Source organism: Pseudomonadota bacterium (assembly GCA_041395565.1).
In the GTDB taxonomy this organism is placed as follows: Bacteria; Pseudomonadota; Gammaproteobacteria; order UBA9214; family UBA9214; genus UBA9214.
On sequence record JAWLAI010000002.1, the window covers coordinates 115,343 to 172,532 of the forward strand.

The 57,190-nt window shown below is 65.9% G+C and carries 49 protein-coding genes, 7 tRNA genes and 2 pseudogenes (2 of these 58 cut by a window edge); 49 read left to right on the forward strand and 9 right to left on the reverse strand.

The genetic code is table 11. From position 1 onward, the window contains the following. The 17 genes from leuD to R3F42_00615 form a co-directional block, all read left to right on the forward strand. Positions 1–69, forward strand: the 3' portion of a protein-coding gene (gene leuD / locus R3F42_00535) for a 3-isopropylmalate dehydratase small subunit (GenBank protein MEZ5540516.1). Its footprint begins 579 nt before the window's first position; the window shows 69 of its 648 coding nt (coding positions 580–648); the start codon falls outside the window, past its left edge; it ends in the stop codon at positions 67–69. A gap of 21 nt (positions 70–90) precedes the next feature. Beyond that, positions 91–1,170 carry a 3-isopropylmalate dehydrogenase gene (gene leuB, locus R3F42_00540; GenBank protein MEZ5540517.1) on the forward strand — a complete coding sequence of 360 codons (1,080 nt, stop codon included), beginning with the start codon at positions 91–93 and terminating at the stop codon, positions 1,168–1,170. Positions 1,171–1,201: 31 nt separating this feature from the next. Next, positions 1,202–2,224, forward strand: coding sequence for an aspartate-semialdehyde dehydrogenase (locus tag R3F42_00545; protein MEZ5540518.1), 1,023 nt, complete (start codon positions 1,202–1,204; stop codon positions 2,222–2,224). A 79-nt stretch (positions 2,225–2,303) separates the two neighbouring features. Continuing rightward, positions 2,304–4,586, forward strand: a complete 2,283-nt coding sequence (locus R3F42_00550) for a FimV/HubP family polar landmark protein (GenBank protein ID MEZ5540519.1) — start codon at positions 2,304–2,306, stop codon at positions 4,584–4,586. A gap of 105 nt (positions 4,587–4,691) precedes the next feature. After that, positions 4,692–5,477 carry a tRNA pseudouridine(38-40) synthase TruA gene (gene truA / locus R3F42_00555; protein ID MEZ5540520.1) on the forward strand — a complete coding sequence of 262 codons (786 nt, stop codon included), beginning with the start codon at positions 4,692–4,694 and terminating at the stop codon, positions 5,475–5,477. Positions 5,478–5,547: 70 nt separating this feature from the next. After that, positions 5,548–6,183, forward strand: coding sequence for a phosphoribosylanthranilate isomerase (locus R3F42_00560; protein ID MEZ5540521.1), 636 nt, complete (start codon positions 5,548–5,550; stop codon positions 6,181–6,183). After that, entirely contained in the window at positions 6,161–7,390 is a 1,230-nt protein-coding gene (trpB, locus tag R3F42_00565; GenBank protein MEZ5540522.1) for a tryptophan synthase subunit beta, read from the forward strand. The genes R3F42_00560 and trpB overlap by 23 nt, the downstream gene beginning before the upstream one ends. Continuing rightward, on the forward strand, positions 7,387–8,196 hold the full coding sequence (trpA, locus tag R3F42_00570; protein ID MEZ5540523.1) for a tryptophan synthase subunit alpha: 810 nt from the start codon (positions 7,387–7,389) through the stop codon (positions 8,194–8,196). The genes trpB and trpA overlap by 4 nt, the downstream gene beginning before the upstream one ends. A 50-nt stretch (positions 8,197–8,246) precedes the next feature. Further along, entirely contained in the window at positions 8,247–9,113 is an 867-nt protein-coding gene (gene accD / locus R3F42_00575) for an acetyl-CoA carboxylase, carboxyltransferase subunit beta (GenBank protein ID MEZ5540524.1), read from the forward strand. A gap of 58 nt (positions 9,114–9,171) precedes the next feature. Further along, on the forward strand, positions 9,172–10,455 hold the full coding sequence (gene folC / locus R3F42_00580) for a bifunctional tetrahydrofolate synthase/dihydrofolate synthase (GenBank protein ID MEZ5540525.1): 1,284 nt from the start codon (positions 9,172–9,174) through the stop codon (positions 10,453–10,455). A gap of 75 nt (positions 10,456–10,530) precedes the next feature. Further along, positions 10,531–11,166, forward strand: a complete 636-nt coding sequence (locus R3F42_00585; GenBank protein ID MEZ5540526.1) for an SPOR domain-containing protein — start codon at positions 10,531–10,533, stop codon at positions 11,164–11,166. 102 nt (positions 11,167–11,268) lie between these two features. Continuing rightward, positions 11,269–11,766, forward strand: coding sequence for a CvpA family protein (locus tag R3F42_00590; protein ID MEZ5540527.1), 498 nt, complete (start codon positions 11,269–11,271; stop codon positions 11,764–11,766). A gap of 33 nt (positions 11,767–11,799) precedes the next feature. Then, positions 11,800–13,311 carry an amidophosphoribosyltransferase gene (gene purF / locus R3F42_00595; GenBank protein ID MEZ5540528.1) on the forward strand — a complete coding sequence of 504 codons (1,512 nt, stop codon included), beginning with the start codon at positions 11,800–11,802 and terminating at the stop codon, positions 13,309–13,311. 189 nt (positions 13,312–13,500) lie between these two features. Beyond that, positions 13,501–14,688: an O-succinylhomoserine sulfhydrylase gene (locus R3F42_00600; protein MEZ5540529.1), complete on the forward strand. Its 1,188-nt coding sequence runs from the start codon at positions 13,501–13,503 to the stop codon at positions 14,686–14,688. Between the two features lie 31 nt (positions 14,689–14,719). Continuing rightward, the gene (locus tag R3F42_00605; protein MEZ5540530.1) at positions 14,720–15,952 is read left to right on the forward strand and encodes a DUF4147 domain-containing protein; all 1,233 of its coding nucleotides are present in this window, start codon (positions 14,720–14,722) and stop codon (positions 15,950–15,952) included. Beyond that, on the forward strand, positions 15,952–16,761 hold the full coding sequence (locus R3F42_00610; GenBank protein MEZ5540531.1) for a ferritin-like domain-containing protein: 810 nt from the start codon (positions 15,952–15,954) through the stop codon (positions 16,759–16,761). The genes R3F42_00605 and R3F42_00610 overlap by 1 nt, the downstream gene beginning before the upstream one ends. Then, a complete protein-coding gene (locus R3F42_00615; protein MEZ5540532.1) occupies positions 16,758–17,480 on the forward strand; it encodes a hypothetical protein in 723 nt (240 codons plus the stop codon). The genes R3F42_00610 and R3F42_00615 overlap by 4 nt, the downstream gene beginning before the upstream one ends. Before the next feature lie 78 nt (positions 17,481–17,558). Here the strand turns inward: R3F42_00615 and R3F42_00620 are convergent, their stop codons facing one another. Continuing rightward, complete coding sequence (locus R3F42_00620; GenBank protein MEZ5540533.1) at positions 17,559–18,290, reverse strand: UDP-2,3-diacylglucosamine diphosphatase; 732 nt, start codon at positions 18,288–18,290, stop codon at positions 17,559–17,561. 19 nt (positions 18,291–18,309) lie between these two features. After that, positions 18,310–18,810: a peptidylprolyl isomerase gene (locus tag R3F42_00625; protein ID MEZ5540534.1), complete on the reverse strand. Its 501-nt coding sequence runs from the start codon at positions 18,808–18,810 to the stop codon at positions 18,310–18,312. A 294-nt stretch (positions 18,811–19,104) separates the two neighbouring features. Between R3F42_00625 and cysS the strand changes: the two are divergent. Further along, a pseudogene (cysS, locus tag R3F42_00630) lies at positions 19,105–20,496 on the forward strand (cysteine--tRNA ligase). 9 nt (positions 20,497–20,505) lie between these two features. Here cysS and folD read toward each other — a convergent pair. Then, entirely contained in the window at positions 20,506–21,360 is an 855-nt protein-coding gene (gene folD / locus R3F42_00635; GenBank protein MEZ5540535.1) for a bifunctional methylenetetrahydrofolate dehydrogenase/methenyltetrahydrofolate cyclohydrolase FolD, read from the reverse strand. Positions 21,361–21,550: 190 nt separating this feature from the next. On the opposite strand from folD, the gene R3F42_00640 reads away from it, so the two are divergent. From R3F42_00640 to R3F42_00705, 14 genes are all read left to right on the forward strand, one after another. Next, positions 21,551–21,627: transfer RNA gene (locus tag R3F42_00640), tRNA-Pro, on the forward strand. 40 nt (positions 21,628–21,667) lie between these two features. Further along, positions 21,668–21,744 (forward strand) — tRNA-Arg (locus tag R3F42_00645). A 49-nt stretch (positions 21,745–21,793) separates the two neighbouring features. After that, positions 21,794–21,869: transfer RNA gene (locus R3F42_00650), tRNA-His, on the forward strand. 64 nt (positions 21,870–21,933) lie between these two features. Beyond that, positions 21,934–22,009, forward strand: a tRNA-Lys gene (locus tag R3F42_00655). A gap of 153 nt (positions 22,010–22,162) precedes the next feature. Beyond that, a tRNA-Leu gene (locus tag R3F42_00660) sits at positions 22,163–22,247 on the forward strand. 73 nt (positions 22,248–22,320) lie between these two features. After that, positions 22,321–23,613 carry a trigger factor gene (gene tig, locus R3F42_00665; GenBank protein ID MEZ5540536.1) on the forward strand — a complete coding sequence of 431 codons (1,293 nt, stop codon included), beginning with the start codon at positions 22,321–22,323 and terminating at the stop codon, positions 23,611–23,613. A 21-nt stretch (positions 23,614–23,634) separates the two neighbouring features. Beyond that, entirely contained in the window at positions 23,635–24,270 is a 636-nt protein-coding gene (gene clpP / locus R3F42_00670; protein ID MEZ5540537.1) for an ATP-dependent Clp endopeptidase proteolytic subunit ClpP, read from the forward strand. Positions 24,271–24,453: 183 nt separating this feature from the next. Further along, on the forward strand, positions 24,454–25,725 hold the full coding sequence (gene clpX, locus R3F42_00675) for an ATP-dependent Clp protease ATP-binding subunit ClpX (GenBank protein MEZ5540538.1): 1,272 nt from the start codon (positions 24,454–24,456) through the stop codon (positions 25,723–25,725). Positions 25,726–25,985: 260 nt separating this feature from the next. Then, positions 25,986–28,394, forward strand: a complete 2,409-nt coding sequence (gene lon, locus R3F42_00680) for an endopeptidase La (protein MEZ5540539.1) — start codon at positions 25,986–25,988, stop codon at positions 28,392–28,394. Between the two features lie 170 nt (positions 28,395–28,564). After that, positions 28,565–28,837 carry an HU family DNA-binding protein gene (locus R3F42_00685; GenBank protein MEZ5540540.1) on the forward strand — a complete coding sequence of 91 codons (273 nt, stop codon included), beginning with the start codon at positions 28,565–28,567 and terminating at the stop codon, positions 28,835–28,837. A gap of 9 nt (positions 28,838–28,846) precedes the next feature. Beyond that, a tRNA-Val gene (locus tag R3F42_00690) sits at positions 28,847–28,922 on the forward strand. Positions 28,923–28,929: 7 nt separating this feature from the next. Continuing rightward, positions 28,930–29,006: transfer RNA gene (locus R3F42_00695), tRNA-Asp, on the forward strand. Positions 29,007–29,091: 85 nt separating this feature from the next. Continuing rightward, the gene (locus tag R3F42_00700; protein MEZ5540541.1) at positions 29,092–31,005 is read left to right on the forward strand and encodes a SurA N-terminal domain-containing protein; all 1,914 of its coding nucleotides are present in this window, start codon (positions 29,092–29,094) and stop codon (positions 31,003–31,005) included. A gap of 84 nt (positions 31,006–31,089) precedes the next feature. Then, entirely contained in the window at positions 31,090–32,373 is a 1,284-nt protein-coding gene (locus R3F42_00705; GenBank protein MEZ5540542.1) for a dicarboxylate/amino acid:cation symporter, read from the forward strand. On the opposite strand, the gene R3F42_00710 is transcribed toward R3F42_00705, so the two are convergent. Then, a complete protein-coding gene (locus tag R3F42_00710; GenBank protein MEZ5540543.1) occupies positions 32,357–33,151 on the reverse strand; it encodes an enoyl-ACP reductase in 795 nt (264 codons plus the stop codon). The two genes, R3F42_00705 and R3F42_00710, sit on opposite strands and share 17 nt — an antisense overlap. A gap of 148 nt (positions 33,152–33,299) precedes the next feature. Between R3F42_00710 and R3F42_00715 the strand changes: the two genes are divergently transcribed. The 5 genes from R3F42_00715 (at position 33,300) to R3F42_00735 (ending at position 41,510) form a co-directional block, all read left to right on the forward strand. After that, positions 33,300–35,519, forward strand: a complete 2,220-nt coding sequence (locus R3F42_00715) for an ABC transporter substrate-binding protein (protein MEZ5540544.1) — start codon at positions 33,300–33,302, stop codon at positions 35,517–35,519. Continuing rightward, a complete protein-coding gene (locus R3F42_00720; GenBank protein ID MEZ5540545.1) occupies positions 35,519–36,496 on the forward strand; it encodes an ABC transporter permease in 978 nt (325 codons plus the stop codon). The genes R3F42_00715 and R3F42_00720 overlap by 1 nt, the downstream gene beginning before the upstream one ends. Further along, on the forward strand, positions 36,493–37,902 hold the full coding sequence (locus R3F42_00725; GenBank protein ID MEZ5540546.1) for an ABC transporter permease: 1,410 nt from the start codon (positions 36,493–36,495) through the stop codon (positions 37,900–37,902). The genes R3F42_00720 and R3F42_00725 overlap by 4 nt, the downstream gene beginning before the upstream one ends. Before the next feature lie 28 nt (positions 37,903–37,930). After that, positions 37,931–39,937: an ABC transporter ATP-binding protein gene (locus R3F42_00730; protein MEZ5540547.1), complete on the forward strand. Its 2,007-nt coding sequence runs from the start codon at positions 37,931–37,933 to the stop codon at positions 39,935–39,937. A gap of 394 nt (positions 39,938–40,331) precedes the next feature. Beyond that, complete coding sequence (locus tag R3F42_00735) at positions 40,332–41,510, forward strand: alanine--glyoxylate aminotransferase family protein (GenBank protein MEZ5540548.1); 1,179 nt, start codon at positions 40,332–40,334, stop codon at positions 41,508–41,510. Between the two features lie 102 nt (positions 41,511–41,612). Here the strand turns inward: R3F42_00735 and msrB are convergent. Together msrB and R3F42_00745 are read right to left on the reverse strand one after the other, a co-directional pair. Continuing rightward, positions 41,613–42,071 (reverse strand): annotated as a pseudogene (gene msrB, locus R3F42_00740) (peptide-methionine (R)-S-oxide reductase MsrB). Between the two features lie 180 nt (positions 42,072–42,251). Then, complete coding sequence (locus R3F42_00745; protein MEZ5540549.1) at positions 42,252–43,307, reverse strand: folate-binding protein YgfZ; 1,056 nt, start codon at positions 43,305–43,307, stop codon at positions 42,252–42,254. Between the two features lie 136 nt (positions 43,308–43,443). Here R3F42_00745 and sdhC point away from each other — a divergent pair, with 136 nt between their 5' ends. From sdhC to R3F42_00785, 8 genes are read left to right on the forward strand one after another with little or no spacing between them, the layout of a single operon-like run. After that, positions 43,444–43,824 (forward strand): succinate dehydrogenase, cytochrome b556 subunit, encoded by a 381-nt coding sequence (gene sdhC, locus R3F42_00750; protein MEZ5540550.1) that lies wholly within the window; start codon positions 43,444–43,446, stop codon positions 43,822–43,824. Next, positions 43,821–44,159, forward strand: a complete 339-nt coding sequence (gene sdhD / locus R3F42_00755) for a succinate dehydrogenase, hydrophobic membrane anchor protein (GenBank protein ID MEZ5540551.1) — start codon at positions 43,821–43,823, stop codon at positions 44,157–44,159. The genes sdhC and sdhD overlap by 4 nt, the downstream gene beginning before the upstream one ends. A gap of 2 nt (positions 44,160–44,161) precedes the next feature. Further along, positions 44,162–45,925, forward strand: a complete 1,764-nt coding sequence (gene sdhA, locus R3F42_00760) for a succinate dehydrogenase flavoprotein subunit (protein MEZ5540552.1) — start codon at positions 44,162–44,164, stop codon at positions 45,923–45,925. Between the two features lie 13 nt (positions 45,926–45,938). After that, positions 45,939–46,640, forward strand: coding sequence for a succinate dehydrogenase iron-sulfur subunit (locus R3F42_00765; GenBank protein ID MEZ5540553.1), 702 nt, complete (start codon positions 45,939–45,941; stop codon positions 46,638–46,640). Positions 46,641–46,660: 20 nt separating this feature from the next. Beyond that, on the forward strand, positions 46,661–46,903 hold the full coding sequence (locus tag R3F42_00770) for a succinate dehydrogenase assembly factor 2 (protein MEZ5540554.1): 243 nt from the start codon (positions 46,661–46,663) through the stop codon (positions 46,901–46,903). Positions 46,904–46,922: 19 nt separating this feature from the next. Continuing rightward, on the forward strand, positions 46,923–47,321 hold the full coding sequence (locus R3F42_00775) for a protein YgfX (GenBank protein ID MEZ5540555.1): 399 nt from the start codon (positions 46,923–46,925) through the stop codon (positions 47,319–47,321). Further along, positions 47,311–48,819 (forward strand): ABC transporter substrate-binding protein, encoded by a 1,509-nt coding sequence (locus tag R3F42_00780; GenBank protein ID MEZ5540556.1) that lies wholly within the window; start codon positions 47,311–47,313, stop codon positions 48,817–48,819. The genes R3F42_00775 and R3F42_00780 overlap by 11 nt, the downstream gene beginning before the upstream one ends. 25 nt (positions 48,820–48,844) lie before the next feature. Then, the gene (locus tag R3F42_00785; protein ID MEZ5540557.1) at positions 48,845–49,345 is read left to right on the forward strand and encodes a L,D-transpeptidase; all 501 of its coding nucleotides are present in this window, start codon (positions 48,845–48,847) and stop codon (positions 49,343–49,345) included. Here R3F42_00785 and R3F42_00790 read toward each other — a convergent pair. Beyond that, the gene (locus tag R3F42_00790; protein MEZ5540558.1) at positions 49,340–49,990 is read right to left on the reverse strand and encodes a YqgE/AlgH family protein; all 651 of its coding nucleotides are present in this window, start codon (positions 49,988–49,990) and stop codon (positions 49,340–49,342) included. The two genes, R3F42_00785 and R3F42_00790, sit on opposite strands and share 6 nt — an antisense overlap. Before the next feature lie 69 nt (positions 49,991–50,059). After that, positions 50,060–51,880 (reverse strand): SLC13 family permease, encoded by a 1,821-nt coding sequence (locus R3F42_00795; protein MEZ5540559.1) that lies wholly within the window; start codon positions 51,878–51,880, stop codon positions 50,060–50,062. Between the two features lie 179 nt (positions 51,881–52,059). Between R3F42_00795 and R3F42_00800 the strand changes: the two genes are divergently transcribed. Together R3F42_00800 and R3F42_00805 are read left to right on the forward strand one after the other, a co-directional pair. After that, positions 52,060–53,187: a tetratricopeptide repeat-containing serine protease family protein gene (locus R3F42_00800; protein MEZ5540560.1), complete on the forward strand. Its 1,128-nt coding sequence runs from the start codon at positions 52,060–52,062 to the stop codon at positions 53,185–53,187. A 367-nt stretch (positions 53,188–53,554) separates the two neighbouring features. Then, the gene (locus R3F42_00805; GenBank protein ID MEZ5540561.1) at positions 53,555–54,976 is read left to right on the forward strand and encodes a peptidoglycan-binding domain-containing protein; all 1,422 of its coding nucleotides are present in this window, start codon (positions 53,555–53,557) and stop codon (positions 54,974–54,976) included. Between the two features lie 354 nt (positions 54,977–55,330). On the opposite strand, the gene R3F42_00810 is transcribed toward R3F42_00805, so the two are convergent. Next, on the reverse strand, positions 55,331–56,020 hold the full coding sequence (locus R3F42_00810; GenBank protein ID MEZ5540562.1) for a cytochrome b/b6 domain-containing protein: 690 nt from the start codon (positions 56,018–56,020) through the stop codon (positions 55,331–55,333). A gap of 249 nt (positions 56,021–56,269) precedes the next feature. On the opposite strand from R3F42_00810, the gene R3F42_00815 reads away from it, so the two are divergent. Both R3F42_00815 and lon (R3F42_00820) read left to right on the forward strand, forming a co-directional pair. Further along, entirely contained in the window at positions 56,270–56,578 is a 309-nt protein-coding gene (locus R3F42_00815) for an Hsp20/alpha crystallin family protein (GenBank protein ID MEZ5540563.1), read from the forward strand. A gap of 5 nt (positions 56,579–56,583) precedes the next feature. Beyond that, positions 56,584–57,190, forward strand: partial view of an endopeptidase La gene (lon, locus tag R3F42_00820; GenBank protein ID MEZ5540564.1) — the 5' portion only. Its footprint extends 1,736 nt past the window's final position; 607 of the gene's 2,343 nt are visible here — the first part of the coding sequence; it begins with the start codon at positions 56,584–56,586; its stop codon lies off the right edge, out of view.

The following is a 57,190-nucleotide window of genomic DNA, read 5'->3' on the forward strand; positions in this document are numbered from 1 at the left end:
GACGCGATCCGCGCCTTCGAGGCCAGGCGCCGCCGGGAGGCGCCGTGGCTGTTTGCGCAGGATTCCTGAAAAACTTCAAAACTCACTGAAATGTCAAAGAAAATAGCAATTCTCGCCGGTGACGGCATCGGTCCGGAAATCGTGGCTGAGGCGGAAAAGGTGCTGGAGCTCCTGCGCACCGCGTTCGGTCTGTCTGTCGAGACCGAGCATGCCCCGGTCGGCGGGGCCGGCTACGACGCACACGGGCACCCATTGCCGGCAGTGACGCTGGCACTGGTGCGCGCGGCGGACGCGGTCCTGCTGGGTGCGGTCGGCGGCCCGAAATGGGACAAGCTGGAGCGGGCGTTGCGCCCGGAGCAGGGTCTGCTCGGGCTGCGATCCGAGCTGGGCCTGTTCGCCAATCTGCGCCCGGCACTGCTTTACCCGCAGCTGGCCGCGGCGTCCACCCTGAAACCGGAGGTCGTCAGCGGCCTGGATATCATGATCGTGCGCGAGCTCACCGGCGGCATCTATTTCGGCAAGCCGCGCGGCATCCGGGTTCGCGCTGACGGCCAGCGTGAAGGCTTCAATACCCTGGTATACAGCGAAGCGGAGATCGAGCGTATCGCTCGGGTCGCCTGCGAGACCGCGCGCAAGCGCAGCGGCCGACTGTGTTCGGTAGACAAGGCCAACGTACTCGAATGCAGCGAGCTGTGGCGCGAGGTGGTGATCACCACCGCGCAGTCCTACCCGGACGTCGAGCTCAGTCACATGTACGTGGACAATGCCGCCATGCAGCTGGTACGGGCACCGAAACAGTTCGACGTCATGGTGACGTCCAACATGTTCGGCGACATCCTGTCGGATGCCGCCGCCATGCTGACCGGCTCGATCGGTATGCTGCCCTCGGCCTCGCTGGACAGCCAGGCCAAGGGCATGTATGAACCGATCCACGGTTCGGCTCCGGACATCGCCGGCAAGGGGGTCGCCAATCCATTGGCGACGATCCTGTCGCTGGCCATGATGCTGCGCTACAGCTGCGCCGAGCCGGCACTGGCGGAACGGATCGAGACGGCGGTCGGACGCGTGCTGGATGCGGGCCTGCGCACGCCGGATATCGCCACGCCGGGTACCCGTACGGTGGGTACGCGGGAAATGGGTGATGCCGTGGTTGCGGCATTGCGGGATTAATCGGTCTTTTTTTCTACAGGTTTAAATAGTCATGTCTGCAAAATTTGATGTCGCGATAGTCGGTGCAACCGGTGCGGTCGGCGAAACCATGCTGGAGATTCTCGAGCAGCGGAATTTTCCGGTGAACAACATCTATCCCCTGGCGAGTGAACGCTCGGCCGGCAAGCAGGTCACGTTCCGCGGCAAACAGGTCACCGTGCAGGATCTGGCCGGCTTTGATTTCGCCAAGGCGCAGATCGGCCTGTTCTCGGCCGGGGCCTCGATCTCGGAGAAATACGCGCCGCGCGCGGCCCAGGCCGGCTGCGTGGTGATCGACAACACCTCGCAGTTCCGCTACGACGACGACATCCCGCTGGTCGTGCCGGAGGTCAATCCGCAGGCCATCGCGGACTACAAGGTGCGTGGCATCATCGCCAATCCCAACTGCTCGACCATCCAGATGCTGGTCGCGTTGAAGCCCATCCATGATGCGGTCGGCATCGAGCGCATCAACGTCTGCACCTACCAGGCCGTGTCCGGCACCGGCAAGGAGGCGATCGAGGAGCTCGCGAAGCAGACCGCCGAACTGCTCAACGGGCGCGAGGCCGTGGCGGAGGTCTATCCGCGCCAGATCGCGTTCAACGTGCTGCCGCAGATCGACGTGTTTCAGGAGAACGGTTACACCAAGGAAGAGATGAAAATGGTGTGGGAGACCCGCAAGATCATGGGTGACAGCACCATCCGGGTGAACCCGACCACGGTGCGCGTGCCGGTTTTCTACGGCCATTCCGAGGCCGTTCATATCGAGACCCGCGGCAAGATCACAGCCGCCGAGGCGCGACGGCTGCTGGAGCAGGCGCCCGGCGTGGTGGTGCTCGACGAGCGTCGCAACGGCGGCTGGCCGACTGCGGTGACAGAGGCGGCCGGTCACGATCCGGTGTTCGTCGGACGTATCCGCGAGGATATTTCGCACCCGCAGGGTTTGGATTTGTGGGTTGTTGCCGACAACGTGCGCAAGGGTGCCGCCCTGAACAGCATCCAGATCGCTGAAATATTGGTTCAGGAGTATTTGTAAGTTATAGTCTGCACACGCCAACAAGCTGTTGATGTGGAACACGCTTCTCAGGATGAGTCAACCAAAAGGGGATCCAGGTATGTTCAGAAAGATGGCTGTCGTTGCGGCCCTGCTGATAGTTACATCACCCCGGTTGTTTGCCCTCGGGCTTGGCGAGATCTCCATGCAGTCGGCGCTGAACCAGCCGATGCAGGCCATGATCGACCTGACATCCTCGGCCGGCACTCCCCTAGACAGTATTAAGGTGTCGCTGGCCTCGCTCGAGGCCCACCAGCGCGCCGGCCTGACCAAGGCACCGATACTGGCGAACTTCAAGTTCGCGGTTGAACAGGGCAGCGCCGGCAACGCCGTGATTCGCGTCAGCAGCGACGACCCCGTGCGTGAGCCCTATCTGGAATTCATGCTCGAGCTGGAATGGCCCAACGGCCGGCTGTTGCGGCAGTACACGGTACTGATCGATCCGCCGGTCACCATGCCTGCCACACCCGTGGTACCGGCCGCGCCGGTCACCCGGGCCGCGACCAGGGCCGTCGCGCCGGCGCCGGTCCGGCCGGTCCAGGCGCCTGCGGCCCGCCAGGCGAGTACCCCGCGGACCGTCCCGGTCGCGCCGGCCGCGGCCGACGAATACGGACCGATCCGCCGCAACGAGACGCTCTGGTCGGTCGCCGAGCGGGTCCGGCCGGACGCCGGCATTTCGATGCACCAGATGATGCTCGCGCTGCTGCGGGCGAACCCCGATGCCTTTGTCAACGGCAACATGAACCAGCTCAAGGCCGGAACCACGCTCAAGGTGCCGGCGCGTGACGAGATCATGGCTTTCAGCGCGCGTGAGGCCCTGGCCGAGACCCAGCGCCAGCACAGCGAGTGGCTGGCGGAAACCGGACAGGAAGGCGCGGCCGCAGCACCTGCTGCAGCGCGGGAAGCCGCCGCCACGGGTACGGCGCGCCTGCAGCTGGTCGCCCCGGAGGGCGATGCCGTCGAGGGGGCTGCCATGCCCGGCGACCCGGAGACCGCTGGCAAACCCGGTGGCAGCGCGGACCTGACCCAGCAGTTGGCGCTGGCTACCGAGGAAGTCGAGGCCGGCAAGGCCCAGTCTCGGGAACTGCAGTCCCGCGTCAACGAACTGGAGGCGCAGGTCGAGACCATGCAGCGCCTGCTGGAGCTGAAGGACGATGCCCTGGCCAACATGCAGAACAATCTCGCGGAAACGGATGATGCCAGCGCTGCAGCCACGCCGGACCAGGAAGCGGTTGCCGCAACGCCCGGCGCTGACGCGGAACAGGCCGCTGCCGCGGTGGAGCCGGCGCCGGTGCTCGCGACGCCGGCCGCGCGCCCGGCCGAGCTGACACCGGGCGGCATCGTCGCCGGTATCGTGGACAGGGTCATGGCCAATCCGCTGCTCGCGGGCGGTGGGCTGGGTGCGCTGCTGTTGCTCGGCGTCGTATTGTGGCTGCTCAAGCGCAGGCGCGAGGCCGCGGATGATTACGACGACGACATGTCGCTGGTCAGCCAGCTGTCCGCCGGGGAAGCGCTCAGCAAGCATGACTGGGCCGAGCCGGTGTTCGATGTCGAGGACCAGGCCGCCGAGCATGCCGACGATGAAGAAGAGGAAGACCTGCTGACGACCGAGGCGAGTGAAAACGATCCGGTCACGGAGGCCGAGGTCTATCTGGCCTATGGCCGCATCCAGCAGGCGGAGGATGTACTGAAATCGGCCCTGCAGCGGGAACCGGGCAACGCTGAGGTCAGGCTCAAGCTGCTGGAGGTCCATCACCTCGCCGGCAACACCGTGGCCTTCGAGCAGGCCGCCAGCGAGTTCCGCGCCGGCATCGACGAGGACGATCCGCGCTGGATCAAGGTTGCGGGTATGGGTTACACCATGGTCCCGGATAACCCGTTGTACCGTGCCGGCGCGGCTGCGCCGGAGCACGGCAGCCGCGCGGCGACCGAGACGGTGGGCGAGCACAGCATCGACATCAGCGCTACGGTCGACGCGCCCGCGGAGACGGCGGCGGACGATGACGGCAACGGCATCGACTTCGACCTGGATCTCTCCGGCATGGAGAGCGCTGCCGAGAGCGCGGGCAGCAACGCGCTGGGCCTCGAGCTCGAGACGGCCGGGCCTCCCGTCACCGATCAGCCGGACACGATCGATTTCGGGCTGGACGCACTGGCGGAGGAAGACGGCTACGACGGCATGCTCGCCAACGAGGACGAGGTCACCACCAAGCTCGATCTCGCCCGTGCCTATATCGACATGGACGACAAGGAGAGCGCCCGCAGCATCCTCGGGGAAGTGATGGAAGAGGGCAACCAGGCGCAGAAGCAGGAAGCTGAAAAGATCTTCGCCCAGATTGCCTGAGGTGCCCGCCGGCAGCCGCCCGCGCAGCCAGCGGCAACCGCTGCCGCTGCGTGACGGCGCAACCCCGGCGCCGGGCGTCTGTATCGCGTTGTATCCCTGATTCACATGCGCATTGCGCTGGGCATCGAGTACGACGGCGCCGCGTTCGTCGGCTGGCAGCGCCAGGAGGCGGGGCGCACCGTGCAGGGCGCCGTTGAGGAGGCGCTGTCGCGCGTGGCCAGCCATGCCGTACAGGTGGTATGCGCCGGCCGCACCGACACCGGGGTGCATGCGACCGGGCAGGTGATCCATTTCGACAGCACGGCCGCGCGCGCACCCGATAACTGGGTGCGGGGCGCCAACGCCAATCTGCCTGCCGACATCCGCATCCAGTGGGCGCTGCCCACGACCGACGCCTTCCATGCCAGGTTTTCCGCGCGGCGCCGCCATTACCGCTATGCGATCCTGAACACCGCCGCGGCGCCGGCGCTCCTGCGCCAGCGGGTGTGCTGGGAACGCCTGCCATTGCACCTGGAACCGATGCAGCTGGCGGCCAGGCACCTGCTCGGCGAGCACGATTTCACGTCTTTCCGCGCGGCCGCCTGCCAGGCCAGGTCGCCGCGACGGACGATCTACCGGCTGGATGTCACCCGCGCCGGTCAGTGCATCTATATCGATGTCATCGCCAACGCGTTTCTGCACCACATGGTACGGACGATTGCCGGGGTGCTGATCGCGATCGGGCGCGGCGAACAGGCGCCGGGCTGGTCTGCACAGCTGCTGGCGGCACGCGACCGGACCGCGGGCGGGGTCAATGCGCCGGCCGCCGGATTGTACCTGGTCGGCGTTGCCTACGACGCGCACTTCGGGCTGCCGGACACCGGCTGGCTGCCGGTCTTCGCCGCGAATTGATGCGACAACTCCCTATTGGATAACGGATTCTGTTACATTCTCCAGGCAGGAAGGCAGCCTGGATGGTAAGATGCGCACGCGCGTGAAGATTTGCGGCATTACCCGGATGGAGGACGCCGCGGCCGTGATCGCCGCCGGGGCGGACGCCCTGGGGCTGGTGTTCTACCCGCAGAGCCCGCGCTACGTCGAGGTGACCATGGCGCGGCGTATCGCCCGCTCGGTGGCGCCGTTCGTTACCGTCACCGGCCTGTTCGTGAACGCGGACGAGGCCGTGGTGCGCGCGGTACTTGCGCAGGTGCCGCTGGGTCTGCTGCAATTCCACGGTCAGGAGCGTAACGCGGACTGTGCGCGCTACGGGCTGCCGTTCATCAAGTCGATCGCCATGCAGCCGGATGCGGATACGACCGCGACGATGGCGCAGTACCCGGATGCCGCCGGCTTCCTGCTGGACGCCTGGCAGCCCGTCACCCACGGCGGTGGCGGCGAAACCTTCGACTGGTCCCGGGTACCGGCACAGACACCGGCGCCCCTCATTCTCGCGGGCGGGCTGTCCGCGGACAACGTGACGGCAGCGATCCGCGCAACCCGGCCGTATGCGGTCGATGTCAGCAGCGGCGTCGAGCAGGCGCCGGGCATGAAATCAGCCGAGAAGATCAACGCATTCATGAAAGGAGTGGCAAGCAGTGAAACAGACACCGGCCGCTAGCACGGCCACACGCCCCGGCAGTTTGCCTGATGCCCGCGGCCACTTCGGCATCTACGGCGGCCGTTTCGTGGCCGAGACCCTGATGCCGCCCCTGAACGAACTGGAAACGGCGTACCGTAGCAACCTGCAGGACCCGGCATTCCAGGCGGAACTGGACGCCGATCTGGCGCATTTCGTCGGCCGGCCGTCGCCGCTGTATTTCGCCGAGCGTCTGACCGCGCAGGTGGGCGGTGCACGCATCTTCCTCAAGCGTGAGGACCTCAACCACACCGGGGCCCACAAGATCAACAATACCGTCGGTCAGGCGCTGCTCGCCAAACGCATGGGCAAGACCCGCATCATCGCCGAGACCGGTGCCGGCCAGCACGGCGTGGCTTCGGCCACGGTGGCGGCGCGTCTGGGCATGGAGTGCGTGGTCTACATGGGCGAGGAGGATATCCGGCGCCAGGCGATCAATGTCTACCGCATGCGCCTGCTCGGGGCTACGGTGGTCGCGGTCAGTTCCGGCTCCAGGACGCTGAAGGACGCCCTGAACGAGGCGTTGCGCGACTGGGTCACCAACGTCGACAACACCTTCTACATCATCGGCACGGTGGCCGGGCCGCACCCATACCCGGCCATGGTCCGCGACTTCCAGGCCGTCATCGGCCGCGAGACCCGCCAGCAGATGCTGGAGCGAACCGGCCGGTTGCCGGATGCGCTGGTCGCGTGTGTCGGCGGTGGCTCCAATGCCATCGGTATGTTCTACCCGTTCATCGACGATCCCACGGTCGCCCTGCACGGTGTCGAGGGCGGCGGCGACGGCATCGATACCGGCCGGCATGCCGCGCCGCTGTGTGCCGGCAAACCCGGTGTCCTGCACGGCAACCGCACCTACCTGATGGAAGACCGGGACGGGCAGATCATCGAGACGCATTCCATCTCGGCCGGCCTGGACTACCCGGGCGTCGGGCCGGAGCATGCGTGGCTGAAAGACACCGGCCGTGCCCGCTATGCCGCGGTCACCGACAGCGAGGCGATGCGGGCCTTCCACCAGCTCACCCGGGTCGAGGGCATCATGCCGGCGCTGGAATCCAGTCATGCCGTGGCGCATGCCGTGAAACTCGCGGCGGCCATGGACCGGGATCAGACCATCGTGGTCAACCTGTCCGGCCGCGGCGACAAGGACGTACACACCGTGGCGGCACTGGAAGGTATAAAAATATGAGCCGTATCGCTGACTGCTTCACCCGGTTGGGACAGGCCCGACGCAAGGCGCTGATACCTTATGTCACGGCCGGCGATCCACAGCCGGATATCACCGTACCGCTGTTGCATGCACTGGTGGGTGCGGGCGCCGACCTGCTCGAACTCGGTGTCCCGTTTTCCGATCCCATGGCTGATGGGCCGGTCATCCAGGCGGCGTGCGAGCGTGCGCTGGAACATCACGTCACGTTGCACCAGGTGCTGGACATGGTGCGGGAATTCCGCCGCCAGGACATGTCCACCCCCGTCATCCTGATGGGCTACCTCAATCCGATCGAGGTCTGGGGCTACGCGGATTTCGCCGCCGCGGCGGCAGCGGCCGGGGTGGACGGCATCCTGACGGTGGACATGCCGCCGGAGGAGGCCACCGAACTGGTGGCTGCACTGCGCAGCCACGACCTCGATACCATCTTTCTGCTGGCGCCGACCAGCACCGAGCAGCGCATGCGCCTGGTCAGCGAGGTGGCGGGTGGCTTTCTCTACTATGTCTCGTTCAAGGGCGTCACCGGTGCCAACCGGCTCGACGTCGCTGCGGTGGAGCGCAAGCTACAGGAGCTGCGCCGTTTCACGCAGCTGCCGATCGGCGTCGGTTTCGGCATCCGCGACGCGGAATCCGCCGCGCGCGTGGCGGCCGTCGCCGACGCGGTCGTCGTGGGCAGCGCCCTGGTCGGCAGGATCCCGGAGCTGCTCGACAAGCCGCATGACATCCCGGCGCAGCTGGCGGCGACCGTCGCCGGGATGCGCACTGCCATCGATGCGGCGGGCTGAGGCGTGGTCCGGAATTTCCTCCCGGCAGCGCGCCATGTACAATCCGCGCCATGAGCTGGTTCAGTAAACTCGTCCCGTCCAAGATCCGCACCGTCGGCGGCACCAAGCGCACGGTGCCGGAAGGCCTGTGGATAAAGTGCGACGGCTGCAGCGCGGTGCTGTACCGCTCCGAGCTCGAGCGCAATTTCGACGTCTGCCCCAAGTGCAGCCACCACATGCGCATCGGTGCCCGGCAACGCCTGAAGATGTTCCTGGACGATGATTCCGGCAAGGAAATCGGCAAGAGCATCGAACCCGTCGACGTGCTCAAATTCAAGGACAGCAAGAAATACCGCGACCGTCTGACGGCCGCCCAGAAGGAGACCGGCGAGACCGATGCCCTGGTCGCCATGAAGGGCACCCTGCGCGGTCTGCCGGTGGTGGCGACGGCATTCGAGTTCCGCTTCATGGGCGGATCCATGGGCGCCGTGGTCGGCGAGCGGTTCGTGCGCGCGGTCGAGGTCTGCATCAAGGAGAAACGACCGCTGATCTGCTTTTCTGCCAGCGGCGGGGCGCGCATGCAGGAGGCGCTGTTTTCGCTCATGCAGATGTCCAAGACCAGCGCGGCGCTGGCCAAGCTTGCCGAGGCTGGCATTCCGTATATCTCCGTGCTCACCGATCCGACCATGGGTGGCGTGTCGGCCAGCTTTGCCATGCTGGGCGACATCAACGTTGCCGAGCCGCGCGCGCTGATCGGTTTTGCCGGCCCGCGCGTCATCGAGCAGACCGTGCGCGAGACCCTGCCGGAGGGGTTTCAACGCAGCGAATTCCTGTTGGCTCACGGTGCCATCGACATGATCATCGATCGGCGCGAAATGAGCGATCGCATCGCCAGCCTGCTGAACATCCTCACCCGGCAGCCGGTGGCCGCCGGCTGAATGCCAGGCGCCCGCCCGGCGGTGATCAACCGCCGGGCGCCCGACCGCCGCGTTACACATGTCGCGTTTCCACACCCTGGCCGAGTGGCTCGCCTGGCAGGAACAGCTGCACCCGCGCAGCATCGACCTGGGCCTGGAGCGGGTAACTGCCGTCGCACGGACACTGGATCTGCTGCAGCCCGCCTGTCCGGTTATCACTGTCGCGGGCACCAACGGCAAGGGTTCCAGCGTTGCCATGCTGGAGTCGGTCTACCGCAGTGCCGGCTACCGCACCGGCGCCTATACCTCGCCGCACCTGCTGCGTTACAACGAGCGCATCCGCATCGATGGCCACGAGGTTGCCGATGATGCGCTGTGCGCGGCGTTCGCACGTGTCGACCAGGCGCGGGGAGATATTTCGCTCACCTATTTCGAGTTCGGCACGCTGGCCGCGCTGCTGCTGTTCCGGCAGGCGGCGCCCGACCTCCTCATCCTGGAAGTCGGGATGGGTGGTCGGCTGGACGCCGTCAATGCGATCGCTGCCGACGTCGCCCTGGTCACCGCGATCGGTATCGATCACAGCGCCTGGCTTGGCGCGGACCGTGCGGCCATCGCACGGGAAAAGGCCGGCATCCTGCGGGCCGGCCGGCCGGCCGTGTGTAGCGATCCCGCACCACCGGCGAGTCTGCTCGCCCATGCCGCAGACCTCGGCGTGCGCTGTCTGTGCCTGGGACAGGCGTTCAGCCACCGGCGTCACGGGGACGGCTGGGACTGGACGGGCTGGTACAGCAGGCTGGAGCGCCTGCCGCTGCCGGCCCTGAGCGGAACACATCAGCTCGATAATGCCGCCGGGGTGCTGGCCGTGACCGAGCTGCTCGGCTCACGTCTGCCCGTCGGTCGCGCGGCCATCGAGGCGGGCCTGAGCACGGTGCGGCTGGCTGGGCGCTTCCAGATCGTGCCCGGTAGCCCGCAGCTGATCCTCGATGTGGCCCATAATCCGGACGGTGCGGCCATGCTGGCAGGCCAGTTGCGGGAAAACCCCGTGGCCGGCCGGACCTGGCTGGTGCTCGGTATACTCGCGGACAAGGACGCCGCGGGATTCGTCCGGGCGCTGGAGGGGATTGTCGACTGCTGGTGTTTGGCGGGCCTGGCGGATTCGCGCGGCCTCGACGCGGACGCGCTGACGCAGCGGCTGGCCGAACCGGGACGGGCACGCGCGCTGCAGCGCTACGGCAGTGTCGCTGACGCACTGGCGGCTGCCCAGGCGGCCGCCGCGGACTCGGACCGGATCGTGGTGACCGGTTCCTTCCACACCGTGGCCGCCGCGCTCGCCGGGCCGTTGTCCCTGCCGCCAGACCGATGAGAAATGCGGGCCGGTACGGTATAGTTCCCGACTCTGATCCGCCGCAGTTGGAACGACGAACGTCACGGGGTCTTCATGGAGCAGCAACTCAAGCAGAGACTGGTCGGTGCGGTCGTGCTGGTCGCCCTGGCCGTCATCTTCATACCCGTCATCCTCGAGGGGCCGGGCAACGAATGGCCACCGCGCAATCACAGCATCCCGCAGCCGCCGCCACTGGATTTCCAGGCCGGCATGGAACTGCCCCTGCCGGAGAGTGCGGCACCGCCCGCCGCCGGGCCGGCCACGGCTGCCGCTGAGCCTGAAGCGCCGCCGCCACCCCAGCTCGAGCGCGCGGTAACGGCCAGCGAGCCGCCCGCGGCCGTGGCGGAGTCTGCACCGGCGGCACAGCCGGCGACCCCGGCTGCGGCGGCAGCCGTTACCGCCGCGCCGCCGGAGCCTCGCGCGCCGGCGCCGGCGACACCCGCAGACGGCTGGTATGCACAGGTCGGCAGTTTCAGCCAGCAGGCGAATGCCGACGGGCTGCGCGCGCGCCTGGTCAAGGCCGGCTACAGCGCCAGGCTGCAGCAGACCGATACCACCAAGGGCAGCAGTTATCGCGTCCTGGTCGGGCCGCTGCAGGCGCGCGAGGATGCCGAGAAGCTGTTGCAGAAACTCGTCAGCGAACAGCGGGTCAAACGCGGCATCGTGATCGAGCTGTCCGGCGCAGGATGACGATAACATGGCGATATCCGGCGCCAATCTGCTAAAATGACGCTTTGCCGCGGCCGGGCACGGTGCGCGGACAGCACCTATAATCGGGAGTGCGAGGTCGAAATGGCTATAGCTTGGATTGATATCGTGATCGTGGCGCTGATCGTGCTCTCGGCGGTACTGAGTCTGTTTCGCGGCTTCGTCAAGGAAGCGCTGGCGCTGGCAACCTGGCTGGTGGCCCTGTGGGTAGCTATGTCGTTCTACGAGCCGTTCGCCGCCTGGCTGTCGCAGTGGATCACGCTGGCCTCGGCACAGAAGATCACGGCCTTCGCCGTCTTGTTCATCTGCGTGCTGCTGCTCGGCGCCGTGGTCAATTATCTCGCCAGCAAGCTGGTCTCGCGCACCGGCCTGACCGGCACCGACAAGATGCTGGGTATCGTCTTCGGCGTGGCGCGGGGCGGTGTCATTGTCGCAATCCTGGTGTTGCTGGCCGGACTGACACCGTTCCCGCATGATTCCTGGTGGCAGGATTCCCAGTTCCTGGGCTACTTCGAGGATTTCGCGCTCTGGATGCGCAACTTCCTGCCGCAAGAGATTGCCAGCAACATCAACTACGCCTAGCCGTCCGGCCAGGGGCGATCCGGAGGTACCCGCATGTGCGGCATCATAGGCATGGTTGCGCACAGCCCGGTTAACCAGGCGATCTACGACGGTCTCACCGTGCTGCAACATCGCGGCCAGGATGCCGCCGGTATCATCACCTGCGAGGGCGGCCGGCTGCACCTGCGCAAGGACAACGGTCTGGTGCGCGACGTTTTCCACACCCGGCATATGCGTCGCCTGCAGGGCAATATGGGGATCGGTCACGTGCGTTACCCCACCGCGGGCTGCGAAACCTCTGCCGAGGCGCAGCCGTTCTACGTCAATTCCCCCTACGGCATCAGCCTGGCGCATAACGGCAACCTGATCAACGCCAACAAGCTGCAGCAGGAGGTGTTCCAGGAGGATCTGCGCCAGATCAACACCGATTCCGATTCCGAGGTGCTGCTCAACGTGTTCGCGCACGAGCTGCAGCAACACGCCAAGCTGAGGATGGACGTGAACGACGTCTTCCGGGCGGTGTCCGGGGTGCATCGGCGCTGTCGTGGCGCCTACGCGGCCGTGGCGATGATCACCGGCTACGGTGTGGTGGCGTTCCGCGATCCCTGCGGTATCCGCCCCCTGGTGTATGGACGCCGCGTGACCGCGGAGGGGACCGACTACATGATGGCCTCGGAGAGTGTGGCGCTCGACGCGCTCGACTTCGAGCTGATCGACGACGTCGCGCCGGGCGAGGCCATTTTCATAACGCTCGACGGCCAGTTGCATCGCCAGCAATGCGCAGGGCAGGCCATCCTCTCGCCGTGCATCTTCGAATATGTCTACCTGGCACGACCGGACTCCATCATCGACGGTGTCTCCGTCTACAAGGCACGGCTGCGCATGGGTGACCGGCTGGCCGACAAGATCCGCCGGGTCTGGCCCGGTCATGATATCGACGTGGTGATCCCGATCCCGGATACCAGCCGCACCTCGGCGCTGCAGCTGGCCAATAACCTCGGGGTCAAGTACCGCGAGGGCTTCATCAAGAACCGCTATATCGGCCGCACCTTCATCATGCCGGGGCAGCAGCAGCGCAAGAAGTCCGTGCGCCAGAAGCTGAATGCCATCGATCTCGAGTTCCGCGACAAGAACGTGCTGCTGGTGGACGACTCCATCGTGCGCGGCACCACCTCGTCACAGATTATCGACATGGCACGCGATGCCGGTGCGAACAAGGTCTATTTCGCCTCGGCCGCACCGCCCGTGCGCTACCAGAACGTCTACGGCATCGACATGCCGAGCAGCGCGGAGCTGATCGCATCGGGACGCAGCGAGGAGGAGGTCGGGGCGGCCATCGGTGCGGACTGGCTGGTGTTCCAGGATATGGACGACCTGGTCAAGGCGGTCGGCAAGGGTAACGCGCGGATCCAGCGCTTCGACGATTCGGTGTTCACCGGCGAGTACGTGACCGGTGATGTCAGCGGTGATTACCTGAACGACCTGCAGAACCTGCGCAACGACGCCGCCAAAAAGGGACGCCGCGACAAGCACGGCGAGGTGATCGATCTCCACAACACCGCCTGAACACGCGGCCCGCCGAGTTGACAGCCTGCCGGCCGTCTACTAGTCTGGCCTGACTGCGCCGATTTGATTTCAGCTTGCGGGCGCCTGACAAATGCAGCTAAAGCGACGGCACCTGCTTTCGCGTACTGCAAGCGGGTTTTTTTGTGCCCGCCGATCGCTGTTGCTGCCCGAAGGAGAGGATGCTGCGCCATGTCATACGATGAATACCGGTTCGAGACCCGTGCGGTACGTGGTGGCCAGCACCGCACCGGCGAGGGCGAACACGCCGAGCCGATCTTTCCGACGTCCAGCTATGTGTTCGCCAGCGCCGCTGAAGCCGCCGCGCGCTTTGCCGGCGAGCAGCCCGGCAACATCTACTCGCGCTTCACCAACCCGACGGTGCGCACCTTCGAGGAACGGCTGGCGGCACTGGAGGGCGGCGAGCGCTGCGTGGCGACGGCCTCCGGCATGGCCGCGATCCTGGCCACCTGTGCCGGGCTGCTCAAGGCCGGGGACCACATCGTGGCCTCGCGCAGCATCTTCGGCACCACGACCGTGCTGTTCACTACCTATCTGGCGCGTTTCGGCATCGAGACGAGCTTCGTCGCGCTCGCCGATCCGGCAGCCTGGGCCGCGGCTATCCGGCCGCAGACCCGGCTGCTGTTCCTGGAGACGCCGTCCAACCCGCTCACCGAGCTGGCCGACATCGCGGTGCTGGCGCAGCTGGCACGCGCCCACGATTGCATCCTGGCGGTGGACAACTGCTTCTGCACCCCGGCGCTGCAGCGGCCGCTCGAACTCGGGGCCGATATCGTTATCCATTCGGCCACCAAGTACCTCGACGGCCAGGGTCGCTGCGTCGGCGGTGCCGTGGTCGGCAACGCCGAGCAGGTCGGCAAGGAGGTCTACGGTTTCCTGCGCACCGCCGGACCGAGCATGAGCCCGTTCAACGCCTGGGTGTTCCTGAAGGGCCTGGAAACACTCGCGCTGCGCATGCACGCACACTGCGCTAGCGCACTGGCGCTGGCCCAATGGCTGGAACGGCAGCCGGCCGTGGCGCGGGTACACCATCCGGGTCTGGTGTCGCACCCGCAGCATGCGCTGGCGCAGCGCCAGCAGCAGGGATACGGCGGCGTGCTGTCGTTCGAGCTGAAAGGCGGCAGGAGCGCCGCCTGGGCCTGCATCGATGCCACGCGGATCTTCTCGATCACCGCCAACCTGGGCGATACCAAGAGCACCATCACGCATCCCGCCACCACCACCCATGGGCGCCTGTCGCCCGAGCAGCGCGCGGAAGCGGGCATCTCCGACGGCCTGATCCGGCTGGCGGTGGGGCTCGAGGCGGTCGAAGATCTGCGCGCCGATCTGGAGCGGGGTTTCGCCGCCGTGCCACGCTGAGCGGCATACGCGCAATGCCCGCCCGGCTGGCGTGATCCCACTCGACCGACAGCGTGCACGGGCGGATCTCGCGGCGATCTTCCGTGCCGCCCTGGCCGGCGTCGACGGGCGCGCCGTGGTCCGGCTTCACCTCGAGACCACGGTGCCGCACGGCACGGTCGCCGCCGTCGCGGTCGGCAAGGCCGCAGCCGCCATGCTGGCCGGTGCGCACGATGTCCTGGGAGACCGGCTGAGCGCCGCGCTGCTCATCACCAAGCCCGGGCATTTCGATCCTGAACTCGCGGCGGATGCCCGCATCACCTGCCTCGCCGGCGGCCATCCGCTGCCGGACGCCCGCAGTCTTGCGGCGGGCGACGGGTTGCTGCGTTTTATCGCAGAGCTGCCGCCGCAGCAGCCTCTCCTGTTCCTCCTTTCCGGCGGTGCCTCCAGCCTGGTCGAGGTGTTGCCGGCCGGTGTCGATCTCGCGCTGCTGCAGCGCACCAACCGCTGGCTGCTCGGCAGCGGACTCGACATCCGCGCCATGAACCGGGTGCGCCAGCGGCTGTCCGCGCTCAAGGGCGGCCGTCTGCTGCAGCGGCTCGATGCGCATGCCACCAGCGTGCTGCTGCTATCTGACGTCCCAGGCGACGACCCGGCCGTCATCGGCTCCGGCCCCCTGTGGCCGGATGCCGCTCCCGACACCCCGCTGCCGGCTGTGCCGGACTGGCTGACGCTGCCCCGCGACCTCGTCCCGCCATGCACCGCCGCGCCGGTGCCGCACCATGTGCTGGCGAACCTGTCGCAGGCACTGCAGGCCGGCGCTGCACAGGCCGCGGCGCTCGGTTATCCTGCGACGGTCATGTCCCGGGCGCTGTCCGGTCCGGCCGACGCGGCCGCCCGCGACATCGTGGCGCAGCTCGCCCGCGCCGCGCCCGGCTGTTACCTCTGGGGCGGCGAGACGACGGTCGTGTTGCCGCAGGCGGCGGGGCGGGGTGGCCGCAATCAGCACCTGGCCCTGGCCGCCGCGCTCGCCATGCAGGGCCGGCAGGATATACTGCTGCTGGCTGCCGGAACCGACGGCGATGACGGGAACACACCGGCGGCGGGTGCCATCGTGGATGACGCGACGGTAGGCCGCGCCGCGGCCGCCGGGCAGGATGCGGTGGCAGCCCTGCGGCGTGCGGATGCCGGGACCTGCCTGCAGGCGTCCGGCGATGTGCTGGTGACCGGGCCGACCGGCACCAACGTGACGGACCTGGTGATTGGCCTGAAACTGACTGCCTGATGGAAAATCTGCTGACATTGGCCCGCGACTGTCTCGCGGCGATCGAGCCGACGGACAAGGTTGCGCGGACGCAGCGGGCGGCCGCGCTGTGCATGCAGGGCGGCTGCGCACTGCCCACGGACGCGGATCCGCCGTCGCAGCTGGACCCGGGCCGGCCGCGCCGACCACTGCTGGTGCACCACACCCGGCTGGCCGCGCGCAAGCTGGGCGCGCCGTCGGGCCGGGCCGCCTTCCTGCATGCCCTGGCCCACATCGAGTTCAATGCCATCAACCTCGCCTGGGACGCGGTATGCCGGTTCCGGGGCTTGCCCGCTGAGTTCTACCGCGACTGGACGCAGGTGGCCGGCGAGGAGGCGCTGCACTTCGAGCTGCTGCGCGGCAGGCTGCGGGCGCTCGGGCATGACTACGGCGATTTTCCCGCGCACGACGGCCTGTGGGAGATGGCTGGGAAGACCGCGCATGACGCGCTGGTGCGCATGGCGTTGGTGCCGCGGGTACTCGAGGCGCGCGGTCTGGATGTCACGCCGGGGATGATCGCACGCCTCCGGCAGGTGGGCGATCACGCCAGCGTACAGGTGCTGGAACGCATCCTCGCCGACGAGATCGGGCATGTCGCCATCGGTACGCGCTGGTACAGGTTTCTCTGCCGCCAGCGCGCGCTCGACCCGCTGCAGACCTTTCGCGGCCTGTGGCGCGAATACGGGCTCGGGCCGGTCCGCAAACCGTTGAACACGGCGGCACGGCATGCGGCAGGCTTTGACGCGCGGGAGATCGAGATGCTGGACGCGCTGGACGGGGAGGTGGCATGAACGGCAATGCGGCATGTGGCTGGACACTCGTGGTCATGCTGGCGCTGACCGGCCCGGCAGCAGCGCCCGCGCAGGAGGCGTCCACGCCGGTCGCCGACCGGCTCTGGTACGAGGAGCAGGAGGCGGGCACCGATCCCTATCCGGTCCGGATCACCGTCTCGTCGGCGTATCTGCGGATCGACGATGACGACGATCAGGGCGATTTCGTCCTGCTCGATCGTGCCGCCGGGACGGTGTACAGCGTCAGTCACGATGAACGCACGATCCTCGAAATCCGCCCGCGGCAGTCCGGGCCGGGCCTGCCCGACGACCTGGTGCTGGATGCGGCGGTGACGTCGGATCAGGACGCGCCCGCCATCGCCGGCCATGCCGCCGTGCTGGTCGACCTGACCGCGAACGGTGCCAGCTGTTACCACGTCGCAGCCGTGCCCGGACTGCTGGAGGCAGCCGTGGCCGGTATGGCGGACTATGCCCGGGTGCTGGGCCGGCGCCAGGCCGAGAGCCTGCAGACGGTGCCGCAGGAAATACAGACACCATGCTTCCTCGCGCGCTATGTCTATGCGCCCGACCGCTACCTGCGCTATGGCCTGCCGATCCAGGAGTGGGACGGGGCCGGCTACCGGCGGGCCCTGGTGGATTTCCGTGGCGGGGTGGCGGTCGATGCCGGGCTGTTCACGCTGCCGGCGGACTACCGGCGTGTCAGCTACGGCGCCGACTAGTACTTATCTCATTATTGCCCTCAGCCGCGACCGCGGGTCACTAGCACCTATCTCAAAATTCCCCGCGGCCGCCGCACGCTAGGAAACGGGTTCCAGCACCTCCAGGGCGCAGCCGTGTGGCGTGCATTCGAGTACGCTGCCGCGGTCGTACCAGTCGCCCAGCACGATGCGTTGCGCGGTTAGCCCGTCGAGCTGCAGCTCGTGTACGCCGGGGCGGTGGGTGTGGCCGTGAATCAGCCGGGTCACAGCATGCCCGCGCAGGGCCGCGGTCACCGCGTCGGCATTGACGTCCATGATGGCTTCCGGTTTGCCGGCCGTCTGCGCGCGACTGCTCCGGCGCATCTCGCTGGCGATGGCGCGACGCTCCGCCAGTGGGCGGGCCAGCAGCGCATCCTGCCAGGCTGTACTGCGCACCTGCTGGCGGAAGGCCTGGTACTCCAGATCGTCCGTGCACAGCAGGTCGCCGTGCATGAGCAGGGTCGGGGTGCCGTAAAGGTCGATGCGTGCCGGATCCGCCAGCAGGCGACAGCCAGACTGACTGGCGAAGCGTGCGCCGAGCAGAAAGTCGCGATTGCCGTGCATGACGAAAACCGGCGTTCCGGCTGCCGCGCAACGCGCCAGCGCGGCGCACACGGCGCGGTTCAGCTCGGTGTCATCGTCATCGCCGATCCAGGCCTCGAACAGGTCGCCGAGGATATACAGCGCGTCCGCCCGCCCACCGCGGGCCTGCAGGAAATTCAGCAGCAGGTCGGTGATTGCGGGCCGTTCCGGATCCAGGTGCAGATCCGAAATGAACAAGGTGCTCGGCATGGCGCGGCGCGGGCGTCGGCTATTCCTCGACGGTGACCTTGCGTATGACGACCTGCTCGACCGGGAAATCGCGCATGCCGTAGTTGACGCCGGTGCGGACCTGCTCGATGCCGCCGACGGTGTCCATGCCCTCGGTGACCCTGCCGAATACGGCATAGCCCCAGCCCTGCGGCGTTTCGGATTTGAAGTCGAGGAAGGCGTTGTCCACGGTGTTGATGAAAAACTGCGCGGTGGCCGAATGCGGGTCCGAGGTGCGCGCCATGGCAATGGTGCCGGCCGTGTTCTTGAGGCCGTTGTTCGCCTCGTTCCTGACCGGTGCCCGGGTGGTCTTCTGCTTCGTGTCGGTATCGAAGCCGCCGCCCTGGATCATGAATCCGGGGATGACGCGGTGGAACAGGGTGTTGTCGTAAAAACCGGATTTCGCGTATTCGACGAAATTGGCGACCGTGAGCGGGGCCTTGCCGGCATCCAGCTCGAGCTTGATGACACCCATACTGGTGTCCATTGTGACCTTGACCATGCCGCTTCCTTCTTGGTTCGTGTGCGTGGGTGTTTCCTGGGCGTATGCTCCCGCCGGCACGAGGCCGACGCAGATCGCCAGCAACAGGCCGTACAGCTGTTTCATGTTTCTGCTCCGGTTGATGTGCGGGAGTGCCAATGATATAAGCTCTGGCACTCAATACAAGATGGCGGCACCGCCGTGCCGGTGCCGATCTGCCGCCCGCCGCGCTCGGGTGCCCCGGGCCGGCCAGCCGGGGTGGCCGCCCGGAGCGAAGAGAGCACGGTGTTGCGCGCGCCGTCCCGGGATCCCGGCATGCTGAAAATCTATAACAGCCTGACCAGCCAGAAAGAGACCTTCCAGCCGATCGAGGCGGGCAAGGTGCGCATGTACGTCTGCGGCATGACCGTGTACGACTACTGTCACCTCGGCCATGCGCGCGTGATGGTGGTGTTCGACGTGGTGGCTCGCTACCTGCGCGCCTGCGGTTATGACGTGACCTACGTGCGTAACATCACCGACATCGACGACAAGATCATCCGGCGCGCCAACGAGAACGGCGAGGATTTCCATGGTCTGACCGCGCGCTTTATCGGGATCATGCACGAGGACGCGGATGCGCTCGGCATCGCGCGCCCGGATCTGGAGCCGAAGGCCACCGATGCAATGGCTGACATCATCGCCATGATCGGCGCGCTGGTGGCGAAGGGCCATGCCTACCAGGGCGAGAACGGCGATGTCTACTATGCGGTCGGCAGCTTTCCGCAGTACGGCCGGCTGTCCGGCAAGCAGCTCGAGGATCTGCAGGCAGGCGCGCGCATCGAGGTCGACGAGGCCAAGCGCGATCCGCTCGATTTCGTGCTCTGGAAACGCGCCAAACCGGGCGAGCCGAGCTGGGAGTCACCCTGGGGGCGGGCCGGCCGGGCTGGCACATCGAGTGTTCCGCCATGTCCACCCGCCATCTCGGGGATCATTTCGACATTCACGGCGGCGGCATGGATCTGAAATTTCCGCATCACGAAAACGAGATCGCCCAATCCGGAGGCCGCCACCGGCCATCCGTTCGTGAATTACTGGATGCACAACGGTTTCGTGCGCGTCGACGACGAGAAGATGTCCAAGTCGCTCGGCAACTTCTTCACCGTGCGCGAGATCCTCGAGCGCTACCGGGCGGAGGAGGTGCGCTATTTCATCCTCGCCAGCCACTACCGCAGCCCGCTCAATTATTCGCAGGAGAACCTGGACAACAGCAGGGCGGCACTCACCCGTCTCTATACCGCCCTGCGCGGGCTGGCGCCAGTCGTGCCCGACGACGGCGTCTGCCGCTCCTATGCCGACAGCTTCAACCGGGCCATGGATGATGATTTCAACACGCCGGAGGCGATTGCCGTGCTGTTCGAGCTGGCGCGCGAGCTCAACCGCGTGCGCGCCGCCGACAGCGCGCGGGCGCAGCAACTGGCCGGCTGCATGCGGCAAATCGCCGGCGTGCTCGGTCTGTTGCAGGCGGATTCCGATGTCTTCCTGCGGGAGGCGACCGGCGCGACCGGCGGTCTCGCGGACGACGCGATCGAGGCGCTGCTCGCGGCACGGCTCGCGGCCCGCAAGGCGAAGGATTGGGCGGAGGCCGACCGCATCCGCACCGAACTGGAGGCGCAGGGGATCGTGCTCGAGGACGGGGCCGCGGGTACCACCTGGCGGCGCAGCTGAACGACAGGCTCAGCCGTGCAGGTGCTCGGCTGCGTACAAGGTGTTCTCGAGCAGCGTTGCCACGGTCATCGGGCCCACACCGCCCGGTACGGGGGTGATCCAGGCGGCCCGTTCGCGGGCGGCGGCGAAGCCGATATCGCCGACCAGCGTGCCGTCCGGCTGGCGGTTGATGCCGACGTCGATCACGGTCGCGCCCGGCTTGACCCATTCACCGGCCACCAAACCCGGCTTGCCCACGGCCACCACCAGGATGTCGGCGCGTGCCACGTGTGCGGGCAGATCGCGGGTGAAGCGGTGACAGGTGGTGACCGTGCAGCCGGCCAGCAGCAATTCCAGGCTCATGGGGCGACCGACGATGTTGGAGGCGCCCACCACGACCGCCTCACGGCCATAGAACGGCTCGCCGGTATGCTCCAGCAGCGTGATGACACCGCGCGGCGTGCAGGAGCGCAGCGAGGGCCGCCGCAGGGCCAGGCGACCGATGTTGTAGGGATGGAAGCCGTCCACGTCCTTGTCCGGCACGATGCGTTCGGTCACCAGGTCCGGGTTGATGTGCTCGGGCAGCGGAAACTGCACCAGGATGCCGTCGATACTGGGATCCTCGTTGAGCCGGTCGATCAGTGCGAGCAGTTCCCGTTCCGGGGTGTCTTGGGGCAGATCGTAGGAATGCGAGAGCAGACCCGCTGCATCGCAGGACTTGCGCTTGTTGCGCACGTAGATCTCGGATGCCGGGTTGTGGCCGACCAGGATCACCGCCAGGCCGGGAATCCGCTCCCGGTTGAGCCGGCGCGTGTCGATGCGCTGCTTGACGGATTCCTTCACCCGGGCGGCTATGGCTTTGCCGTCGATCAGTTTCGCGGTCATGCTGTGGCGCTTGCAAGGAGTGGGGGCAGCGCGGAATTCTCGCACGCGTACCGGGGCGGGACAAGCCGCAGCCCGTCCGCAGACGGAACGCGCGGCGCTGTCGGCGCGCGCGGGCCGGCTTGTTGACCCCTGCAGGGGCAGCACGTATCATCGCTTGGCTCTGCAGGGTGACCAAGAACCTGTTCTGCATCGGGGTATAGCGCAGCCTGGTAGCGCGCCTGCTTTGGGAGCAGGATGTCGGGAGTTCGAATCTCTCTACCCCGACCAAACCAGCACGAGGAGCGGGCATCACGGCATGTTGCGACCTGCGCCCGTAGCTCAACAGGATAGAGCACCGGCCTTCTAAGCCGGCGGTTGCAGGTTCGATTCCTGCCGGGCGCGCCACATTCGGACCGGGTGCGGGTGTCTGCGGTGGCGGATGTTTCTATTAATGGTGGACGTAGCTCAGTTGGTAGAGCCCTGGATTGTGATTCCAGTCGTCGTGGGTTCGAGTCCCATCGTCCACCCCATTTCAGCACCGGATCCCGCATCGCTTGATCCCCTTCAGACCCTGTGGTCCAATACCGCCTCTTCGGGCCGTTAGCTCAATTGGTAGAGCAGTGGACTCTTAATCCATTGGTTGTAGGTTCGATTCCTACACGGCCCACCAGACATGCCCGTGCCCAGCACGGGTTTTTTTATCCAGGCTGGCATGGCGTCGGCACGTCCGCCGCCGCCGCCGGCCACCCTGAAAAAGACATATAAATCATTATCATTCAGGGAAAATTTAGGTAACATGCCGGTACGGTAGGGGAGGCGTGTTGCGAGAGTGGCGGAATTGGTAGACGCGCTGGTTTTAGGTACCAGTGGGGCAACCCGTGAGAGTTCGAGTCTCTCCTTTCGCACCAGACATCCAGCTGCCGGCATGCGCGCATCCAGGGCCGGCAGCCACGACAATAGCGAATAGTACGAGGTGAATGCATGGAAGTCTCTGTAGAAAATACCGGCGGGCTGGCGCGGCGCGTCACGGTTCAGGTGCCGGCGGAACGCATCGAACAGGAAGTACGCTCACGCCTGCAGACCATGTCGCGGACGGCGCGTCTGGACGGCTTCCGTCCGGGCAAGGCGCCGATGCGGGTACTCGAGCAGAAATACGGCCGCCAGGTGCGATTGGAAATCATCGAGAAAATGATGAGTTCCACCCTGCAGGAGGCGCTCATACAGAACAGTATCCGGCCGGCCGGCATTCCGAGTATAGAGGCAACGAACACGCGCCCGGGCGAGCCGCTCGAATACGTGGCAACCTTCGAGGTCTTTCCCGAACTCCAGGGACAGCTGAACTACGCCTTCACCGTGGTCCGGCCGGTGGTGGAGATCGGCGCGGACGACATCAACGGCATGCTCGACAACCTGCGCCGGCAACGGGCGGATTGGCAGGTGGTCGAGCGCGTAGCACGCGCCGGCGATCAGGTGGTGATCGATTTCGAGGGCAGTATCAACGGCGAAGCCTTCGCCGGCAACACGGCCAGTGACATGCCGCTGGTACTGGGATCCGGCAGCATGATCAAGGGCTTCGAAGAACAGCTCGAAGGGCTGGCAGCCGGTGCGGAGAAAACGCTTGCCATCACCTTCCCCGCGGATTACCCCGCAGCCGCTCTCGCGGGCAAGCCGGCGAGCTTCCAGGTCAGGGTGAAATCGGTGGCGGAACCGGTACTGCCCGCGCTCGACGATGATCTGGCCAGCGCCTATGGCATCGCCAGCGGCGGCATCGAGGCACTAAGGACCGAGGTAACCCGCAACATGCAGCGGGAACTGCGGGGGCTGGTCGGCTCCAAGCTCAAGTCACAGGTGTTCGAGAAACTGCTGGATCACAATCCGGTAGATGCGCCGCGCCAGCTGGTCACCGAGGAGGTGAAGGCGCTGCAGGCGCAGGCGAGCTACCGGCAGCGTCCCGCGGACGAACTGGCGGAACTCGCCGCCAAGCGCGTCAAGCTGGGCGTGATCGTCTCGGAGATCGCCCGGCAGCAGAACATCCAGCTCGACGCCGAACGGGTGCGGGCCACGATAGAGACCATTGCCGGATCCTATGAAAAGCCGGAGGAGGTCGTTCAGTGGTATTATGCCAACCAGGAAATGCTGCACGGTGTCCAGTCCAGCGTGATCGAGGAGCAGGTCGTGGACTGGATCATCGAGCACGCCGGCGTCAAGGTTGAGGACAAATCCATGTCATTCAGCGAACTCGTCGATGAAGCCCGTCAGACTCAAGGAAAGTAACCCCGAACCGATATGAAAAACATGAGTAAGGCTAACGATATACAGGCACTGAATCTGGTCCCCATCGTGGTCGAGCAGACCGCGCGCGGCGAGCGGTCCTACGACATCTACTCGCGCCTCCTGAAGGAGCGCGTGGTCTTCATGGTCGGTCCGGTCGAGGACTACATGGCGAACGTCATTGTCGCGCAGTTGCTGTTCCTCGAGTCGGAAAACCCGGACAAGGATATCCACCTCTACATCAACTCACCGGGCGGATCCGTGACTGCGGGGCTGGCGATCTACGACACCATGCAGTTCATCAAGGCGGATGTCAGCACCATGTGCATCGGCCAGGCCGCCAGCATGGGCGCGCTGCTGCTCGCCGGCGGCGCCAAGGGCAAACGCTTCTGTCTGCCGCACTCGCGGGTGATGATTCACCAGCCGCTGGGCGGATTCCAGGGCCAGGCCACCGACATCGAGATCCACACCAAGGAAATCCTGCATATCCGCGAGCGTCTGAACCAGATCCTGGCCCGGCACACCGGACAGTCGCTGGAGCGTATCCAGAAGGACACCGATCGGGACAATTTCATGGGCGCCGCGGCCGCCAGGGAATACGGTCTGATCGACCAGATCCTCGAGCACCGGCCGGCCGCAGCCGGCAAAGACAAGCCGTGACGGGCGGGCAAGTCCCTGTAAAGCCCGCCTGGCCGTCCCCGCACGAATCGACCCGATTCGCAGAAACCCTTATTTATCTGTTAGATAAAGTGAGTATTCGCGTTCAAGGGAGTTGAACGGCGATGACCTTTAGTGTTAAAAACTAAAGTATGGTGTAAGTGTTGATAACCGTGAGGGCTTGACATGAGCAACGATCGTAACGGCAAGGGCGAGGATGGAAAACTGCTCTACTGCTCGTTCTGCGGCAAGAGCCAGCATGAAGTGCGCAAACTCATTGCCGGCCCCTCGGTGTTCGTCTGTGACGAGTGCGTCGAGCTCTGTAACGACATCATCCGCGAGGAGATGCAGGAGAAGAACGGCGCCGGCGCCGAGAAACTACCCAAGCCCCACGAGATCAATGACGTTCTTAACGAGTACGTCATTGGCCAGTACCGCGCGAAGAAGGTCCTCTCGGTCGCCGTGTACAACCATTACAAGCGGCTCGAGGCCAAGACGCGGAAGGACGACGTCGAGCTGTCCAAGAGCAACATCCTGCTGATTGGCCCCACCGGTTCCGGCAAGACCCTGCTGGCGGAAACCCTGGCTCGTTTTCTCGACGTGCCGTTCACCATCGCGGATGCGACCACGCTCACCGAAGCGGGTTATGTCGGCGAGGACGTCGAGAACATCATCCAGAAGCTGCTGCAGAAGTGCGACTACGATGTGGAGAAGGCCCAGACCGGCATTGTCTACATCGACGAGATCGACAAGATCTCGCGCAAGTCGGACAATCCTTCCATCACGCGCGACGTATCGGGCGAGGGCGTGCAGCAGGCGCTGCTGAAACTGATCGAGGGCACCATCGCCTCGGTGCCGCCCCAGGGTGGCAGGAAGCATCCGCAGCAGGAATTCCTGCAGGTGAACACCTCCAACATCCTGTTCATCGTCGGCGGTGCCTTTGCCGGGCTCGACAAGATCATCCGCGGCCGTTCCGAGAAGGGTGGTATCGGCTTCTCGGCCGAGGTGAAGAGCAAGGACGAGAAACTCAACGTCGGCGAGATTCTCTACGACGTGGAGCCGGAAGACCTGATCAAGTACGGTCTCATTCCCGAGTTCGTCGGACGCCTGCCCGTGGTCGCCACGCTCGAGGAACTCGACGAAGAGGCGCTGATCCAGATCCTGACCGAGCCGAAAAACGCGCTCACCAAGCAGTACGAGAAGCTGTTCGATATGGAAGGCTGCGAGCTTGAGTTCCGCGAGGAAGCCCTGCGGTCGGTGGCACGCAAGGCCATGGAGCGCAAGACGGGCGCGCGCGGTCTGCGCACCATCCTCGAGCAGGTGCTGCTGGACACCATGTACGACCTGCCGTCCCTGGATAATGTCAGAAAAGTGGTCATCGACGAGAATGTCATCGTTGGCGGCTCCAAGCCATACATGATTTTTGACACTCCAGACGCCATCGCTGTCTCCGAATAGCAGACATCCTTATCTGAAATAAGGGGTTACCCGTTCACCGGGTTTTCGGAACAGCTGGCATATTCCTTGCTGTATAGTAACTACCTGTCAATTAACCACCGGTTGATGTTCCGCGGTTCGTCCCCATTTCAGGGGCATGGGCACGCGGTGCTCGCGATCCGGACTCTGGCGGGAAGGTTACACATCTGGCCGGCAGTTCGGCCAGGCAGTCGAAGCGGCATTGGCTCAATTCACTGAATTCACATACGGACGGAAACTATATGACAGATCAGACCTCGAAAGCGGTACCCGTCTTGCCCCTGAGGGATGTGGTTGTTTACCCGCACATGGTCATCCCCCTGTTCGTCGGGCGCGAGAAATCGATCAATGCGCTGGATACCGCAATGCAAGAGGACAAGAAGATCCTGCTGGTTGCACAGAAGAATGCCGAAATCGATGACCCCGAGATCTCCGACATCCACGAGATCGGGACGCTCTCCACCATCCTGCAGCTCCTGAAGCTGCCTGACGGTACCGTGAAGGTGCTGGTCGAGGGTGCCGAGCGGGTACGCATCACCGGCTACGATACGACCGATGCCTTCTTCACCGCGCATGTCGAGGTCATGGCGCCGGAGGGCGACGACAACGAGAAGGAGCTGGAGATACTGACCCGTTCGCTGCTGGCCATGTTCGACCAGTACGTGAAACTGAACAAGAAGGTGCCGCCGGAAATCCTGACTTCGCTGTCCGGCATCGAGGAGCCGGGGCGCCTGGCGGATACCATCGCCGCGCACATGTCGCTCAAGCTCGAGGAAAAGCAGAAGATTCTCGAGATCAACAGCAGCCGGGCCCGGCTTGAACGCCTGATGGTGCTGATCGAGGGCGAGATCGACATCATGCAGATCGAGAAGCGCATCCGCGGCCGCGTCAAGCAGCAGATGGAAAAGAGCCAGCGCGAGTACTACCTGAACGAGCAAATGAAGGCGATCCAGAAGGAGCTCGGCGATATGGAGGACACGCCGAACGAGGTCGAGGAACTGGAACAGAAGATCGTCAAGGCCGGCATGAGCAAGGAGGCGCGGGCGAAGGCCGCCACCGAGCTCAACAAGCTCAAGATGATGTCGCCCATGTCCGCGGAGGCGACGGTGGTCAGGAACTATATCGACTGGCTGGTCAGCGTGCCGTGGAAGAAGCGCAGCAAGATCCGGCACGACCTGGCCGCAGCGGAAAGCATCCTGGAAGAGGATCACTATGGCCTGGAAAAGGTCAAGGAACGCATCCTCGAATACCTGGCCGTGCAGCAGCGCGTCAAGAAGCTGAAAGGCCCGATTCTGTGCCTGGTCGGTCCGCCCGGCGTGGGCAAGACCTCGCTGGGACGCTCCATTGCCCGCGCCACGGGACGCAAGTTCACCCGCATGTCGCTGGGCGGTGTGCGTGACGAGGCCGAGATCCGCGGCCACCGCCGCACCTACATCGGCTCCCTGCCGGGCAAGATCGTCCAGAACCTGTCCAAGATGGGCGTCCGCAATCCGCTGTTCCTGCTCGACGAGATGGACAAGATGTCAATGGACTTCCGCGGCGATCCCTCGTCGGCCCTGCTGGAGGTGCTGGACCCGGAGCAGAACAACACCTTCGCCGATCATTACCTGGAGGTCGATTTCGACCTGTCGGACGTGATGTTCGTCGCCACGGCGAACACCATGAACATTCCGGCGCCGCTGCTCGACCGTATGGAGGTGATCCGCATCCCGGGCTACACCGAGGACGAGAAGATCAACATCGCCATGCGCTACCTGTTGCCGAAGCAGATCGAGAACTGCGGCCTGAAGCAGGACGAAATCACGATTAGCGAACAGGCGCTGCGCGATATCGTGCGCTTCTACACGCGCGAGGCGGGCGTGCGCAATCTCGAGCGCGAGATCTCCAAGGTCTGCCGCAAGGTGGTGAAGGAGATGGTGCTGCATGAAAAGGGCAAGAAGGTCTCGATCACGCCGAAGAACCTGGAGAAATATCTGGGGGTCAAGCGTTTCCGCTATGGCCGCGCCGAGGAGAACGACCAGGTCGGCCAGGTGACCGGCCTGGCCTGGACGGAAGTCGGCGGCGAGTTGCTCACCATCGAATCCGCCATCGTCCCCGGCAAGGGCAAGATGATCCACACCGGGCAGCTGGGTGACGTGATGCAGGAGTCGATCCATGCGGCCATGACCGTGGTGCGCAGCCGCTCCGCGGCGCTCGGCATCGATCCGGAGTTCTATCAGAAATTCGACATGCACATCCATGTGCCGGAAGGTGCCACGCCGAAAGACGGTCCCAGCGCCGGCGTAGGCATGTGCACCGCCCTGGTGTCCGCCCTGACCGATATCCCGGTACGGGCCGATGTGGCCATGACCGGCGAGATCACGCTGCGCGGGGAGGTATTGCCGATCGGGGGCCTGAAAGAGAAGCTGCTCGCGGCGCATCGCGGCGGTATCTCGATCGTGCTCATCCCGGAGGAGAACCGCAAGGACCTCGCCGAGATACCGCGCAACGTCAAGGACCGGCTGGATATCCGGCCGGTACGCTGGATCGACGAGGTGCTCGAGGTGGCCCTGACACACCAGCCCACCCCCTTGCCCGAGGCCGAGGGCAAGACCGAGTCGCGCAAGAGCACGAAGCCGAAGGGTAAGGTGAAAAACCTGACGGCGCACTGAGCGTCACGTAAGTACCTGTTCGCCGCTGGCTGCCGCTGTGGCCAGCGGCGATTTTGCACCCGGCAACCCGGTTCTGGTACTGTTCGCATCCACCGGCAGGAATGCCGTCCGGATGCGACCGCCTCCGGCAGCTGGGTCGTCTTAACCACAACCAGATTCAGGGATTTAATATGAACAAATCAGAATTGATCGATGCCGTCGCCAGTTCAGCCGGTCTGTCCCGCAACGATGCGGCAGGCGCTCTGGATGCCGTCCTGGAAAATATCGTGAGTGCGCTTGCTGGCGGTGATCAGGTCAATATTGCCGGCTTCGGCATCTTCTCGGTGCGTGAGCGTGCCGCGCGCTCGGGCCGTAATCCGCAGACTGGCGAAACGATCCAGATCAAGGCCTCGAAATCACCCGGTTTCAAGGCTGGCAAAGCCTTTAAGGATGCCGTAAACTAGCGCGCCTTCGGGTGCTTAGCTCAGCTGGTAGAGCGTCGCCCTTACAAGGCGAATGTCGGGGGTTCGATCCCCTCAGCACCCACCAAGGATCAGGAGTGGTAGTTCAGCTGGTTAGAATACCGGCCTGTCACGCCGGGGGTCGCGGGTTCGAGTCCCGTCCACTCCGCCATATGACCAGAACAGGGCGCCCGTATGGGTGCCCTTTCTTTATTCGCACCGCATAATAATACCGTTCTGAAATTCAGGGGCTGACCATGCTACTTGCCATTCGTGAAAAGGTGATGGGCTTCCTGGGCTGGATCGTGCTCGGCATCCTGTTCATCGCCTTCGCATTCTTCGGCCTGCACTCCTACCTGCAATCCAGCGCGGTCACCTACGTGGCCAAGATCAACGATGTCGAGATATCGCCGCGCCAGTACCAGAATGCGCGCAACCTCGTCATGTCTAACCTGCAGCAGGCGCTCGGCGCCGCATTCGATCCGGCCCGGATCGACGAGAAGCTCATCCGCGAGGGCACCATCAACAAGCTCGTCAGCGACGAACTGGTCATGCAGGCAGCGGCGGATGCCGGGTTCGACACCAGCGAGCAGCAGATCGCCGGGCGTATCAAGGGAATCGAGAATTTCCAGAAGGACGGTGCCTTTTCCAAGGACCGCTACCTCCAGGTGCTGCGCTATCAGGGATTCTCGCCCCATGATTTCGAGGCGAGCCTGCGGCGGGAACTCGCGGCGAACCAGCTCAAGTCGGGCATCCTGCTGACCGCCACCGGCACCGAGCGGGAACTGCGTGCGGCCTACGAGCTGCAGGCGCAACAGCGCCGTTTCAAATATCTGCAGCTGCCGGCCGCACTGGTCGCCGATCAGGCCACGGTATCCGAGCAGGAGATTTCCGACTATTACACTGCCCATACGGCCGATTTCATGCGTCCCGAACGCGTCAGGATCGCCTACGTCGAGCTGAACGCGGCCGACATCAGTCCCGACGGCGCGGTCGACGAGGAACAGGTCAAAGCGCTGTACGACGAGCAGCGCGACAAGTATGTGATACCCGAACAGCGTCATGCCCGTCACATCCTGATACAGGCCAAGGACCAGTCCGATGCGTCCGTCGCGGCCGCACGCGCCAAGGCGGAGGCCATTGCGACGCGGCTGGCCGCCGGCGAATCCTTCGAGTCGATCGCCAAGGCGGAATCGGATGACCCGGCCTCGGCACCGACCGGTGGCGACCTGGGTTTCTTCGGCAAGGGACTCATGACCCCGGAATTCGAGAATGCGGTGTTCGGCATGCAGGTCGGCGCGGTCAGTCAGCCGGTGCAGACGCCGTTCGGGTTCCACATCATCGAATTGCTGGAAGTGCGGCCCGAGGTCGTGACCCCGCTGGCAGCGGTTCGCGACGAGCTGGTCGCGCAGCTGCAGGACAAGGAACGCGGTGAACTGTTCTACGACCGGTCCGAGACCCTCTCGAACCTGGCCTTTGAGCAGCCGGACTCGCTGCAGGGTGCCGCCGATGCACTGGGCCTCAAGATCGCCGAATCGGACTGGATCGAGCGCGACAACGGCAGCGGAATCGCTGCGGATCCCGACGTGCGCGAAGCCATCTTCAACCCGGACGTGCTCGAACAGGGCAACAACAGTCCGGCGATCGAGATCGGCGACGATCATGTCGTCGTGCTGCGCATACTGGAACACCAGCCAGCCGAGCAAATGACGCTGGACAGCGTGCGCGAGCGTGTCACCGAGGCGGCGCGTGCGGACAAGGCGCGACGGCTGCTCGAGGAGCAGGGCGCTGCGCTGCTGGCAGAGGTCGAGAGCGGCAAGAGCAGTCTGGAAGCTACCGCCGCTGCCCGGTCGCTACAGGTGGAATCCACCGATCTGCTGCAGCGCAATGCTGAGCAGCCTGCACGGGAACTGGTTGGACTCGCCTTCAGCATGGCCCCGCCGCACGACGACAAGGCAGTCTTCGCCGGCAGGATGCTCGCCAGCGGCGACTACGTCCTGGTCGCGCTGCAGGAAGTGAAACCGGGTGATTACGACGCGCTGCCGGAGGCAGCCCGCAAGCAGGCCCGGCGCGAGCTCGGCCAGATCGATGGCAGTGCGGAACTGCAGCTGGTACTCGACCGGCTCAGGACGCAGGCGAGCATCCACATCCCGCGGGAAGAGGAGCTCTAGGTTCGCGGGCACGGTCCGCGTCTGCCGCGATCTTCCGCTGCGGGCGCTAGCGCGTCGCAGGCAGCGGCAACGGAGGGCACAACGCTGAAGCTGCACTGGCAAATCCTGGTGGCTCTCGCGCTGGCCGTGGTTGCCGGCCGACTCTCCGGCGCCGACGGCGCGCTGTTCGGCATCCTGCTGGTGGATGTCTTCGACTTCCTGGGCAGCATGTTCATGAATGCCCTGAAGATGCTCATCGTGCCGCTCATCATCTCCTCCATCATAACCGGCGTGGCCGGCATGGGTGGGGGAGCGGTCATGCGCCGCCTCGGCCTGAAAACCCTGCTGTATTACCTCAGTACCAGCCTGCTGGCGATACTCGTCGGTCTGGGCGCGGTGAACCTGGTGGCGCCCGGCATCATCGACGGCCAGCCCGCGCACGAAATCATTCCGCAGTCGGATGCAGACACGGCGGCCATCGCCGCGCAGGTCGGCGCGCAGGGCGCCGGCGACGTTGTCGGCATCCTGCTGCGCATGATTCCGACCAACGTCGTTGCCGCCGCCGCCGATGGCCAGATGCTGGGCCTGATCTTTTTCAGCCTGTTGTTCGGCTATTTCATGACCCGGATCGACGGCGCGCAGGCCCAGGTGCTGCGCGACTTCTGGCGCGGGGTGTTCGCGGTCATGATGAGAATCACCGACTGGGTGATGCTGTTCGCGCCGGTCGGCGTGTTCGCGCTGGTCGCGAAGGTGGTGGCCACGACCGGCTTCGCCGCCGTCGTGCCGCTGCTGGCTTTCTTTTTCACCGTGCTGGCGGCGCTCGCCGTGCACCTGCTGGTGACCTTGCCGCTGCTGCTGCGGCTGGTCGCGCGGGTGCAGCCGCAGCGCCATTTCCAGGCGATGACACCGGCCCTGCTGACGGCCTTCTCCACCGCCTCGTCCTCGGCAACCCTGCCCATCACCATGGACTGCGTCGAGCGGCGCGCCGGGGTGTCGAACCGCGTCACCAGCTTCGTGCTGCCGCTGGGGGCGACGGTCAACATGGACGGCACGGCGCTGTACGAATGCGTTGCCGCAATGTTCATCGCGCAGGCCTACGGCATCGAACTCGGATTCGCCACCCAGTTCACGGTCGTGCTGGTCGCGCTGCTGACCTCCATCGGCGTGGCCGGCATCCCGGCGGCCAGCCTGGTGGCCATCTCGATCATCCTTGCTTCGATCGGCCTGCCGGTCGAGGCCGTGGGACTGATCCTGGCGGTGGACCGGGTGCTGGACATGTGCCGAACCAGCGTCAACGTGTTCAGCGATTCCTGTGGCGCGGTCGTGATCGGCCGCCTCGAGGGCGAGCCGGGCATCCTGGCTGCGCCGCCGCTCAGTCGCTCTCGCTGAGTGGCGCCATGCCGACGATGCTGTAGCCGCCGTCCACGTAGGTGATCTCGCCGGTGATGCCGGCGGCCAGGTCCGAGCAGAGGAAGGCGGCGGTGTTGCCGACGTCCTCGATGGTGACGTTGCGGCGCAGCGGTGCGGTGTGCGCGAAGGTATCCAGGAGCTTGCGGAAGTTGCCTATGCCGGAGGCGGCCAGGGTCCGGATCGGGCCGGCGGAGATACCGTTAACACGTATCCCTTTCGGACCCAGGCTCTGTGCGAGGTAACGCACGTTGGCCTCGAGGCTCGCCTTGGCCAGGCCCATGACGTTGTAGTTCGGGATGGTCTGCACCGCACCGAGGTAGCTCAGCGTGAGCAGGGCGCCGTTGCGGCCCTGCAGCAGCGGGTAGCCGGCCTTGGCCAGGGCCGCGAAACTGTACGAACTGATGTCATGCGCGATCGCGAAACCCTCGCGCGTGACGCATTCGAGGAAGTCGCCGGCCAGCTGGTCGGCTGGCGCGAAAGCGACCGAGTGCACGATGATGTCGAGACCGTCCCAGCGCTTGCCGAGTTCGTCGAACAGCGCGGTAATCTGCGCGTCACTGCTGACGTCGCACGGCAGCACGATGTCCGCACCGGCTTCGGTCGCCAGCTTCACGACCCGTTCGCGCATCTTGTCGCTCGGGTAGCTGAACGCCAACTCGGCGCCCTCGCGCTGCATGGCCTGCGCGATACCCCAGGCGATCGACCGGTTGCTGGCCAGGCCCACGATGAGTGCGCGTTTCCCGCTCAAGAATCCCATGGCAATTTCCCACTGATGTGATGGAGATACGGACAGTCGCGGGCCGTCTCACCCGCTGGCAGGGACGATACGTTACCGGAAAACCAGCGCCAGTTGAAGTGCATCAAATGCATGAATCCACGCCGGGCGGCCCTTATAATGGCGGCCCATGCGCAAGGACCCCGGACAGGTGGGCAAGATACGGCTATGCAGACAGGTGCTGGCGGGCGTGGCCGGCATCCTGTGCGGCTTGCTGCTCGCCGCCTGCGACGGGCAACCCTGGAACCGTCCCTATCCAGCCGCGGAAGCCGCCGCCAACATCCTCTTTTCCTCGTTTCAGGAACGCCCCAAACACCTCGATCCGGCGCAGTCATACAGTTCCAACGAGGTGACCTTCACCGGCCAGATCTACGAGCCGCCGTTACAGTACCATTACCTGCGGCGACCCTACGAGCTCATCCCGCTGACGGCCACGCAGGTGCCGGCAGCGCATTACCTCGATGCAGAGCACCGGCCGTTACCGGATGACGCCCCGGCCGAGGCGATCGCCTTCAGCTATTACGATATCGATATCGAGCCCGGCATCCGCTATCAGCCACACCCGGCGTTCGCGACGGATGCCGGCGGTGCGCCGCTGTATCATGCGCTCGACGCGCGGCAACTGGAGGGCATCTACACGCTGGCGGATTTCCCGCAGCAGGGCACGCGCGAACTCGTCGCCGCAGACTACGTCTACCAGATCAAGCGCCTTGCGCATCCGGCCCTGCATTCACCGATCCTCGGCCTGATGAGCGACTATATCGTCGGCCTCGGCGAATACGCGCGAACCTTGGAGGCGGCGCGGGCCCGGTTGACGGCGGCGGCGGGCGCAGCGGCGTGGCTCGACTTGTCACAGTATCCGCTCGCCGGCGCCGAGGTGCTGGACCACTACCGTTATCGCATCACTCTCAAGGGCAAGTATCCGCAGCTGCTGTACTGGCTGGCGATGCCGTTCTTCGCGCCGGTACCGCCCGAGGTTGACGCCTTCTACGCGCAACCCGGTCTGCAGGCGCGCAACATCACGCTCGACTGGTACCCGGTCGGCACCGGGCCCTACATGCTGACGGTCAACAATCCCAACCGGCAGATGGTGATGGAACGCAACCCGAACTTTCATGGCGAGCGCTATCCGACGGCTGGCGCGCCCGGTGACGCGGCGGCAGGGCTGCTCGACGATGCCGGCAAGGCGCTGCCGTTCATCGATCGCATCGTGTTCAGCCTGGAGAAGGAGGATATCCCGTACTGGAGCAAGTTCCTGCAGGGCTACTACGATGCATCGGGCATTTCCTCGGACAGCTTCGACCAGGCGATCAGCATCGGTGCCGGCGGTGATGTCAGCCTGACCCCGGCCATGCAGGCCAAGGGCATCAGGCTCAATACCGCGGTGTCTACCTCGATCTTCTACACCGGCTTCAACATGCAGGATCCGGTGGTCGGCGGCGACAGCGAACGCGCGCGCAAGCTGCGCCAGGCAATCTCCATCGCGATCGATTTCGAGGAATTCATCTCGATCTTCCTGAACGGCCGCATTCCGGCACACGGCATGATCCCGCCGGGCATCTTCGGCCATGTCGGGGGGGCGGCCGGGATCAACACACTGGTCTATGACATCACGCCGCAGGGCCCCCGGCGCAAGTCCATCGAGGCGGCGCGACGCCTGCTGGCCGAGGCCGGCTACCCCGACGGGCGCGATATCAACACCGGCAAGCCGCTGGTGCTGAACTTCGACACCGCCGCGACCGGTCCGGACGCCAAGGCGCAGCTGGACTGGCTGGTCAAGCAGTTCGCCAAACTCAACCTGCAGCTGGTCATTCGCGGTACCGACTACAACCGATTCCAGGACAAGATGCAGAAGGGCACGGCACAGATCTTCCAGTGGGGCTGGAACGCGGACTACCCCGATCCGGAAAACTTCCTGTTCCTGCTCTACGGACCGAACAGCAAGGTCGGCAAGAACGGCGAGAATGCCGCCAACTACAGCAACCCGGAATTCGACCGGCTGTTCGACCGGGTCAAGAACATGGACAACACGCCGGAACGCGCGGAACTCATTGCACGCATGCAGGCAATCGCCTGCCAGGACGCCCCCTGGGCCTGGGGCTATTTCCCCAAGCAGTTCTCGCTGCATCATGCCTGGTACCTGAATGCCAAGCCCAACCTGATGGCAAACAACGCACTCAAGTACCGGCGCATCAATCCGCAGCTGCGTGCGCGCCTGCAGGCCGAATGGAACCGGCCGGTCGTCTGGCCGCTATACGTGCTTGCCGCGCTGCTGTTGCTGGTCGTGCTGCCGGCCTGGCTCGGTTACCGGCGCCATCAGCGCCGACCGGCCTGGCGGGAGGTCGGCTGATGTTCGCCTACATCGTGCGCCGTGCGCTCTATGCCATCCCCATCCTGATCGGGATCAACGTCCTCACGTTCTACTTGTTCTTCGTGGTCAATTCGCCGGACGACATGGCGCGTATGCACCTGGGCATGAAGCACGTGACAGCGGAGGCGATCCAGAAATGGAAGGCGAGCCACGGTTACGATAAACCGCTGCTGCTGCATCCGGACGCCGGCGGGCTGGCGCGCTTCACCGACACCATCTTCTTCGAGAAATCGGTGCGGCTGTTCGCGTTCGACTTCGGCACCTCGGATGACGGGCGCGACATCAGCCACGACATCCGCCAGCGCATGCTGCCGAGCCTTGCCATCGCCATCCCGGCGCTGTTGCTCGGATTGCTGGTGAACATCACCTTCGCCCTGTTGATGGCGTTCTTCCGCGGCACCTACCTAGATACCTCCGGCGTGATCCTGTGCGTGGTACTGATGTCCATCTCCGGCATGTTCTATATCATCGGCGGGCAGTTCCTGCTGGCCAAGCTGTTCCGGCTGATGCCGATCTCGGGCTTTGCCGACGGGCTGGATGCGCTCAAGTTCATCGTGCTGCCGGTGATCATCGGCGTGGTCAGTGGCATCGGCTCCGGCTCCCGCTGGTACCGCACCTTTTTCCTGGAGGAGGCCGGCAAGGACTATATCCGCACCGCGCGCGCAAAGGGACTGTCCGAGCTGCTGGTGTTGTTCCGGCACATCCTGCGCAACGCCCTCATCCCCATCGTCACCGGCGTGGTGGTCATCCTGCCGCTGCTGTTCATGGGCAGCCTGCTCACCGAATCGTTCTTCGCCATACCCGGGCTCGGCAGCTACACCATCGACGCCATCAACAACCAGGATTTCGCCATCGTGCGCGTCATGGTGTTCCTCGGCTCGGTGCTCTATATCCTCGGCCTGGTACTGGTGGACATCACCTATACCATCGTCGATCCCAGGGTGCGCCTGACATGATCATGCCGGTAATCCTGTGGACCGACGCGCTGGTATTCCTGCTCACGTTCGTGGTGCTCGTGTTCATTCTCTACGCCCGGCGCAAGCCGCACCTCGCGACACCCTGGCGGCGGGTGTTCTCCGGCCGCATCGCGGCGGCATCCGCCGTGGTGCTGCTGGCGTTCGTGCTCGTCGGCTTGCTCGACTCGATCCATTTCCGTCTGCCGCTGGCCGGCAACGGCGCGGGCGGCGAGGTGCACTATGCCGTGGACGTGCTGAGTGTGCTGGACGTGCTGGCCGGCCCGCTCCGGACCCAGGTCGAGAAGACCTATTCGGCCCCCTTCGCCACGCACCTGTATGCGAAAGAGACGGTGGAGCGCCCCGACGGCACCCAGTTGCGGGAGTATCCGCCGCTGCAGTATGGCGGTGCCCACCTCGCCGCGGCCGGCCTGGACAAGGGCGCTGATATCCTGCGGCGCTGCCTGCACGCGGTGGCCGGTGCCGCCGCCGCCGCGGTCCTGCTGCTGGGGCTGCTGGCGGCCTGGCTGGGGCGCCGTCACGGCATTCCGCCGCGGGTCATGGCCGGGCGCATCCTGGCCGGTCGCGGGGCACAACCCTGGCGCACGGTGCTGGCGGCGTTCACGCTGCTGCTGCTGCTCCTGCTGCTGGCCGTCAACCTGGCCGGCGCCTATCACGTGCTGGGCACGGACAAGGTCGGCCAGGACGTGCTGTACCAGTCGCTGAAGAGTATCCGCACCGGCCTGCTGATCGGCACCCTGACCACGCTCGTCATGCTGCCGTTCGCCATTTTCATGGGGATCGTGGCCGGCTATGCGCGCGGCTGGGTCGACGACCTGGTGCAGTACATCTACACGACGCTCAATTCCATTCCGCACGTCCTGCTGATCGCCGCGGCGATCCTCATGCTGCAGGTGTACATGGCCAACCATCCCGAGTATTTCGAGACGACGGTGGAACGGGCGGACATCCGCTTGCTGTTCCTGTGCATCATCCTCGGCATCACCAGCTGGACCGGCCTGTGCCGGCTGCTGCGCGGGGAGTCGCTCAAACTGCGCGAGGCGGAATACATCCAGGCCGCGGCCGCATTCGGCGTGGCGCATGCGCGCATCATCACACGGCATATCCTGCCCAACGTGATGCACATCGTGCTGATCACGGTGGTGCTGGATTTCAGCGGCCTGGTCCTGGCCGAGGCGGTGCTGTCCTACGTCGGCGTCGGCGTGGACCCGACCATGAACAGCTGGGGTAACATGATCAACGGCGCACGCATGGAGATGGCTCGCGAGCCGGTCGTATGGTGGTCGCTGCTCTCCGCCTTTCTCTTCATGTTCGCACTGGTGCTGGCCGCGAACCTGTTTTCCGATGCCGTACGCGATGCCTTCGATCCGCGCCTGCGCGAGCGCTGATCCCGGGCCGACAGGAGCAAACGCCACGATGTCCGAGCCGTTATTGAGAATCGAGGATCTGACCGTGCAGCTGGGCAGCGGTGCGGGCGCGATCCGCCCGGTCGACGGTGTCAGCCTGACCATCAAGCGCGGCGAGACCTTCGCGCTGCTCGGCGAATCCGGTTGCGGCAAGTCCATGACCGCGCTGTCCATCCTGCGCCTGCTGCCGCAGCCGATCGGGCGTATCACCGGCGGCCATGTCTGGCTCGGCGACGAGGATCTCACCGCGCTGCCGGAGGCGGCGATGCGCGGTGTCCGCGGCCGGCGCATTTCCATGATCTTCCAGGAACCGATGACCTCGCTGAACCCGGTGCTCAGCGTCGGCGATCAGATCGGCGAGGTGCTGGCGCAGCACTTCGGCCTGCGTGGTCGTGCCGCGCGCGTGCGCGTGCTGGAACTGCTGGACGCGGTGGGTATTCCCGATGCACGGCGCCGCATCGACGAGTATCCGCACCAGCTATCCGGCGGCATGAAGCAACGCGTGATGATCTCAATCGCGCTGGCCGGCAAACCCGATCTCCTGATCGCCGACGAACCGACCACGGCGCTGGATGTCACCATCCAGGCCCAGGTGCTGGAACTCCTGCAACAGCTGCAGCAGGAGCTGCACATGGCGATCCTGCTCATCACCCACGACCTGGGTATCGTCGCCGACATGGCCGACCGGGTGGCCGTGATGTACGCCGGCCAGCTGGTCGAGGAGGCCGCGCGCGATCTTTTCTACACCGCCCCGGCCCATCCCTACAGCCGCAAGCTGTTCGAGTCGCTGCCCGACGTGCACAAGCGCAGCCGCGCGCTGGCCACCATCCGCGGCACGGTGCCGCCGCTGAACCGGCGCTTCGCCGGCTGCCGCTTTGCCGAGCGCTGCGACGTCGGCTGGGATTATTGCGCCGGCCATGTGCCGGGCTGGAACACGGTCTCGGCACGGCAGCACGCGCGCTGTCATCGCGTAGATCCCGCCATCCAGGCGCCCGTGGCTGCGGCCGGGACGGCATCCGCGCCGCAGATCCGCGCGGGGAATCGGGATCAAGGGGATGTGCTGCTCGAGGTGCACGACCTGAAGGTGCATTTCCCCATCCACCGGGGCGTGTTCAAACGCGTGGCCGGGCATGTCTACGCCGTGGACGGCGTGTCGCTCGCGATCCCGCGCGGCACCACGCTGGCACTGGTCGGCGAGTCCGGCTGCGGCAAGACCACGGCCGGCAAGGGCATCCTGCAGCTGCTCCGCCCGACCGGCGGTCAGGTGCGCTTCGATGGCACCGAGCTGACCACGCTGCGCGGGGCCGCGCTGCGCCGGCGCCGCGCCGATTTCCAGTTCATCTTTCAGGACCCGTATTCCTCGATGAACCCGCGCATGCTGGTCGGTGACATCGTGGAGGAGGGCATGCTGGCGCAGGGCATCGGCAAGAACCGCGCCGAGCGGCAGACGCGGGTGGCGGCGCTGTTCGAGCAGGTCGGGCTGTCCCCCGAGCACATGCAGCGCTATCCGCACGAATTCTCCGGCGGTCAGCGCCAGCGCATCTGTATCGCGCGCGCGCTTGCCGTCGATCCCCGGCTGGTGATCTGCGACGAGCCGACCAGCGCCCTGGACGTGTCCGTGCAGGCGCAGATCCTGAATCTGCTGAAGGCGCTCCAGGACCGGCTCGGCCTGGCCTATCTGTTCATCACCCATAACCTCTCGGTGGTCTCCTACCTGGCCGACCGGGTGGCGGTCATGTATCTGGGCCGTATCGTCGAGGAAGGGCCGGTTGCAGCGGTGCTGGAGCGGCCGCGTCACCCCTACACCCGGGCGCTGCTGTCGGCAGTGCCGACGCTGGACACCGAATCCCGACGCGAGATCATTCGCCTGGCGGGCGACCTGCCATCCCCGGCGCGGCCGCCCGCGGGCTGTCATTTCCATCCGCGCTGCCCCGAGGCCATGCCGGCATGCAGCGCGGCCTATCCCGACGACTTCGGCGCCCCAGGTCACGCGGTACGTTGTTTCCTGTATCGCTGAGCGGGATTGCCGGTCTGCCGCGAAATAACGCAAAATAGTCTGCATTACAGTCTGAAATCAAAACATTAATTCTTGAGGTCATCGGCGGCGGCGCCCTGTCCGGTAACAGCGGACCGCGTCGGTGCAACGCTGGATTCAACTCCGCGCAGCGTTCCGACGGGAAATGGGGAGAGATTCACTCGGAGCAAACACCGCTGTCCACCTTGCTGTCCTGCAGGTGCCGCCGCGTCCGCGCAATCCGGGATGGAAAGTCCGCGCTTGCGGACGCGCCTGCAGGGCATGTTCAGGGCGCGCGTGCTATGCAGGCGTGGGTGTACGGGCTGCGCAGGGTTAATGCTAGAATGCCGGCCTTGAGCTTTTCATCCCGACCAGGAACAGCAAGCAGAGGCCTCACATGAGCACCAAGTCCTTCCACCCGCCGGTCCGCACCCTGATGGGGCCGGGCCCCTCCACCGTCAATCCGCGCATCCTCGAGGCCATGTCGCGCCCGACCCTGGGCCACCTGGACCCGGTGTTCGTCACGATGATGGACGAGATGAAGGAACTGCTGCGTTATGCCTTCCGCACGCAGAACGCGCTGACCATGCCGGTCTCCGCGCCGGGCTCGGCGGGCATGGAGATGTGCTTCGTGAACCTGGTGGAACCCGGCGACAAGGTCGTCGTCTGCCAGAACGGCGTCTTCGGCGGGCGCATGAAGGAGAACGTCGAGCGCTGCGGCGGCACCGCCGTGATGGTGGAGGATACCTGGGGCACCGCGGTCGATCCGGAGAAGGTCGAGGCCGCGCTCAAGGCCAATCCGGATGCGAAGATCCTGGCATTCGTGCATGCCGAGACCTCCACCGGTGCGATCTCCGATGCACAGACCCTGGCGCGGCTGGCGCACGAACACGGCTGCCTGGTGATCGCCGACACCGTGACCTCGCTCGCCGGCTCGCCCCTGTTGGTGGACGATTGGGCGCTGGACGCGGTGTACTCCGGCACCCAGAAGTGCCTGTCCTGTGTCCCCGGCCTGTCGCCGGTCACCTTCAGCAAGCGCGCCGTCGAGGCCATCACCTCGCGCAAGACCAAGGTGCAGAGCTGGTTCCTCGACCTGAACCTGGTCCTCGGCTACTGGGGTGGCGGCGGCAAGCGCACCTATCATCACACCGCGCCGGTCAACACACTCTACGCGCTGCACGAGGCGCTGGTGATCCTGCAGGAGGAAGGTATCGAGAATTCCTGGAACCGCCACCGCCGCAACCACGAGGCGCTGCGCGCCGGTTTCGAGGCAATGGGGCTGGAATTCGTCGTGCCGAAAGACCAGCGCCTGCCGCAGCTGAACGCGGTGTCCATTCCCGCGGGCGTCGACGAGGCCGCGGTGCGTAGCGCGCTGCTCAACGAATACAACCTCGAAATCGGTGCCGGGCTCGGTGCCATGGCCGGCAAGATCTGGCGCATCGGTCTGATGGGCTATGCCAGCACGCAAACCAATGTGCTGTTCTGCCTGGGCGCGCTGGACGCCGTGCTCACCGGCATGAAGGCCCCGATCAACTCCGGTGTCGCCGTCGAGGCCGCGCGGGCAGTGTACGGGTAACAGCGTTACGCAGGCGCCGCGCTGCCACGAGGGTGCCTATTGCTGTAGGAGCGCAGGGATGCGTGCGCTACGGCGGTATTCGTTCGCGGGTCCGGTCCGCTTCTACTCATTATCGAACAGCTGCAGGTATTCCCCGTAGCCTTCCTCCGCGAGCTTGTCCTTGGGGATGAAGCGCAGAGAGGCCGAGTTGATGCAGTAGCGCAGACCGGTGGGTTGTGGCCCGTCGTTGAACACGTGGCCGAGGTGGGAACCCGCCAGGCGGCTCTTGAGCTCGGTGCGTTTCATGAAAAACTTGGTGTCGCTGTGTTCGGTCAACGCATCCGCGGCGATCGGCCGGGTGAAACTGGGCCAGCCGGTGCCGGACTTGAACTTGTCGGTAGAACTGAACAGCGGCTCACCCGAGACGACATCGACATAGATGCCCGGGGCCTTGTTGTCCCAGTACGTGTTGTGGAAGGCGCGCTCGGTGGCCTCCTTTTGGGTGACCTCGTATTGCAGCGGGGTGAGCCTGGCACGCAGTTCCGCATCTGACGGCTTGCTGTAACTGCCCTGCAATTCCGCCCGGCTCGGCGGCGCCGCAGCCGCGGTCTCGGCCTGGGCGCCCATGCCGTATCGCGCTGCGGCCAAGGTGGCAATGGCCAGCAGCCCGGCCACGGACAGTATTCCGGTCATGTTCATAGTCTTCACTCCGCAGGATGATTGGCGAACTCGGGGGTACGACAATCGTGCGGCGATAGGGGTTCAATCCGACTGATCGGGCGGGAAGGGATAGGGCAGCGGCTGGATCGCGAATGCCGGGCCGTCGCTGCTGCCGAGAAAGACAGCGTCCGCCTCGGCGGCATGGATCTGCAACACGGCGAGCGCCAGCAGCCCGGCATCGGGATGCGGTTGGGCATCGACGATCCGGCCGACCGGCTGGGTGGCGTCCGTGGCCGAATACAGGAGGGCGCCGGGTGGTGCCGGGGTATCCTGCGCGATGCGGCCGAGATACATGCGCCGCTTGAGGGTGCCGAGATACTGCATGCGCGCGACGATCTCCTGGCCGGGGTAGCAGCCCTTCTTGAAGCTGACGCCGTCGACCAGCTGCAGATTGGCCATCTGCGGCACGAACTCCTCGCTGTTGGGTGCGAACACGGCCGGCAGGCCGGCACGGATCTCGAGCAGGCGCCATGCCGTTTCGCCAACCGGCGCGCCGCGCACGTTGAGCGCATCCCACAGCGCGCGCGCCGCTTGCAGCGCAGTGGCATAGACCTCGTAGCGCGGGCCCGGGCCGGGCACCCGGATGATGGTCAGCGCACCGGACTGAACCACGCCGTTGACCGTGTCGGGACAGGCGCCCGCGATGGCGCCGAGCTCGCTGGCGGCATCCGTACCGCTGACGCCGATGCGCAGGAAGTTGTCGGTGGCGTCCTCCAGGCTGACGTTGGCGCGCAGTACGTACATGCGCAGGCGTTGCAGCACGGCCTCCAGCGTGTCAGCCGGCAGCCGCAGGTAGTAGCCGTCGTCGCTGCGGAAGATGCGCATCAATCCGAGCATGCGGCCCTTCGGCGTGCAGAACGCGCTCAGCTGGCTGCGTCCGGGTTCCAGCGTGCGGATATCGTTGCTGAGCTGGGACTGCAGGAAAGTCGCGGCGTCGTCGCCATGCACGGCGATGACGCCCTGGTATTCGAGGTCCGCGAACACCAGTCCGCTGAGCGCCACTTCCCGCTCCTGTTCGGGATTGCCGTAGTGGGCAATCCGTTCCGCGTCGAACTCGGCGCCGGCAGCGGCGAGAAAGGTCTTCCAGTCTGATTTCATCGCAGTATGTCGTAGTTTGACACAGTCGCTGGATTCTAGACCATGCCCGCCGTACTGTCAGTACGCACGGGCGCGGGCCGGCTGGTGTTCGCGCCTGCGCGATGGTATAAAACCGGCAGGCCAGCGAACCCGACACATGACCCCACGGCGACCCGCTCCAGTCTATCTCAACCTGTTCCGGATCAGTTTCCCGGTCGGTGCGGTGACCTCGATCGCCCACCGATTTGCCGGCGTGCTGCTCAGCCTGGCCTTGCCGCTGCTGGTGTACCTGCTGGACCTGTCGCTGCGGGATGCCGACGGCTTCGCGCGTGCCGCCGGCCTGCTGCAGTCCAGCGCTTTCCGGTTCGCCTCCGTCATCATCGTCTGGTCGCTGTTCCACCACCTGTTCGCGGGCATCCGCTACCTGCTCATCGACCTCGAGGCGGGTGTCGGGCTGCGCCAGGCACGCACCTCGGCCTGGCTGGTGAACGGCGCCGGCATCGGCGTAGCGGCACTGTATCTGTGGTGGGTCCTGTGAGCCGGCATGCGGACGGCCTGCGCACCTGGCTGCTGCAGCGCGTCAGCGCCGTCTATCTCGCCGGTTTCCTGGTCTATGTCCTGCTGCACTTCGCCCTCAATCCGCGGCCGGACTACTTCGCCTGGCGCGCGTGGCTGTCGCACCCGCCGGTCTCGGTTGCGGCTGCGGGATTCGTCCTGGCGCTGCTGGTACACGGCTGGGTCGGACTGCGCGACGTCACGCTGGATTATGTCCACCCCCTCGGCCTGCGGCTCACCGTGCTGACCGCGATCGCCTTCCTGCTGATCGGCTGCGGCCTCTGGGCCATGCGCGTGCTGATCGTGATCAGCGGCTGAATATGCCGATCCCGCAGCGCCAGTTCGACACCCTGATCATCGGCGCCGGCGGCGGCGGGCTGCGCGCCGCGCTGCAGCTGTCGCAGGCCGAGGCGCACGTCGCCGTGGTGTCCAAGGTCTTCCCGACCCGCTCGCATACGGTCGCCGCCCAGGGCGGCGTCAACGCCGCGCTGGCCAACGTGCGCGCGGACAACTGGCACTGGCACATGTTCGACACCGTCAAGGGTAGCGACTACCTGGGCGATCAGGATGCCATCGAGTACATGTGCCGTACCGCACCGCAGGCGGTGTACGAACTGGAGCATTTCGGCGTGCCGTTCTCGCGCCTGGACAATGGCCGCATCTACCAGCGCCAGTTCGGCGGCCAGAGCATGCATTTCGGCGGCGAGCAGGCCGCCCGTACCTGCGCCGCGGCCGACCGCACCGGCCACGCCATCCTGCAGGCGCTGTACCAGCAGAACATCCGCGCGCGCACGCACTTCTTCGACGAGTACTTCGCCGTCGACCTGCTCACCGACCACGAGGGTTTCGTGCTCGGCGCGCTGGTGCTCGACATCGCCAGCGGCGAACAGCTGGTGATCACGGCGCGCACCACGCTGATCGCCACCGGCGGCGCCGGCCAGATCTTCCGCACCAACACCAACGCGCTCATCAACACCGGCGACGGCATGGCGATGGCGCTGCGTGCCGGCGTGCCATTGCAGGACATGGAGTTCTTCCAGTTCCATCCCACCGGTATTGCCGGTAAGGGCATGCTGCTGAGCGAGGGGGCACGCGGCGAGGGTGGCTATCTGGTCAATGCCGCAGGCGAACGCTTCATGGAGCGCTATGCCCCGCACGCGAAGGATCTGGCCAGCCGCGACGTGGTCAGCCGCGCCATCGTGACGGAGGTGCGCGAAGGGCGCGGCTGCGGCCCGAACCGCGACCACGTGCTGCTGCAGCTGCACCATCTCGACAGCGCGCTGATCAAGCAGCGCCTGCCGGCCATCCGCGACATGGCACTGACCTTCGCCGGCGTGGACATGTGCGTGGAGCCGGTGCCGGTGTTTCCGACCGCGCACTACACCATGGGCGGCATACCCACCAACCGCTTCGGCGAGGTCGTGGCGCCGATCGATCACGGCCCGGAGGAACCGGTGCCGGGATTGTACGCGGCCGGCGAATGCGCCTGCGTGTCGGTACACGGCGGCAACCGCCTCGGCGGCAACTCGCTGCTCGACATCATTGTGTTCGGACGCGCCGCCGGTAACCGCATCATCGAATACCTCGGCGAGAACCGCTATCACCGGCCGTTCCGCGACGAGGTGCTGGAACCGGCCCTGGCCCGGCTGGCGCGCTGGGAACAGCAGGGCGCGGGCGAGTCCGTCGACAGCTTGCGCCGGGAGCTGACACGCACCATGGAAGATCACTGTGGCGTGTTCCGCACGGAAGCGGTACTCAGTGAGGGTGTGGAAAAGGTGTTGGCGCTGCAGGCGCGCCTGCAGGACGTGCGGCTGCGCGATCACAGCCAGGTCTTCAACACCGCCCGGATCGAGGCGCTCGAACTGGAGAACCTGATGGATGTGGCGCTAGCCACCATCGTGTCCGCGCAGGCGCGCCGGGAGAGCCGCGGCGCGCATTCGCGGATCGATTACCCGGAGCGCGACGACGTCAACTGGCTGCGCCACAGCCTGTACCACAGGCAGGGCCACGCCATCGACTACAAGCCGGTGCGCATGAAACCGCTGACGGTGGAATCCTTCCCGCCGAAGCCGCGCAGCTACTGAACGGACGGGCGCCATGAAACTGAGCATCTACCGCTACAACCCGGAGACCGACCGCGCACCCTACGTGCAGGATTTCGAGCTGGACGACGGTAGACTCAACCGTGACATGATGCTGCTCGACGCGTTGCTCATGCTCAAGGCGCAGGACGAGACGCTCGCCTTCCGCCGCTCCTGCGGGGAAGGGGTGTGCGGCTCGGACGGCATGAACGTGAACGGCCGCAACCTGCTGGCCTGCATCACGCCGCTGTTCTCGCTCGGCACGCCGATTCGCATCCGCCCGCTGCCCGGGCTGCCGGTGATCCGCGACCTGATCGTCGACATGCAGCAGTTCTACCGCCAGTACCGCGCTGTCGATCCCTACCTGATCAACAAGGATCCGGTGCCGGAGGTGGAGCGGCTGCAGTCACCGGCGGAGCGCGAGCGGCTCGACGGCCTGTACGAGTGCATCCTCTGCGGCTGCTGCTCCACGTCCTGCCCGTCGTTCTGGTGGAACCCGGACAAGTTCCTCGGACCGGCGGCGCTGCTGCAGGCCTGGCGTTTCCTCGCCGACAGCCGCGACCAGGCCACCGACGAGCGGCTCGCCGGCCTGGACGGACCGTTCAAGCTGTTCCGCTGTCACACCATCATGAACTGCGTCGAGGTCTGTCCCAAGGGGCTGAACCCGACACGCGCCATCGGCCGGATCAAGGAACTGATGATCCGTCGCAGCACCTGATGCAGATGCCGGATCCGGGCATGGCCGATTACAACCGCGTGGCCTGGCAGTGCCGGCGCGGCATGCGCGAGCTCGACGAGCTGCTGCGCGGCTTTCTCGCTGCGCGCTACCCGGCGCTGGATGCACGCGAGCGGCAGCTGCTCGACGTCCTGCTGGCATACCCGGACAGCGTGCTGCTGGAGCTGCTGATGGGCCGCATGGTGCCCGCCGACCGGGATATCGCGCGCCTTGTCCGGGACATACGCGACACCGCTGCGGCTTGAGCTGGGACCCTCGCGCCGTATGGCTGCCTGGCTGCTTGCGGGTCACGCATGCGCCGGCCTGACGCTGTCGCTGACGCCGCTGCCGTTGCCGCTCACTGTCCTGCTCACCGTCGCCCTCCTGCTGAGTCTCGTCTGGTACTGGCCGCGCCACGTCAGCCGCACCGCGGCGGCATGCCTGCAGATCGTGACCTGGGAGGCGGAGCGCCAGTGCCGCTTGCAGCGCCGGGACGGCGCGGTGGCGCAGGCAGCGCTGTGCGGGCAGGCCTTCGTGCAGCCCTGGCTGGTCATCCTGCGACTCGCGGGACCGGGTCGCACGCGCCGCTACCAGGTCATCCTGCCGGACATGCTCGACGCCACGACGTTTCGCCGCCTGCGCGTACGCCTGCGCCTGGAGCTGGAGCGGCGGGATGCACACTAGCAGGCGCCGGCTGCTGCCGATCCTTCTACCCCTGCTGCTCGCGCTGCTGGCGTGCGCACCGGAACCCGACGAGGTCATCCGTTTCGGTCTGGCCGCCGCACCGGACAACCTCGATCCGCGCTATGCCACCGATGCGACCTCGGCGCGCATCAACCGCCTGCTGTACCGGCGCCTGGTGGATTTCGATGAGCAGGTGCGTCCGGTCCCGGACCTGGCGCGCTGGGAACAGCTCGATCCACGCCACTACCGCTTTCATCTCGATCCCGCACGGGAATCCTTTCACGACGGCACGCCGCTGCAGGCCGAGGATGTCGCTGCCACCTATCGCTCCATCCTGGCGCCGGACAGCGGCTCGCCGCACGCCGGTACGCTGCGCCTGATCAGCGCCATCCGCGTGCTCGATCCCGACACCCTGGATTTCACGCTCGATCACGCCGACCCGCTGTTCCCGGGCTACCTGGTGATCGGCATACTGCCCGCGCGCGGCATCGCCGCCGGCGCGCCGTTCAGCACGGCACCGCTCGGCAGCGGGCCGTTCCGCCTCACGCACTGGCCGGAGCCCGGCCGCCTGCAGCTGGAACGGCGGGCAGACGGCCAGCGCGTGGAGTTCCTGCGCATCAACGATCCGACGGTACGCGTGCTGAAACTGCTGCGCGGCGAGATCGACCTGCTGCAGAACGACCTGCCGGCCGAACTGCTGGGCTACCTGGAACGGCAACCGGGCGTGACCGTCGTGCGTGGACCGGGCAGCAATTTCGCCTATCTCGGTTTCAATCTCAGGGCGCCGGGCAGCGCGGAACCCGACGTACGGCGCGCGGTCGCGCACGCCATCGATCGCGCCGCCATCATGCGCCATGTGCTCGGCGGTGCGGCACGGCCGGCGGCGGCCCTGCTGCCACCGGAACACTGGGCCGGCCATCCCGGGCTGCAGCCGCTCGCGTTCGACCCGGAACGCGCCCGCGCGCTGCTGCGCCAGGCGGGCTATGGCCCCGAGCGGCCGCTGCAGCTCGTGTACAAGACCTCCACCGACCCGGTACGGCTGCGCATCGCGACCATCATCCAGCAGCAGCTGGCGGACGTGGGTATCCGGATGCAGCTCAAGAGTTACGACTGGGGCACGTTTTTCGGCGACATCAAGGCCGGCAATTTCCAGCTCTACAGCCTGATGTGGGTGGGCATCAAGACCCCGGATATCTTTCGCTATGCCTTTCACAGCGGTTCGCTGCCGCCGGCGGGTGCCAACCGCGGCCGTTACGACGACGCGGAAGCCGACCGGCTGATCGAGGCGGCGGAACGGGGCGGCACGCTGGAGGAACAGGGGGCGGGCTATCGTGCCGTGCAGGCGCGGCTGCTGGATACGCTGCCGTATGTCCCGCTGTGGTACGAGGATCACGTCTACGCCGCACGCAGCGGCATCGGCGGCTACCGGCTCGCCGGCGACGGCAACTACGACGCACTGACCGCGGTGACCAGAAACCATGACGGCACAGCGGAGTGAACGGTCCTTGCCGTATAATCCCGGCATGGCCGCCACCGAAGCATTCATCAGGGTCAGCATCGAAGAACAACGCCTGCAGCTGCTCCAGGACGGCGCGGTCGTCATGGACGTGGCCGTGTCCACCGCGGCCAACGGCCCGGGCGAGATCCGCCACAGCGAGTGCACGCCGCGCGGCTGGCATGTCATTCGTGCCAAGATCGGGGCCGGCTGCGCGCCGGACACCGTGTTTGTCGGCCGGCGCCCGACCGGCGAGATCTACAGCCCGGCACTGAAGGCCGCACACCCGGGGCGCGACTGGATGCTCACCCGCATCCTCTGGCTGAGCGGCCTGGAACCCGGCCGCAACCGCCTGGGGAATGTCGATTCCATGCGCCGCTATATCTATATCCACGGCTGCCCGGACGAGGACACGATGGGGGTGCCGTCCTCGCACGGCTGCGTGAAGATGCGCAACAGTGCGGTCATTGAACTGTTCGAACGGGTCGCGGCCGGTACCCGGGTCCTGATCCAGGAGGCGCCGCTATAGCCTCGCCGCCGGCCGGTCTTGTTCCAGGACCAGGATGCCCGGTGGATCCAGTTGTTCGATCAGGCGGTTCCACAAATCGCCGGCATCGGGCGCGAACAGCATATCCGGATCGCCCTCGGTCACGAACCAGGAACCGTGCTCCAGTTCGCTTGCCAGCTGGCCCGGCGCCCAGCCGGCCTGGCCGGCATACATGCGCAGTTCGTGCGCGGGTTTGTGCTCTGACATCATGCGCGCCAGGATGGCGGTGTTGCTGCTGGCGTAGATGTCCGCGTCGACGTGCAGCGCCAGCTCCGTCGGGTAGTTGCCCCGGAACAGCATTACCATGATGCGCCGGTTCACCGGGCCGCCACTGTAGACAGGGGAGGCGCCGATATCCTCGTGTTCCGTGTCCGGCAGCACCTCGGCGACCTTCATGCCGAGGGGACGGTTTACGATCACGCCGACGCTGCCGCTGGCATCGTGCTGCAGCAGATAGACGACGGTATGGCCGAAATACTCTCCGCGCAGGCCTCGTTGCGCGACCAGGAAGCGACCCGCAGCCGGCGCCAGTGACGTGCTATACGCCGTTCCCGGCGGCGGCGCCGCCAGCACACCATGACCGGACAGCCACAGCAACAGGGCGAGCATCGCACTGATCATCTTCATGCGGTCATCCTCCGCACAGCCTGTACCCTGAATTCTAGCCTCCCGGCGGCGGAGGGGAAGGGGGTGGCCTCAGAAGCCGTACAGGCGCGGCAGCAGCCAGCTCAGCGCCAGCCACATGATCAGGGTCAGCGGCAGCCCGATGCGCATGAAATCGCCGAAGGTATAGCCGCCCGCGTTCATGACCAGCAGGTTGGTCTTGTAGGCCATCGGCGTGGCGTAACTCATGTTGGCGCCGAACAGTACCGCGAGCACGAACGCCTCGGCCGGCAGTCCCAGGCCCTCGGCGATCGCTACCGCCACCGGTGTGCCGATCACCGCCGCGGCGTTGTTGGAGACAATGTTGGTGAGCAGGGCCATCAGCAGGATCAGCCCGCTGAGGATCACGTGCGGCGGCAGCCCGGCGGTGAGTGCGAGATACAGGTCCGCCAGCCAGGCGGTCGCACCGGTGCGGGTCAGCGCCATGCCCAGCGCGAGGCTGACCACCACGATCATGATCACCGCGCTGCTCAGCGCATTGCCGACATCGCGCCAGGCCAGGCTGCCCGTGAGCAGCATCAGCAGGGCACCGGCCACGGCGCTCACCGCAATCGGCAGCAGGCCGACCGCCGCGGTCAGGATCACGCCCGCCATGATCAGCAGGGCGCGCGGTGCCTTGTCGGTGGAAGGCAGGTCGGCCGTGGCGTCGAGCACCAGCAGCTCGCCCGCGCGCTTGATCTGCGCGAGCTGCTCGCGTGCGCCCTGGACCAGCAGGATGTCGCCGACCTGCAGGCGGATGTCACCGATGTGATTGCGCAGCGTGTGCAGCCGGCGCCCGGCCTGATGCAGGGCCAGCGTGGCGAGCTGGTAGCGGTCGGTAAAGCGGCTGGCGTTCAGGGTACGGTTCAGCAGCGGCGACCCTTGCACCACGACGATCTCCGCCAGCTGCTGGTCGCCGGCCTCCAGCGGGTGCTCCTCGTCCACCGCGCGTTCGCCGGAATACAGCAGGGCGCCCAGCACCTGCTCGTATTCCTTGAGCTGCGCCGGGGTGTCGGCCAGTACCAGCCGGTCGCCGGCATGGAGGGCGACATCCGGCAGCGGCAGCAGCACGCTCTCGCCGCGCTGGATGCGCTGCACACGCATCCCGCCGCCGGTCTTCTCGATGAGTTCGGACAGCGTGCGGCCGTCTGCGTAGCTGTCCGCGACGATATTCAGGTGCGCGGAAAAGATGCGCGGCGAGGTGTCGGACAGCGCGGTCTCGCGCTCGGGCAACAGCCGCGGTGCGACCAGCCACAGGTAGAGGATGCCGAAACTGCCGGCGATCGCGGCCGGCAGGAAGAAGTCGAACATGGCGAAGCGCCGCAGCCCGAGCTCGGCAGCCACGCTCACCACCAGCAGGTTGGTGGAGGTGCCGATGGTGGTCGCCATGCCGCCGACCAGCGTCGCGAGTCCCATCGGCATCAGGATGGCGGACGCGCTGGTGCCGGCGCGCAGCGAGACACTGACCAGGATCGGGAGCAGCAGCACCACGATGGGCGTGTTGTTGACGAAGGCGCTGAGCAGGCCGGCCAGCACCAGGGTCAGCAGCAGGGTGAGCCGCGGGCTGTGCAGCCAGATTCGCGAGAGCAGGCGGCCGACCGGCTCCAGGGCGCCGGTGCGCACCAGCCCCTGGCCGACGATCATCAGACCGCACACCGCCACCAGCGCCTCGTGACCGAACCCGCTGAAGAACTCGACCGTGTGCAGCGTGCCCTGCGCATCGCGGTAGGGAAACCACTCGAAGCCGACGGTCAGCAGCACGAGCACTGCCAGGCTGGAGGTCTCCAGCGGGATGCGATCACGGGTGAACAGAAACAGCGCGAGCGCGGTCAGCAACAGTACGGCCAGTGCATGTGGAGCGGGTAGCGGCGGCATGATCGGGTCCCGGCGGGTGTCGCGCCAGTATACCCGAGCGGCCCCTGTGCCATCGCCGCTGCGGCGGGCGGGCGGGGTTCAAGTCGGCTTTCGGCGTGCCGCTATGCTAACTACCGGAGCAATCGGCGCGCCCGGCGTGCGGGCGCGGCAACGCCGGGGCGTATACGCCGGAGACAGTCATGGAGCGCAGACAGACATCCCGGATGGCATGGCAAGGACTGGTCTTGCTGGCCCTGTGCGCCGCTACCTGCACCGCATCCGGGCTCGCCGACGACGCCTTCGCCCGCGGCTGGAGCGCCTACCAGGCCGGTCAGTACAACGGCGCCATGCAACTGTGGCTGCCGCTGGCGGATGCGGGCAACGCCGATGCCCAGCTCAATATCGGTATCCTGTATGACGTCGGACAGGGCGTGGCGACGGATCCGGTCGAGGCCGCGCACTGGTACCGCCGCTCGGCCGAGCACGGCCATGCCGCGGCGCAGTACAACCTGGGTTTGATGTACGTCGCCGGGCGCGGCGTGCCGCAGGACAACACCGAGGCACGCTTCTGGTTCGCGCAGGCGGCCGGGCAGGGGCTGCAGGAAGCCAGCGCGATGCTGTCCGACTTCGAACGCCGGGAGACGCCGGCCGCGAGCGTGCTGGGCTCCAGGGAAAGCTTCATCGATTCCCTCAGCGGCACCTCGACCGGCACCGCCTGGCCGGTGGCCGGCGGCTATGCCATCACCAGCAACCACGTGGTGGCGGATAGCGAGGCGGTCAGCCTCTACGACATGACGGGACAGCGGCTGCATGCCACGGTCGCCGTCCGCGACACGGTCAGCGACCTGGCGGTGCTCCGTGTCGACGAGGCCGACAAACTGCCGCCTGCACTGCCGCTCGCGCAGCTGCCGGGCCGGCTCGGCAGTGACGTGTTCACCCTCGGCTTCCCGCGCGTCGACATCCTCGGGCGCACGCCCAAGCTCACCGAAGGCATCATCAGCTCGGTCAACGGTTATCGCGACGATCCCGGCAGCTACCAGACCTCGGTGCAGATCCAGCCCGGCAACAGCGGCGGACCGTTGCTGAACATGGACGGCGAGGTGGTCGGTATCGTCTCGTCGATGCTGGGTACCGTCACCGAGGGGGCGGAGCCGGTGGTGATGCCCAATATCAGCTACGCGGTCAAGGTCGAACTGCTCCAGGCGCTGCTGGCGCCTCTGCCGCAGCGCGGCAGCAGCGCGCCGGCCATCGCGGTACATACCGCCCCGCTTGCCGATCTCGCCGAGCGCATCCAGCCCTCGGTGCTGCTGGTCGTGGCGAACGACTAGCATCGCCGCACCGGCCCCGCGGCGGGCCACGCAAGCCACTTCAACGGTACCTGCCGTCCTGTTACTGGCACATAGGCTCGCGTTTGGGCTGTCAATATTCCGCCTTTATGAAATAAACAACATGAGATTAGACTCATAACCATCAGTCTTGAATATCACTGTCCGCATCCGCGCTGACGACACAATCTCGTGCAGGAATTGACAAATTTTAGACTCTGCGGATTTGTCGCCGTATAGTTATGCCCCGACAATACACGGTCTGCACGCAGGCAGCGGGGCTTGTCACAACGCCAGCGCCGTGGTGAACCCGGCGGGCTGCCAGCAGATGATTCAATCCAGAAAAACCAGCGAGGTCCTGAGTATGGAAATGCGTAAGCTTTCAACACTGGCGGCGGTCGTCGCCGTGACTGCTGCGACGGGTGCAGCGATGCTGTTTGCACCGACGCAGGCGGCGGAGGAGGCAGCCGGGGGCGGCGCCGGTCTGCTGCCGGCCAACGCCCGTCCCGGCGAGTGCTATGCCAAGGTCATGGTACCGGCACAGTACAAGACCGTCGACGAGGAAGTGGTGATAGCGGAAGCCAGCGAGAAGATCGAGATCATACCGGCCAAGTACGAGTGGACCGAGGTCAAGGTGCCCGTGCAGGAGGCATCCGAAAAGCTGATCGCGGTACCGGCCAAGTACGAAACCGTCGAGGAAAAGATCGAGATCGAACCCGCCCATACCGTGTGGCGCACCGGCCCCGGCGACAAGGCGAAGGATGTCGGCGACCGCGACCTCGCCATGGCGCTCGCGCTCGGACTGCCGTCAGCCGCCCAGCCGGGCCAGTGCTACGACGAGTTCTACCAGGCGGCGAAGTTCGAGACCAAGACCGAAAAACTGCTGAAGACCGCAGCCGCCGAGGAGATCACGACCTCCGAGCCGCAGTTCGAGTGGGTCGAGGAAAAGGTGCTGGTGAAGGAGGCCTCGGAGAAGATCGTCGAGATCCCCGCCGAGTACGACGTGGTCACTGAGCAGGTGCTCGAGTCTCCCGCCTACACGACCTGGAAGAACGGCCGTGGCCTGAACGAGCGCATCGACAACGCCACCGGCGAGATCATGTGTCTGGTGGAGGTGCCGGCCAAGTACACCGAGATCGAGAAGCGCGTGCTCAAGACCCCGGCGACCACCAAGAAGATAGAGATCCCCGCCGAGTACAAGACCGTGCGCGTGCAGAAGCTGGTCAAGCCGTCTGCCGAAAACCGCACGCCGATCGAGGCCGAGTACCAGACCGTCGAGAAGCACGTGAAGGTGTCCGATGCCAAGGTCAGCTGGAGTCTTTCCGGCATGGGTGGCGAGGGTGAGCCGACCGGCCGTACCTACTGCCTGGCGGAGGTGCCGGCAAAGTTCAAGACCGTCTCCAAGGAAGTGGTGAAGGAACCGGCCACCATCAAGAAGGTGGAAGTGCCGGCGACCTTCAAGACCATCAAGATGAAAAAGCTGGTCTCCGCCGCCGCCGAGAAGCGTATCCCGATCCCGGCCAAGCACCAGATGGTCACCAAGCAGAGCAAGGTGTCCGATGCCCGCCTGGAATGGCGCCAGGTGCTGTGCGAGACCAACACCACGCGTGACCTGGTAATCCAGATCCAGGAAGGCCTGCAGAAGGCCGGCTACAACCCGGGCGTGGCGGACGGCGTGCTGGGCGGCGCAACCATGTCGGCCATCGACGCCTACCAGCGCAAGAACGGGCTGCCGACCGGCGGGTTGACCATACAGGTGATCGAGAAGTTGGGCATCAAGCTCGGCGGCTAGCCGCTGGCAGTGCCAGCCGCGCCTGACGGTGCGCTGGTGTTCACCCGCAAGCCCGGTGCCACAGGCACCGGGCTTTTTTCGTCAGGGTGCGCATGTGCTGCCGCCTGGCATGGAGCGCATGCGCAAACTCCCACACCATGCAATGCAATGCCTGCAGGAGCGGGCCGCGTCCACGCACGGTCTGCCACCGGTATACGCGCGAAGCGCAAGGATTGGGCGTGCCGCGCGAGGGCATGGCAGCCCGCAGCGTCCCTGCCTGGGCTCCTGCAGGCGCGTAATATTGCTGAGGCACCCGCCCCGCGCTGCTTGGCCGGGCCTGCAGGGCGGGCCCTGTCCGCGCAGGCGCGGCTTACCTCAACCCGGCCTGTCCCGGTTCTGATCCGTGCGCTGACGCCGTCCCAGGGTCTCGATGTCGACCTCGACCTGGATGCGCCGGCCGAAGACCGCATCCTCGCCCGCGCGGTTGACATGGAAGTAGCGCGCACCGCTGATCATGGCCGAGACGAGTGCGCCGTCGCCCTTGAGGTCATGCAGGAACACGGCGATGCCATGCGCTATGGCGAACAGCCCCAGGCAGACACCCAGCCAGGTATGCAGTGTATCGGGTGCCTGGCCGAACAGCCGCCATGGCGTGCCGTGCAGAAAGCCGCTCGCCACGCAGGCCACTAGCACCAGGTGGTTCAGCGCGTAGAACGGCTTCCAGACCGGGTTATGGGCGTACCACGCCGGCAGCGGTGTCCGCGCCAGGCTCAGGTAGAACTTCAGCATCTGTGCCATCGCCTGCCGGTCGGTCCGGTTCGGCAGCAGGGCACGCCAGTGGCTGCTGCCCGGGACGAACAGCAGGATCACGCGCAGCAGCGCTGCCAGCGCGGTGAGCTGGCCGATCATGATGTGCCAGTCATACCAGAAGCCCGGGTCGATTGCATCGTGCGCCAGCGCCCAGCCGCTGGCCAGCTCGAACAGCACCCCGCCGGCGATGAGCCAGTGTGCCAGCCGCAACCAGCCGGACCAGATCTTCACGTAACGGATGGTCTCGGTTTCCATGCCGCTATCATAACCCAGAGGCGCGGACCGCGTCCGCGCACGGCATGCCAGCGGTATTCGCGCGATGCATAGGGAGGTGCGCGGCCCGGGCAGGCATAGCAGCCCGCAGCGGCCATGCCTGCGTTCCTACGGGCGCGTGATACAGCCAGGGCGAGGCCGCTCCTCCAGGCCGCCCGGGGCTGGCTGCAAACCCTGCGCACTGGGGTATGATAAAGGCGGGATGGAATGCGGCGCTTGCAGGATATGCACATGACGCTCTACGAACGCAGTGGCTGGTACCCGCGCGCGGACGTATACCGCTGCGCTGACGGTTGGCTGGTCAAGGTCGAGCTGGCCGGTGTGGCCGAACAGGATCTGCGCGTGGAAGTGCAGGGCGACCGGCTGGTCATTGAGGGCCGGCGCCGTGACCTGTGCATCGCCGAGGCGCGGGAATACCTGTCCATGGAAATCAGCTACGACTGGTTCCGTCGCAGCATCCGTTTACCCGGTCCTGCCACCGCCATGCGCATGCAGTATCGCGACGGCATGCTCATGATCTACCTGCACGACACGGAGTAACGGCCATGACGACCGAATCCCATGCCACGTCGCTGATCCTGCCGGTGTTCCCGCTCAAGAACAGCATCATCTTTCCGCACATGGTCATGCCGATGACAGCGGGCCGGGCGCGCTCGCTTGCCGCCGTCGAGGCCGCGCTCGCAACCGAAGACAAGCGCATTGCCGTGTTCACGCAGCGCGACGCCAGTGTCGAGGAACCGGGGGAGGGCGATCTGTACGCGGTCGGTACGCTCTGCGTGATCAAGCGCATGCAGCGGGCCCAGGGTACGATCAACCTGATACTGCAGGCCGGCCGGCGCATCGAGCGCGAGGTGTTGACCGGCGAGACGCCGTTTCTGGAATGCCAGGCCGCTTACCTGCCCGAGCCGGAGGACACCGGTTCAGAGGTCGAGGCCCTGCACCGTACCATGCTCGAGCAGGCGGCGCGCATGCTGGAGCTCGGACCCGCGCAAATGCAGATCGACCTCAAGCAGCTGGTCTCAGACCTGGACAAGCCAGTGGAACAGGCCTACGTGCTGTCCTCGCTGGTCTCCATCAGCATCGACAAGCAGTACCAGCTGCTGGCCGCGAATACCCAGCTCGAGGCGCTGCGCCTGATCGTGGACTACCTGA

What these genes read in the sequence shown, in the direction of transcription:
- truA (MEZ5540520.1), top strand. Translation starts at nt 4,692, where the DNA reads ATGCGCATTGCGCTGGGCATCGAGTACGACGGCGCCGCGTTCGTCGGC.
- R3F42_00795 (MEZ5540559.1), bottom strand. Translation starts at nt 51,880, where the DNA reads ATGCCGCCGCTACCCGCTCCACATGCACTGGCCGTACTGTTGCTGACC.
- R3F42_00745 (MEZ5540549.1), bottom strand. Translation starts at nt 43,307, where the DNA reads ATGAAATCAGACTGGAAGACCTTTCTCGCCGCTGCCGGCGCCGAGTTC.
- R3F42_00600 (MEZ5540529.1), top strand. Translation starts at nt 13,501, where the DNA reads ATGTCATACGATGAATACCGGTTCGAGACCCGTGCGGTACGTGGTGGC.
- folC (MEZ5540525.1), top strand. Translation starts at nt 9,172, where the DNA reads ATGTCGCGTTTCCACACCCTGGCCGAGTGGCTCGCCTGGCAGGAACAG.
- folD (MEZ5540535.1), bottom strand. Translation starts at nt 21,360, where the DNA reads ATGACCGCGAAACTGATCGACGGCAAAGCCATAGCCGCCCGGGTGAAG.
- clpP (MEZ5540537.1), top strand. Translation starts at nt 23,635, where the DNA reads ATGAGTAAGGCTAACGATATACAGGCACTGAATCTGGTCCCCATCGTG.
- sdhA (MEZ5540552.1), top strand. Translation starts at nt 44,162, where the DNA reads ATGCCGATCCCGCAGCGCCAGTTCGACACCCTGATCATCGGCGCCGGC.
- R3F42_00730 (MEZ5540547.1), top strand. Translation starts at nt 37,931, where the DNA reads ATGTCCGAGCCGTTATTGAGAATCGAGGATCTGACCGTGCAGCTGGGC.
- R3F42_00710 (MEZ5540543.1), bottom strand. Translation starts at nt 33,151, where the DNA reads ATGGGATTCTTGAGCGGGAAACGCGCACTCATCGTGGGCCTGGCCAGC.
- R3F42_00800 (MEZ5540560.1), top strand. Translation starts at nt 52,060, where the DNA reads ATGGAGCGCAGACAGACATCCCGGATGGCATGGCAAGGACTGGTCTTG.
- R3F42_00715 (MEZ5540544.1), top strand. Translation starts at nt 33,300, where the DNA reads ATGCGCAAGGACCCCGGACAGGTGGGCAAGATACGGCTATGCAGACAG.
- leuB (MEZ5540517.1), top strand. Translation starts at nt 91, where the DNA reads ATGTCAAAGAAAATAGCAATTCTCGCCGGTGACGGCATCGGTCCGGAA.
- trpA (MEZ5540523.1), top strand. Translation starts at nt 7,387, where the DNA reads ATGAGCCGTATCGCTGACTGCTTCACCCGGTTGGGACAGGCCCGACGC.
- R3F42_00610 (MEZ5540531.1), top strand. Translation starts at nt 15,952, where the DNA reads ATGGAAAATCTGCTGACATTGGCCCGCGACTGTCTCGCGGCGATCGAG.
- R3F42_00725 (MEZ5540546.1), top strand. Translation starts at nt 36,493, where the DNA reads ATGATCATGCCGGTAATCCTGTGGACCGACGCGCTGGTATTCCTGCTC.
- tig (MEZ5540536.1), top strand. Translation starts at nt 22,321, where the DNA reads ATGGAAGTCTCTGTAGAAAATACCGGCGGGCTGGCGCGGCGCGTCACG.
- R3F42_00615 (MEZ5540532.1), top strand. Translation starts at nt 16,758, where the DNA reads ATGAACGGCAATGCGGCATGTGGCTGGACACTCGTGGTCATGCTGGCG.
- R3F42_00625 (MEZ5540534.1), bottom strand. Translation starts at nt 18,810, where the DNA reads ATGGTCAAGGTCACAATGGACACCAGTATGGGTGTCATCAAGCTCGAG.
- clpX (MEZ5540538.1), top strand. Translation starts at nt 24,454, where the DNA reads ATGAGCAACGATCGTAACGGCAAGGGCGAGGATGGAAAACTGCTCTAC.
- sdhC (MEZ5540550.1), top strand. Translation starts at nt 43,444, where the DNA reads ATGACCCCACGGCGACCCGCTCCAGTCTATCTCAACCTGTTCCGGATC.
- R3F42_00700 (MEZ5540541.1), top strand. Translation starts at nt 29,092, where the DNA reads ATGCTACTTGCCATTCGTGAAAAGGTGATGGGCTTCCTGGGCTGGATC.
- R3F42_00620 (MEZ5540533.1), bottom strand. Translation starts at nt 18,290, where the DNA reads ATGCCGAGCACCTTGTTCATTTCGGATCTGCACCTGGATCCGGAACGG.
- R3F42_00585 (MEZ5540526.1), top strand. Translation starts at nt 10,531, where the DNA reads ATGGAGCAGCAACTCAAGCAGAGACTGGTCGGTGCGGTCGTGCTGGTC.
- R3F42_00780 (MEZ5540556.1), top strand. Translation starts at nt 47,311, where the DNA reads ATGCACACTAGCAGGCGCCGGCTGCTGCCGATCCTTCTACCCCTGCTG.
- R3F42_00805 (MEZ5540561.1), top strand. Translation starts at nt 53,555, where the DNA reads ATGCGTAAGCTTTCAACACTGGCGGCGGTCGTCGCCGTGACTGCTGCG.
- R3F42_00785 (MEZ5540557.1), top strand. Translation starts at nt 48,845, where the DNA reads ATGGCCGCCACCGAAGCATTCATCAGGGTCAGCATCGAAGAACAACGC.
- R3F42_00590 (MEZ5540527.1), top strand. Translation starts at nt 11,269, where the DNA reads ATGGCTATAGCTTGGATTGATATCGTGATCGTGGCGCTGATCGTGCTC.
- R3F42_00720 (MEZ5540545.1), top strand. Translation starts at nt 35,519, where the DNA reads ATGTTCGCCTACATCGTGCGCCGTGCGCTCTATGCCATCCCCATCCTG.
- R3F42_00560 (MEZ5540521.1), top strand. Translation starts at nt 5,548, where the DNA reads ATGCGCACGCGCGTGAAGATTTGCGGCATTACCCGGATGGAGGACGCC.
- R3F42_00735 (MEZ5540548.1), top strand. Translation starts at nt 40,332, where the DNA reads ATGAGCACCAAGTCCTTCCACCCGCCGGTCCGCACCCTGATGGGGCCG.
- R3F42_00810 (MEZ5540562.1), bottom strand. Translation starts at nt 56,020, where the DNA reads ATGGAAACCGAGACCATCCGTTACGTGAAGATCTGGTCCGGCTGGTTG.
- R3F42_00765 (MEZ5540553.1), top strand. Translation starts at nt 45,939, where the DNA reads ATGAAACTGAGCATCTACCGCTACAACCCGGAGACCGACCGCGCACCC.
- R3F42_00790 (MEZ5540558.1), bottom strand. Translation starts at nt 49,990, where the DNA reads ATGAAGATGATCAGTGCGATGCTCGCCCTGTTGCTGTGGCTGTCCGGT.
- R3F42_00815 (MEZ5540563.1), top strand. Translation starts at nt 56,270, where the DNA reads ATGACGCTCTACGAACGCAGTGGCTGGTACCCGCGCGCGGACGTATAC.
- R3F42_00550 (MEZ5540519.1), top strand. Translation starts at nt 2,304, where the DNA reads ATGTTCAGAAAGATGGCTGTCGTTGCGGCCCTGCTGATAGTTACATCA.
- accD (MEZ5540524.1), top strand. Translation starts at nt 8,247, where the DNA reads ATGAGCTGGTTCAGTAAACTCGTCCCGTCCAAGATCCGCACCGTCGGC.
- R3F42_00770 (MEZ5540554.1), top strand. Translation starts at nt 46,661, where the DNA reads ATGGCCGATTACAACCGCGTGGCCTGGCAGTGCCGGCGCGGCATGCGC.
- lon (MEZ5540539.1), top strand. Translation starts at nt 25,986, where the DNA reads ATGACAGATCAGACCTCGAAAGCGGTACCCGTCTTGCCCCTGAGGGAT.
- purF (MEZ5540528.1), top strand. Translation starts at nt 11,800, where the DNA reads ATGTGCGGCATCATAGGCATGGTTGCGCACAGCCCGGTTAACCAGGCG.
- R3F42_00775 (MEZ5540555.1), top strand. Translation starts at nt 46,923, where the DNA reads ATGGCTGCCTGGCTGCTTGCGGGTCACGCATGCGCCGGCCTGACGCTG.
- R3F42_00545 (MEZ5540518.1), top strand. Translation starts at nt 1,202, where the DNA reads ATGTCTGCAAAATTTGATGTCGCGATAGTCGGTGCAACCGGTGCGGTC.
- R3F42_00685 (MEZ5540540.1), top strand. Translation starts at nt 28,565, where the DNA reads ATGAACAAATCAGAATTGATCGATGCCGTCGCCAGTTCAGCCGGTCTG.